Source organism: Brevibacterium metallidurans, assembly GCF_037101285.1.
GTDB classification, from domain to species: Bacteria; Actinomycetota; Actinomycetes; order Actinomycetales; family Brevibacteriaceae; genus Brevibacterium; species Brevibacterium metallidurans.
The window spans coordinates 1-55,505 of sequence record NZ_BAAAAF010000005.1; the positions used below are offsets into that span (position 1 = coordinate 1).

Consider the following 55,505-nt stretch of genomic DNA (forward strand, 5'->3'; position numbering starts at 1 on the left):
GGAGGAGTTCGGTGTGTGGCCGATGAAGGTCTCGACGATCGAACGAGGCAAATCACGCGATGATGAGTTCGCAAGCAGGTATCGCAAATTTCTCCTCAATGCCGCTTGACTGAGCATAGGAGCATCACGGCCGCGGCGGCAGCCCTTCGAGGACTCTGCCGCACGGGACGGTGGGGACACAGGCGAGCGCGTGTATCCTCAGAATCGTGGACTCCGATGACACACGCGGCCGACTCGCCCGGCGGATGTTCCCCGACGGGGAGGATCCCGACCCTCGCTTCACACTCGCCAATGAACGCACGTTTCTGTCCTGGATCCGCACGTCGCTCGCTTTCATCGGCGGCGGCATCGCCGTCGAGGCCTTCACCGGCGCGGTCTTCACTCCGGGCCTGCGGGCGACCCTGTCGATCGTGCTCATGACCATCGGGTTCGTCCTCGCCGCCGGTGCCGCGTTCCGCTGGTTCCGGATCGAATCGGCGATGCGCCGCAAGCAGTCGCTGCCGCTGCCTTTGATCATCCCCATCGTCAGCCTCGCCTCGGCGTTGGGAGCCGGTCTCCTCGTCCTCGTCTTCTCCGGAGTGCTGTGAGCACCCCGAGGCTGGCCCCGCACGAGGATCCCGGCCTCCAGCCTGAGCGCACCACCCAGTCGTGGCTGCGCACGAGCCTGACGATGACGGTCGTCAGCCTCCTCTTCATCCGCTGGATCACGCTCTTCCCCGTCCTCTCCGTCTCCGTCTTCGTCATCTGCATCGGACTCGCGGCCGTCGTCGTCGCCCTTCAGGTCCACCGCTACCGCGTCGGCTCGGGGTCGATCCGCGCCGAACGCGGTCGCCCGAGCCCGTGGCCCATCCTCGGGCTGACGACCTCTGTGTGCCTCATCGCCGTCCTCGGCATCGCCTCGGTGATCCGGCTGACGCTGAGCTGATCCGCGTTCCTCGTCGTGGGACCGCCGTTCGGTCCGCGCACCGGCGACCCTAGACTGGTGGCCATGAAGGACGCCCAGGAAGTCTCCACCGCCCCACTCGTCGCCGTCGGTCTCATCGGCGGGTACCTCACCGCTCGCGAGACCGGCATCCGCCCGCTCGGGGGCGTCGTGCTCGCCGCCGCCGGAGCCTATGCCGCACGCACCTGGTACGCCAAGCGCGGCTGGCCGACGGCGACCGCGCTCGGCTTTGCCTACCTCGGCGGGTTCGGCCTCTCGCACCCATTGGCGAAGAAGATCGGCGCGTGGCCGGCGGTCGTCACCGTCACCGCCGCTGCCGCGGGTGCCGCGTACCTCGCCGTCGACGCCCGCCGCGACGCCGACTGACCACCGCGACCGCACTCCCGCACGCGCCTGAACAGCAGTCTGCCCGCAGTTCGTCGCGCACCGTGAGCACCACAGACCGCAGGATCCCAGGAAGCGAGGACCACCGGTAGACCATGCTGGCCGTATTCGAAGGCTTCGCCGTCATCGCAGGCGTCATCCTCGTCGGGTTCCTCCTGGGACGCTCCGGGGTGCTCGGCCCGACCGGCCAGCAGGTCATCGCGAAGCTCGTCTTCTATGCGGGCACGCCGACGCTGCTCTACGTCACGGTCTCCCAGACCGACCTCGACCTCATCTTCAACTCCGCCCTGCTCGCGACCGGCGGGTCGGCCATCATCGTCGGCATCCTCCTCTTCGCCCTCACCCGCTGGATCCGGAAGCGCAGCACCGGTGAGGCGATGTTCTCGGCTTGGGCGGTCAGCTACGTCAACATCGGCAATCTCGGCATTCCGATCGCCGCCTACGTCCTCCACGACGTCGGCTACGTCGCCCCGGTTCTGCTCTTCCAGCTCATCGTCCTCGCCCCCATCGGCATGGCCGTCCTCGACGCCGCGGGCAAGAAGAAGCACGACACCCACTGGTATTCGACGATCCTCCAGGTGCTCAAGAACCCGATCCTCCTCGGTGCCGCGGCCGGGGTGGCCGCCTCGGCGACGGGATTCGAGCTTCCGCGCTTCATCTTCGAACCCATCGACATGATCGGGGCGACGGCGGTGCCTGGAGCCCTCCTCGCGTTCGGGATCTCCCTCAAGGACGGGTGGGCGCTGCCGGTGCGGGGAACCCGATCGCAGCTGAGCTACATCACCGTCGGCAAACTCGTCCTCCAGCCGGTCATCGCCTGGGCGATCGGCGGTCCGCTGCTCGGCTACACCGGCATCGACCTCTTCGCGATCGTCGTCACCTCGGCGCTGCCGACTGCGCAGAACGTCTACATCTACTCGATGCAGTACCGGCAGTCCGAGGCGCTCATGCGCGACGCCGTGTTCATCACCACCGTCCTCGCTGTACCCGCCCTCGTCATCGTCGCGGCCCTCCTCGGCTGAGCCCGCCGGTCACGCCGGCATTCACACCTGCCGGCGGCTGCCTCGGCGATCTGGGGCCACCTCGGCGATCTGCGGCTGCAGGGCGTGTCCTCCCGGGCATCGCCTGCCGGGTCACTGACAATGGGACCGTGGCTGGAGACGAGAAGAACGAGACCGAAGACCTCCTGAGCAGGCGCATGAGCTCGGGGTCCCACAGCGCTGCCGAGACACCGTCGAAGGCATCGCCCGAGGCCGCGAACGACCCGTCGACCGACACCGAGGCGTTCGATCCGATCAAGGATCCCATCCTCAAGGAGGAGCCCCGGCCCTCGACCGGGCCGGTTCGGGTGACCCCCGCGCATTCGAGCGCACCGCAGGACACCGCCCGCACCAGGGAGGTCCCGGCGAAGTCGACGGACACCTCGGCGACGACGCCACACTCCTCAGTGATGAGCGAGGCCGACTGGGCCGCGGTGACGAAGGCCGCGACCTCCCGGGACACCCACGAACCGGAGTTCCCCGAGCGCCGGAAGAACCCGCTCGACATCATCGGCACGATCTGGATCGCTCTCTCCGTGCCCTTCATGCTGCTCGCCCTGGCGGTCCGCGCGATCGCCTCGGGGATGTTCCTCAAGTTCGAGTACTTCCGTCCCGGCTTCCCGGCCGACCAGTTCGGCTTCGGTCAGGCCGACCGCGAACACTACGCGACGTACGTCATCGACTACCTGCACAACCTCGACGGGCGTCGCTACCTGGCCGATGTCATCCTGCCCAACGGCGAACCGGTGTTCATCTCCGATGAGCTCAACCACATGGCCGACGTCAAGGGACTCATCTCCCTGCTCTACCTCATCGCGATCATCGGCTTCATCGGCACCGTCCTCTTCTCGCTCTACCTCTCCCGCAAGGGAGGTCTGGGCATGCGCTTCGGGTTCCGGCTCGGGTCGATCTTCAGCATCATCGCCATGGCGGGCATCGCCGTGGTCGCACTGCTGGGATGGGACAGCTTCTTCCGCGGCTTCCACCGCATCTTCTTCGCCAACGGCACATGGGAGTTCTACGCCGACGATTCCCTCATCCGTCTCTTCCCGCCCCAGTTCTGGGTCGATGCGGGCATCGGCGCGGGTGCGATCTTCCTCCTGCTCGCGATCATCCTCTTCCTCTTCAGCTTCGCCGGCCACAAGAAGCGCAAGGCCGCACGCAAAGCGCAGCGCGAGGCGGCCGACGCGATCTGAGAGGCTGCCGCGGAACAACTGTCTCGCGGCGCATCACGGCGCTCATGCGCCCCACGGTTCCGGCCGGGTGGTCTTTCCCCTTCCACCCGGCCGCATCACATTCACCGCGGCTGACGTGTGTCGGCCCGCAATACATCCACCGCTGCCGATAGGTGCCCGCCTATCTGCACGGGGGTGGGCTCGCGAGGACGGGTTCACGGAACCTGCGGCGTTCTCGAGGCGCCCAGCACCGGTCCGCCCTTGCGAACGCACCTCCCCTTGCGCACCACTGCATCCCGGTCTACCGTGGACAGCAAGTCACCATGCCGAATTGGAGGGTCAGCGATGAGCACAGACGACGCACAGGCAGACCAAGCGACCGCTGGGGAGGAAGCCACGACGGACACAGTTTCACCCGATAAGAGTTCGAAACCGGCCGTCGCGGTCACCACCGCCCCGCACGTGAGAGTCGACCGCGGCGATCATTCCGTCGGCGGCAGCGCCTCCAGTGCCGGGACGACGGAGGAACACGAGGTCGATCCCGATCGACACGGCGCCGACGATGCCGGGCCGGTCGACGTCGACGCGGTCCTCACCGACGAGGATCCGGGCGCAGGCGATGATCCGAGCACCGAAGGCCCACCGGAGCCGCCAGCCTGAGCGAACCTCCAACCTGAGCGCGTCGCCGGGACAAGCGAACCACCAGCCAAAACGGCCCGCCGAAACCACCGGAACCGCCCGCCTAAACAGACCTCAGTCGTCGACGGCGTCGCGACCGCGGCGGACGAGGAGCGGGTCGGGGGCGTAGACGACCGAGGTGTCCTTGCCCGCATAGTCGAACTGGTTGAGGAAGTAGCGCATCGCGTTGAGCCTCGCGCGCTTCTTGTCGTTGCTCTTGATCGTGATCCACGGGGCGTGGTCGGTGTCGGTGCGTCGGAAGGTCTCCTCCTTCGCCACCGTGTAGTCGTCCCACCGCCCCAGCGATTCGAGGTCCATCGGCGAGAGCTTCCACCGCCGGACGGGGTCGATCTGGCGGATCGCGAACCGGGTGCGCTGTTCGCGCTGGGTGACGGAGAACCAGAACTTCGTCACGTGGATGTCGGAGTCGATGAGCATCTTCTCGAACACGGGTGCCTGCTCCATGAACGTCTGGTATTCGGCGTCGGTGCAGAAGCCCATGACGCGTTCGACGTTGGCCCGGTTGTACCACGAGCGGTCGAACATGACGATCTCGCCGTTCGTGGGCAGGTGAGAGATGTAGCGCTGGAAGTACCACTGCCCGGCTTCCCGGTCAGAGGGCTTGTTGAGCGCGACGACGCGGGCTGCGCGCGGATTGAGGTGCTCGGTGAAGCGCTTGATCGTCCCGCCCTTGCCGGCGGCGTCGCGGCCTTCGAAGACGATGACGTGCTTGGAGTCCGTGTCCTGGCCCCAGTACTGGAACTTCAGCAGTTCCACCTGGAGTCGGTACTTCTCGAGTTCGTACTCCTCCCGGTCCATGAGCTCCGGGTACGGGTAACCCTCCCGCCAGGTCTCGACGGCGCGCCCCATCGGGTCGATGAGCTGCGGGTCGGGGGTGTGGCTGTCGGTGACCGTGTATCCCTCGATGCGCAGCTTGTCGATGTACTCGCGCAGGTTCTCTTTCGGCAGGATGGACACGGTGTCTCCTTCGCTTCAGCGATGCCGTCGTCGGGTCCGACTGCGACATCGACTGGGTTGGTGCTGGCGCCTCGGACGGTACTGACCCGAGATGAACATCAGGTTATGCGATCGACGTCGTGTTTCGGAACCAGTCCCGCCCCGATGAGCGGGAAGACGGCGACGACGGCGAACGACAGCGGGTACCCGAGCACGGTGATGAGAGCGCCGAGGCCGGGGCCGACGAGCGCCGAGACCGCGAACTGTCCCGTGTTCTGAGCTCCCAGCGCCTTGCCCGACCAGCGGGGTCCTGCCGCCTCGGCCACCGAGGCGAAGGCGAGTCCGTTGTCGGCGACCGAGACCGTCGAGGCGAGGATGAAGACGACCGCCGCGACGATGGGCAGTGGGGTGAGGGAGACGAGGGCGACGGCGGCGGTGAGGACGCAGGCGGCGAGCGCGATGACGCGGATGAGTCCCACCCGCGTGCCTAGGGCGTCCGAGGCTCCCCCGACGACGAGGCGTCCGATCGCACCGATGAGCTGAGCGGCTGCGACGATGCCCCCGGCTGCCCCGGCGGAGATCCCCTGGGTGCTGATGAGCCAGATGAGTCCGTAGGTGGAGAACGCGAACTGCGGGACGACGAGGAGGGCGGAGACGACGTGGATCCGCCAGAGGAAGGAGTCCTCCCTGTAGGGATTGTCCGCCGAGGCGGCCCCCGCCCTCACCTGGCCCGTGACCGCGGGTCGGGCTCCCGCACTCTCCCCCGGCGCCGCACCATCGTCGATGTCGACGATGCTGGGAACCGCCTCGGCGGGAGGAGGATTGCGGATGAGGAGGAGGCAGATGAGCGTCATCGCAGCGGTGACGGCGGCGGCGAACCAGAGGTAGGCGGCGATGCCTCCGGCGGCGGCGATGGGCGGGACGGCGAGGGCGGCGACGGAGGTGCCCAGGGGTTGGGACATCTGTCGGATGCCCATCGCGAGGCCGCGGCGGTGGCGGGGGAACCAGCCCATGACGACGCGCCCGCTCGCGGAGTTCACCGACGCCGCTGCGGCTCCGGAGGCGGCGATGGCGACGATGAGCCAGACGGGCGAATCGACGACGGCCACGGCGATCGCCGAGGTCAGCGCGGTCAAACCGAGGCCGAGCGTCATCGCCAGCCGCTCCCCGTACCGGTCGGCGACCGCACCCCACGCGATGAGGGTGAGGATGAGGCCGAAGCTCGGGGCCACGGCGACCGTGCCGGCCTGGGTGAGGGAGAAGCCGAGTTCGGTGTGCAGGTACGGGATGAGGAAGGCCGGGCCGGTGATGGCGACGGTCGCAGCCATCTGCGCGAGGACTCCGACGACGAGGATCACCCAGGCCTGACGGCTGGGCGGGGTCGGAGTCATAGGCCCGACGGTAGTCCCCGATCATCATGCAGACGACGATGTCTCACTCTCCGACCCTCTCGAGGTGGGTCGCGCCTGGGAGATCCGGACCCGTCGGGACGGTAGAGTGAGTGCTGGCGACGACGCCGCTGCACCACGCGTGCGCCGCCCCCTATAGCCCAATCGGCAGAGGCAGTCGACTTAAAATCGATTCAGTCTGGGTTCGAGTCCCAGTGGGGGGACCTCCGGTTCGCCTGAGCACTCACGCTCGGGCAGGATGTCCCTATGACTCCGATGCTCCTCTCCCCCGGGAATCGACCGCAGCCCGTGTCCGGGATCGACGATCCCCTCGCCGCCGAGGCGGTCGGCCCCGCACTCATCGTCGCCGCTGATGTCGCGGCTGCACTCCCTGAGTCTCCGGACCCGACGACGCTGGGTCTCCGTCCCCTTTCCTTCCGAGAACGCGGTGGCCACTGGCAGGAGATCGGCTACGAGGCCGCCGACCACTGGCAGGCGCTCGCTCCTGCACTTCGGGCGCGTGTGCTCGCCGATCGCACGGCCGCTTTCGACGTCGAGGAGTTCAAGGCGACGACGAACGGGGCGAGCGCGTCGATGATCACGAACAATTGGATCTACTCGGGCCATCCGCGGCGCTACCGGATCGCCGGTGAGCTGCGGGACCTCGCCGAGGTGGTTGCCGCGATCAGCGCGTAGCCACCGCCTCGGCGCTGTTCCGATTGCCCTCGATCTCGGCGACATTGCGCTCCGCCCACTGCCTCAGGGCCGCAACGGGCTCGAGCAGCGACCGCCCGAGGTCGGTGAGCCGGTACTCGACGCGCGGCGGCACCTCTCCGAACGCCTCCCGGACGATGAGGCCATCGGCGGCGAGGGAACGCAGCGTCGAGGTGAGCACCTTGGGAGTGATGCCTCCGATGGCCAGGCGGATCTCGTTGAAGCGCCGCGGACCTGCGTCGAGGACCTCGATGATGAGCACCGTCCACTTGTCCCCGATCCGATCGAGGACGACGCGCGTCGGGCATTCCGGATCGTACGCGTTGCCCTCCCAGGCGATTGCCATGAGAAATCTCCATTAGTATCTTTGAGGTACGTGGTATCCGAAGTATATCGTTGAGCCATCAGATGAACCAACGAAAGGTACGGACATGAGAATCGCCCTCTTCGGAGCCTCCGGCATGGTCGGCTCCCGCATCGCCGACGAAGCCGCCGGGCGCGGACTCGAGGTCACCGCGATCACCCGCTCGGGCGCCGAGGTGCCCGGCGTCGCCCACAGCCTCACCGGCGACATGGCCGACGCCGACTTCGACGCCCGCGTCGTGGCCGAGAACGACGTCATCGTCTCCGCCACCGGCCCCAGCCGCACCGGCGGCGACCACGGCGAATGGCTCGCAGCGCTGAAGACCCTCGCCGAGGCCAGCGGCGACACCCGACTCATCGTCGTCGGCGGAGCCGGTTCCCTGTCGGTCGGTGACACCCTGCTCAAGGACACCCCCGGCTTCCCCGCCGTCTACAAGGCCGAAGCCGAGACCGGGACGCGCGCCCTCGAGCTGCTCCGCGACGGGAACTACTCGCCGTGGACGATGCTCTCCCCCGCCCCGCAGATCGCGCCCGGCACCCGCACCGGCTACTACGCCGTGGCCCTCGACTCCCCGGCCGGCGATTCGATCTCCGCCGAGGACTTCGCCATCGCCCTCGTCGACGAGATCGAGGATCCCCAGCACACCGACGCCCGCTTCACCGTCGCGAACTCCGAGGTCAACTGATCCTCGTACCGTGAGCTGCGAACCCGGCAGACCCTCAGTTGATGGCGTACCGCTTGGACGAGATCTCGAATCCGTGCTGGCCATTGGTGCACACCACGCCGCGGTCGGGATCCGTCGTGCAGCCGATGCCGCGCACCCAGAGGACCTCACCGTAGCCCAGGACTCTCGTGTCCGCACCCCATTCCCCCGAATCGGAGTACTGGGTGAACGTCGGATCCCCGTAGACCTCGAACCGCGGTGAGCCCTGCGGCTCGAGCACGATCGCGGTGGGCTGCTGCGGCTGCCCCATGTAGCGCACCGGCGGGAGGTCGTCGGGGAAGTTGAAGTTGTCGCAGCCGAGCTCGGTCTCGGTGAAGCTGCAGTGGTGCTTCCGCGACTCCGTCGTGAAGTAGATCCCCGCAGCTCCCGTCGCAGTCCCCTCGTAGTCCCACGGCAGCACGGCGTAGCCGGCGGGTACGGCAACGGAGCGCGGGCGGAGGACGAAGCGCTGTCCGCCCTTCTCGCACGAGAGCGTGATCGCGTAGTCGACGATCTCGTTGTCCATGGGGAAGACGCACGACCAGCCGTCGACCAACGTGCCGTGGCCGGACTCGTCCACGGAGTCCTCGCCGCGCCCGAATGCCGTGAGCGCGTCCCTGGCCTGCCCGCAGTCGGTCTCCTTCGACCCCTGATAGACCCTCTGGTCGGACAGCGGAGCCGGTGCCTGGCCGCAGAGTCCGACGGGCAGGGGTTCGTCGGCGACGACCGTATCATCCTCGGTGGCAGCCTCCGATGGGGTCTTTACCGCCGAGGTGGGAGTGCCCCCGGTCCCGGGCGGATTCCCTCCTGCGCCGGTACAGCCGGTGAGCACGAGCAGGGACACGAGGGCGGGAATCGCGACGATGCGGTTCATGCCCTCACCCTAGTCGCCGCTCAGACCGTTTGTGTCGGTGAGGAGATCACAGGCTCATCACGACCTGCGGTCCCGATCCCTCGCGGAACGCGACAGCGCCGGGAGTGCGAACACTCCCGGCGCTGTCGTCTCGGATCCGAGTGGATCTGTTGTCAGGCTCAGGCCTTGACGGGCTCCTTCTTCGGAACCGGCTTGGATTCAGCGGCCTCGACGAAGGACTTGCGCGGCACGTCGAGATCGACGAGCGGCGAGGTGTCCCGACCGAGGACGAAGTTGAGGATCCAGTTGCCGAAGACCTTCGCCTTGCGGTCGAGGCTCGGGATCGCGTAGCCGTGGTAGGCGCGGTGCATGAGCCATGCGAGCAGGCCGCGGGCCTCGAAGTCGCCCATCTGGGAGACGCCCTTGTAGAGGCCGAGACCGGCGACCGAACCGATGGTCTTGTGGAAGTACTGCTTGAACTCGGTCTCCCCACGCAGGGCGGCGAGCACGTTGGCCGCGAGCACCGGAGCCTGGCGCACGGCGTGCTGAGCGTTGGGCACGCAGAAGCCGCCCACGCCGCCGCCGGAGAGATCGGGCACAGCGGCGTTGTCACCGGCGCCCCAGGCACCTTCGACGACGCCGTCTTCGCCTTCGACGCGCAGGTCGGCGCGCACGGTCACGCGGCCGCGCTCGTCGATCGGCAGGTCGGAGTCGATGAGGACGGGGTTGGCCTTGACGCCGGCCGACCACACGATGGTGTCGGCGTCGAACTCCTCGCCGTTCGAGAGCTTGACGCGCTTGTCGGTGCAGTCCTGGAGGAAGGTCTCGAGGTAGACGTCGATGCCGCGCTCACGCAGGTGCTCGACGACCCAGCGGGCCTGAGCCTCGCCGACCTCGGGCATGACGCGACCGAGGGCCTCGACGAGGACGAAGCGGACGTCCGCCTCGGTGAGGGTCTCGTACTGGGCGATCGCCGAGCGGACGACGTCCTCGAGTTCGGCGAGCAGTTCGATGCCTGCGAAGCCACCGCCGACGAAGACGAAGGTGAGCGCCTTGCGACGCTCCTCGTCGTCCTCCATGAGGGCGGCGTCGGCGAGACGCGAGAGGAGGTGGTCGCGCAGGGCCACAGCCTCTTCGATCCGCTTGAGGCCGATCGCGTTCTCCTTGAGGCCGGGGATCGGCAGGGTGCGGGCGACGGAGCCGGCGGCCATGATGATGTGGTCGTAGTCGAGCTCGAAGGGTTCGTCGTTCTCGGGTTCGACGACGACGAACTTGTCGGCGTGGTTGATCGAGGTCACCGAGCCGGTGATCACCTCGGCGCCGGGCAGGTTGCGGCGCAGCGGGACGACGGCGTGACGGGGTTCGATCGAACCGGCAGCCACCTCGGGGAGGAAGGGCTGGTACGTCATGTACGGGTTGGGGTCGATCACGGTCACGGTGGCTTCACCGCGGCCGAGGTTCTTCAGCAGATTCTGGGCCGTGACGAGGCCGAGGTATCCGCCACCGACGACGAGGATTCGTGGACGCAGTTTCGAGTTTCTGATGAGAGCCATAACCCCATCCTAGGCCCTTGTGAAAACTTTCACTAATTGCCTGCGACGTCCCAGATGAGACGCGTATCACGGCCCGCGATCAGCGTCGGCGACGGAGGTGGAGAACGAGAGCGAGGACGAGGAGTCCGATGCCCACAGCGCCTCCGAGTCCGAGCAGCCAGTACCCGAGCGTCGGGGTCGACTGCGAGGCGACGACGTCCTTGGGGGCGACGGCCTTCGGACTGTCGTCCTCGGCGGGTGCGGCGGTCTCGGTCTCCGCGGGATCCGTGTCGGCGCGGCGGTGCATCTTCACCCAGCTCGAGAGCGCGTCGGCGGCGCTGGGCACGGTCTTCGGCACGTCGGCCTTCATCGCCGCCTCGGGGTCGAGGCGACCCCAGCCGACGATCGGATCGGGCTTGTCCTGGGTGCTCTGTCCCTTGTAGCCGGCCACCGGCTTCGCGGTCGACAGCAGCTTCGCGGCCACCTCGTCGGCGCTGAGGTCGGGGTTGTCGGCACGGATGAGCGCGGCGACCCCGGAGACCACGGGGGCCGCGAACGAGCAGCCCTGACCTTCGGCGTAGCCGCCGGAGTAGTACGGGATGGGGATGTCGGCGGCCGGACCCATGAGGTCGACGGCGGTGCCCGGCGCCGTCGAGGCGTCGAGGACGCGCCCGTCCTTGCCGAGTCCGCCGACGCCGATGACGCCGGGAACCGTCGACGGCGACCACGCCTGGGTCGCGCCCTGGGAGGCGTTGCCGACGCAGGCGACGACGAGGACGTCCTTCTCATACGCGTACGCGAACGCCTTGTCCCAGCTCTCGGGCCACGCGGGGTCGTCCCAGCCCAGCGACATGTTGATGACCTTGGCGCCGTTGTCCACGGACCAGCGGATCGCCTCGGCGGCCTGCTCCCGGGTCGATCCCGACTCCTTGGGCCGGTCGGGACCCAGCCACATCGACGCGGAGAGGATCTTCGCGTCGGGGGCCACGCCGACAGGGCCGGCGCCTTCGCCCTGACCGGCGATGACACCGGCGACGGCGGTGCCGTGGTGGATCGTGGTCTTCCCGCCGATAGGGGTCGTGCCGTCCTTGCCGAGGCCGCTGAAGTCCTTGGCCTTCGTCACCACGCCGTTGAGGTCCTCGTGGTTCTTGTTCACACCCGAGTCGATGACGGCGACGCTCACGCCCTTGCCGGTGGAGGTCTTCCACAGCTTGTCGATGCCGTAGTCGCCGATGAACCACTGTCCGGGTCCGGCCTTGGGAGCGGCAAGAGCAGGATGGGCGGTCCCGAAGACGAGAGCGAGCACGAGTCCGATGAGCGCGAACCTGCGCGCACCGAGGGCGACGCGGCGCGACCGTCCGGGGGCGGGACCGCTCGATCGGCCGGGGACGGCGCTCATGAGGCGAGGTCGAGGGCGATGCCGTCGAGGATGTCCGTCTCCGAGACGACGATCGTCAGGTCCGACCCGGCGGCGCGCACGGCTTCGTCGACGCGGGCGACGACACGGGCGAAGATCAGGCCGCCGGCGGCGATGACGTCGACGCGGCCGGGATGCATGTAGGGCAGCGCGGCACGGGCGGCGCGGTCCATCTGCACGAGGGCGTCGGCCTGCGCTTCGACCTCGGCGACGGTGACCTGCGCGCCGTGGATGCGCTCACGCTGGTAGCTGTCGAGTCCGAGGATGCCGGCGGTCAGTGTCGTCACGGTGCCGGCCACGCCGATGAAGGTGCGGGCGGCGGCGAGGTCGACCACCTCGGCGGCCCGGTCGAGGTGGGTGTCGATGTCGGTCACGGCCGCGCGGATCTGGTCGCCGTCGGGAACCTCGGTGTTCATGTGCCGCTCGGTCAGGCGCACGGACCCGATGTCCATGCTCACGGCGGCGTCGACCTCGCCGGTGCCGAGGACGAGTTCGGTCGATCCCCCGCCGAGGTCCATGACGAGGAACGGTCCCGTCTCGGCGCTGCGCCCGGCGGTGGCGCCGAGGAAGGACAGGTGGGCCTCCTCGTCTCCGGAGATGACGTCGGGGACGACGCCCAGGATCGCGAAGATCCCGGCGAAGAACTCATCCCGGTTCTTCACGTCCCGGCTCGCCGAGGTGGCCACGAAGCGGATCCTTTCCGGCGCGTACTCCGAGGCGATCTCCGCGTACTCCCGGGTGACGGCGAACGTGCGCTCAAGGGCTTCGGGGGCGAATTCGCCGGTCGCGTCGACGCCCTGGCCGAGGCGGACGATGCGGGTCTCGCGGCGCAGTTCGATCATCGCCCCGGTCTCGTCGACGTCGGCGACGAGCAGGCGCAGTGAGTTCGTTCCGCAGTCGAAGGCGGCTACGCGCATGGTTCCCCCTAGTCCGTCGTCTCGGCGTCGGTCGTCTGTGCGTCCGTCGTCTCTGCGTCGGTGACGGCCGGGGTCGGAACGTCGTTCATGAACGAGAGTGCGCGATCGCCGATCGGGTTGACCCCGGGCCCGGCGGCCAGGGCGTGGCCGACGAGGGCGTGCAGGCACTTCACGCGGGTGGGCATGCCGCCGGCGGAGAAGTCGGCGATCTCCTCGACCTCGGCGATGCCGGCGTCCTGGCCGATCTCGGAGCGGGTGGCGAGGTAGGCCTCGTGGGCGCGACGGTAGGCTGCGGCGAGTTCATCGTCCTCGGCGATCTCGGCGGTCCATTCGGCCATGATGCCCGAGGCTTCGAGGCGCGAGCTTTCGGCGACGAACGCCGGGTGGGTGAGGTAGAACGTCGTGGGGAACGGGGTGCCGTCCTCGAGACGAGGGGCGGTGGCGACGACGAGCGGTTCACCGGCGGTGCTGCGGGCGGCGATGCCGACGACACCGCGGGGAATGCGTCCGAGCTGCTCCTTCAGCGTTGCGAAGTCCGCCTCGGTGCACTCTGTGATCATCTGGGGGTTCCCGTCGTGTTGCTCGAATTGCCGACCTCTTCGATCGACTCCAGCAACTCAAGGTACCAGGGTTGACTGCGCTGTGGGGAGGATGTGTCCGAATCGTCATCGTCACTTGTCTGCTGATTGGTGACGATGACGGCGTTCTTGCCCTTCTCGACGTAGTACTGCTCTTCCCGGGCCTTGCGGGCGATCTGGGTGGGGTCCTTGAGGTCCTTGTTCTTCTGTCGCAGCGCTTCGACCTCGGAGCGGGTGGAGTCGATCTCGTTGTTCAGCGCCGCGATCTGCTGGGCCTGCTTGAGGGCGGAGTTGATCGAGGGCAGGAACGTGACGAGGACGATGGCGAGCACGGCGAGGAACACCCCGGCCTGCCACGACATGCGGCGCCCGCGCGCGTCCGGCTGTGCGGGCACCTCGACGACCGGCTTGGGGCGTCGCCGAGGGGTGGCTTTGCCAGGGGCCGTCTTGGGGGCAGTTCTTCTCGGTTTGCTCGGAACCATGACTCTTCCTTGTGCGACCGGGGATTGGGAAGGCAGTCGCAGTACTCCAAGTCTGCCGTGTCGATCACCGGTCGCCGAGGATTTCGCCGCCGTGGCGTGTTCGCGTGGCGCACCGAACAGTCGCGTCCAAATCACACCCGCACCTGCACCCACCTCCCTCAGCTCCACACACCACCGCCCACTCCTCTCACCACCTCGCACCGCACACACCACCTTGCGCCGCACGCACCACCTTGCGCCGCACACACCACCTTCCGCTCCGCACGCACCACCTCGAGCTCGACGTCCTACATGTCTACGGGTAGGAAATCGAGCCAAGCCTGACGACAGCCCGCGCGGGACCCGACGCTTCCCCACGCACGCCTCGGCGAACCCGATGCCACCGTTCCGTCCACAGCTGCCCACAATACGTCCACAGAGTTATCCACAGATCGTGAATCTCTTATTGCGTTTACAACACGTTTGATGCAGTTTGTATCTATGTGCAGAATTTTGACAACACAAGAGCTCAATCGACTCGGGTTCAATCATGAAGACATCCGCTTCGCCCGAAAGTGCTGCCTGCTGCGTCTCTCGCGAGGCGTGTACGTCGCCAAACACGTGTGCGCAGTGGAGACGCATCGGCCGCTGTGGGCAGGCATCGAAGACAGCACGTTCGAGGCCTACCCCGAGTACGGAGACATGCGCGATGAGGTGACGAAGCTCGATGCGGCAGTGATGGCCAGATGCGAACAGCAGTTCCAACGCCGACAGTCGCGCTCAGGAGTCGGCACCGAACCATCGGACGGCGAGACCGCGAGCTCATCGTCGGGCACCGAGGTGATCTCCCACATCTCGGCGGCCCTCATCCACGGTCTGCCGCTTGCCTCCCCGGTCACCCACCAGGTCGAGGTGGTGCGTCCCGGCATCAACCGACGCTTCGCGAACCTCCATGTGCGCGGCACGCCGATTCCCAAACATCATCAGGGCACGATCCGGGGGATGCGCGTGACCACTCTGGAACGCACACTCGTCGATGTCGCTCGGGCCTACAGCCTGGAAATCTCGGTGGCGATGATCGACGATGCGCTCCACCGCCGCCTGACGACCCCGGAGAAGATCCTCACGGTCCTCGGGCAGACGGTGGAGAAGCGCAACACGAAGAAGGTCCGCCGCGCCCTCGAACTCGCCGACGGCAGGCGCGAATCCCCTGCCGAGTCGATCGCCGCCGTCCGCTTCTACGAGCACGGAATCCACGGCATGTCCCCGCAGGTGAGCTTCGTGATCGACGAAGCAGGTACGCAGATCCGAGTCGACTTCTGTCACAGGCAAGCCCGGCTCATCGTCGAAATCGACGGTCTCGGAAAGCTCTACCTCGGTTCAGGCGTGCCGCGAGAAGAGCTGAAGAGGGAACGACGCCGTGAGCAATGGCTGCGCGACCGAGGCTGGCAGGTCATTCGCATCAGTTGGAAGGAGCTCTTCTCCGAGGCGAAGTTCGAGGAGATCAAGCTCGCGATCATGCGCTCGGAAACCGCAGCGGCCACCTCGGCGAGGTGAGCTTCGCTCAGGGATGGCGGCAGGCCCGCAATGAGGAGCCGTGGCCGCTCAAGCTCTCCGCTGCCGTCATGTGGAGCGCGATGAACCACCCGTGGACGGGTAGGACGTCGAGCTGAAGCGTCGGTGTGCGAAGCGGAGGGTAGGACGTCGAGGGGAATGTAGGACGTCGGGTGGAACATAGGACTAGCCGCGTAACCTGAGTGAATCGCCGAGGCGGGGGTGGGCGACCGAAATCACTCACCCCCGCCTCGGCGAGGTCATGCTCCCTGGTCGGGGCGCTCAGGCCTCGAAGCGCGGGAAGGCGCGCTTGCCGGCGTACCGGGCCGCGTCGCCGAGCTGTTCTTCGATGCGCAGGAGCTGGTTGTACTTCGCGACGCGCTCGGAGCGGGCCGGGGCGCCGGCCTTGATCTGTCCGGCGTTGGTGGCCACCGCGAGGTCGGCGATCGTCGTGTCCTCGGTCTCGCCGGAGCGGTGCGAGATCATCGTCGTGTACCCGTTGGTCTGGGCCAGGGCCACGGCGTCGAGGGTCTCGGTGAGGGTGCCGATCTGGTTGACCTTCACCAGCAGCGAGTTCGCAGTGTCGTTGTCGATGCCGCGCTCGAGGCGCTCGGGGTTGGTCACGAAGAGGTCATCGCCGACGAGCTGGACCTTCGAACCGATCGCCGCGGTGAGCTTCGCCCAGCCCTCCCAGTCGTTCTCGTCGAGGGGATCCTCGATCGAGACGAGCGGGTACTTGCCGAGCAGCTCCTCGTAGTAGGCGGCCATGTCCTCAGCCGACTTCTTCTCCCCTTCGAACTCGTACGCGCCGTCCTTGAAGAACTCGGAGGAGGCGACGTCGAGGGCGAGCGCGATGTCGCGACCGGGACGGTGTCCGGCGATCTCGATGGCTTCGAGGATGAGGTCGAGGGCCGCGGCGTTCGACTCGAGGTTGGGCGCGAAGCCGCCCTCATCGCCGAGACCGGTGGACAGGCCGCGCTCCTTGAGCACGCCCTTGAGCGCGTGGTAGACCTCGACCGACCACTGCAGGGCCTCGTGGAAGCTCGCCGCACCGATCGGGGCGATCATGAACTCCTGGATGTCGACGTTCGAGTCGGCATGCGATCCGCCGTTGAGGATGTTCATCATCGGCACGGGCATGACGTGGGCGTTCGGTCCGCCGAGGTAGCGGTAGAGGGGAAGGTCGGCCGAGACCGCTGCCGCACGGGCCACTGCCAGGGACGTGCCGAGCATCGCGTTCGCGCCGAGGCGGGACTTGTTCTCGGTCCCGTCGAGTTCGATCAGGGCCTGGTCGACGAGGCGCTGGTCGTCGCTCTCGAGTCCGACGATGGCGTCGTTGATCTCGTCGATGACGGCGTCGACGGCGTTCGTCACACCCTTGCCGAGGTAGCGTTCCGGGTCCCCGTCGCGCAGTTCGACGGCTTCGAACTCACCGGTGGAGGCACCGGAGGGCACTCCGGCGCGACCGACGGATTCGTCGGCCAAGAGCACTTCCACCTCGACGGTGGGGTTTCCCCGGGAATCCAGGATTTCGCGGGCGTTTGCGGCAACGATCTCAGCCACTGATTACTCCTTAGCAGTCGGTTTCACATGGGGAACATGTGCCTGCGCCTCAGCTTAGTGCACAACGGGGTTCCGCCCAGCCCTCACGCGGCCCGGTCGTCGCCTGCCACGAGCAGGTTCGACCGCAGTCGGGCCGGGGTCGCCGGATCCATTCCGTGCTCGAGCAGGTACTTCTCCACCGCGTCGTCACCGTAGGTCCGGGTGAGCGAATCGAGGATGCCCGCCAGCAGCTCCCGGGGTGCCGCCGTCGCCGTCTCGACGAGGTTCCCGGAGATCCCCGCATCGGAGTAGTTGCGCAGGATCGATTCGAGGAACGCCCCGCCGAGGTGGTCCTCGGTGACCGTGTAGTCGTCGAGGACGTCCTCCCGGTCCACGCCGAGGAGGTCGAGGACGAACGCCGCGACGAGACCGGTGCGGTCCTTGCCGGCCGAGCAGTGGAAGACGATGCCTGACTCGCACCTGTTGGCGATCGTGTCGACGGCCAGGGCCAGCCGGGGCCCGAAGTGGTCGATGAGGTAGTCGTAGATGCGCCGCAGCGACCGGTCGGTGAGGTCGAGTCCCGTCGTCTCCGCGAGCTCCCGCATCTCCTCCGGCGTGGGCGGTGCGGCCGGGAAGAACCGGTCCTCGAAGATCGGGAGTTCGATGTAGTCGACGTCGAGTCCGTCGATCGCATCGGGGCGTTTGGACCTCTCGCCGATGTCGCGCAGGTCGAGCACGGTGGTGATCCCCAGCCGGGTGAGCTCCTCCCGCGAACGGTCGGTGAGCTGGGCGAGGCCGTCGGCCCGGAACACCCGGCCCTTGGCGACCGAGGCCTGCCCGACGGGCGCCCCGCCGAGGTCGCGGAAGTTGAAGGTCCCCTCGATGTCGATCCTGTCCAAGCTCACTGTGCCTCTTCTCCGTCTGTCTCGCTGCGGTGTCCGACGTGGTCGGTTCGGTGTCCGCCTGCGTCGCGTTCTTCGTCCTTGATCCGACGGTACTCGGCTTCGACGTCCTCGAGCGAGGCCATCGGACCGTTCCGGCCCAAGCCGTCGAAGGCGAAGGGGTGCCGGCGCACGAGTTTGGCCTCCAGGCCTGCGATGACGGCGCCGAGGCTGTGCCCGTAGTCCTCTCCCCCGCTCTCGTCGAGCAGCGCCGAATGGAACAGCACCTGGTAGAGGACATCGCCGAGCTCATCGATGACGGCCTCTCGGTGCTCGGGCGTCGGCTGTGCCTGGAAGTCGGTGAGCGCGTCGACGAGCTCCTCGGTCTCCTCCCGCACGTACTTCACGAGACTGCTGTGGTCCTGCTCCGACGACCACGGGCAGCGGGTGCGGAGCACGGCCATGGCCTCGACGATGCCGTCGACACTCACCGAACTCCCGTCGCCACCGGCTCGCACGGCACTCACCGAACCCTCCGCACTCTCAGAACCTTCCGCGCCTCTCATCGCCGGCACCTCACACCCCAGCGTCGACGACCTCGGATTCGACCACCTCGGCGGGGATGGCCGGGACGATCGCGTCGAGGAACTGGTGGGCCCAGCGGAGGATGTCGGAATCGGTCATCTCCTTGGCCCCGAACCCGTCCCCGTCCATCGGCTTGGGCACGAGCACCGACCGGATCGCGGGCTTGAGCAGCGTCTTCGGGTAGAGCCGCTTGAGGCGCACGACCTGCGAGTCCTCGAGTTCGACGGGCCCGAAGCGCACGAAGTTGCCTTGGACGACGATGTCGCTGACGCCCGAGGCGCGGGCCCGGATGCGCAGGCGCGCGACGTCGGCGAGGACTCCGACAGCTTCCGGGTAGGGCCCGTAGCGGTCGACGAGTTCGTCGAGGACCTCCTGGAGTTCGTCCTCGTTCGCCGCTGCCGCGAGCTTCCGGTAGGCCTCGAGCCGCAGCCGCTCGTGGTCGACGTACTCGGCGGGCAGGTGGGCGTCGACGGGCAGCTCGATGCGCATCTCCGCCTCCGGTTCGGTGTCCTCCCCGCGGAAGTTCGCGACAGCCTCCCCGACGAGGCGGACGTAGAGGTCGAAGCCGACCCCTTCGATGTGGCCCGACTGCTGACCGCCGAGCAGGTTGCCGGCGCCGCGGATCTCGAGGTCCTTCATCGCCACCTGCATGCCGGCGCCGAGCTCGGTGTGCGCGGCCAGGGTGGTCAGCCGGTCGTGGGCGGTCTCGGTGAGCTGGGTGTCGGGCGGGTAGAGGAAGTACGCGTAGGCGCGTTCGCGGCCGCGGCCCACGCGGCCGCGCAGCTGGTGGAGCTGGGAGAGCCCGTAGCGGTCGGCGTGGTCGATGATAAGCGTGTTCGCATTGGCGATGTCGATGCCGGTCTCGACGATCGTCGTGCACACGAGCACGTCGTACTTCTTCTCCCAGAAGTCGACGATGACCTGTTCGAGCCGGTGCTCGTTCATCTTGCCGTGGGCGATCGCGATGCGCGCCTCGGGGACGAGCTCGGCCAGGTGCGCGGCGACGGCCTCGATGTCGCGGACCCGGTTGTGGATGTAAAAGACCTGCCCTTCGCGCATGAGTTCGCGGCGGATCGCGGCCTTGACCTGCTGGTCCTCGTACTTCCCGACGTAGGTGAGCACCGGGTGGCGCTCTTCGGGCGGGGTCGCCAGCGTCGACATCTCCCGGATCCCGGTCACCGCCATTTCAAGGGTGCGCGGGATCGGGGTCGCCGACATCGCGAGGACGTCGACGTTCGTGCGCATCGCCTTGAGCGTCTCCTTGTGCTCGACGCCGAAGCGCTGCTCCTCGTCGATGATGACCAGTCCGAGGTTCTTGAACCGGACCTCGCCGCTGAGGAGTCGGTGGGTGCCGATGACGAGGTCGAGCTTGCCCTCGGCGAGGTCGGCCACGACCTTCTCCGACTCGTGCTTCGTCTGGAAGCGGGAGAGCGCGCCGACGGTGACGGGGAATCCCGCATAGCGTTCGGCGAAGGTCTCGAAGTGCTGCTGGACGAGCAGGGTCGTGGGGACGAGCACAGCGACCTGCTTGCCGTCCTGGATCGCCTTGAAGGCCGCGCGGACCGCGATCTCCGTCTTCCCGTAGCCGACGTCGCCGCAGATGAGGCGGTCCATCGGCACGGACTTCTCCATGTCGGCCTTGACCTCGTCGATCGTCGTGAGCTGATCGGTGGTCTCGACGTAGTGGAAGGCGTCCTCGAGTTCGCGCTGCCACGGGGTGTCGGGACCGTAGGCGTGGCCGACGGTGGCCTGCCGGGCGGAGTAGAGGCGGATGAGCTCCCCGGCGATCTCCTTGACCGCCTTGCGGGCCTTCGCCTTCGTCGACTGCCAGTCGGCGCCGCCCATCTTGTTCAGGCTCGGGTTCTCCCCGCCGACGTAGCGGCTGACCTGGTCGAGGGCGTCGCTGGGGACGTAGAGGCGGTCACCGGGCTGCCCGCGCTTGGCCGGGGCGTATTCGATGATGAGGTATTCGCGGGTGTGCTTGGCTTTACCCTTGCCGGTGGTGCGCTGCGTCATCTCGACGAACCGGCCCACCCCGTGCTGCTCGTGGACGACGAGGTCCCCGGGGGCGAGGTTGAGCGGATCGACCTGGTTGCGTTTGCGCCGCGTCGGCAGTCGGCGCATGTCCCTCGTCGAGGTGGCCGCCGCCCGACCGAGCACGTCCGCCTCGGTGAGCACGGCCAACCTGAGGTCGTCGAAGACGAACCCGCCGAACGGCGCCGCCGTCGTCACCGTCACGAGCGCTTCGGGCACATCGGTGGGGTTCTCGACGAAGCTCGCGGGCACACCGGCCTCGGAGAACACCTCGACCATGCGCTTACCAGGACCCTGCCCTTCGGTGAGGACGAGGATCCGCCACTGGTCGTGGACGAGTCCCCTGACATCGGCGAGGATCGCCTCGACATCGCCGGCGTAGCCCTTCGGCGGCCTGGCGGGCACGGAGAAGAGGTTGGCACCGGGCGCGGCGAGCTCGGCATCGGCGGCGAAACCGCCGATCTCCCACCACGCGAGCCCGATGAGCCCTGCGCCCTCCCGCATCTCGTCAAGGGTGCGGAACGTCGCAGCCGAGAGGTCGATCGGGGTCTCACCGCCGCCGGCGGCCCCCGACCATGCGGCCTGGAGGAATTCGTTCGTCGTCGTCACGAGGTCGACGGCGCGGGCCTCGACGCGTTCGGGTTCGGTGATGATGATCTTCGTGCCCTGCGGCAGCAGGGCGATGAGCGGTTCCATGCCGTCGGCGAGGACCGCGGTGAGGGACTCCATGCCCTCGACGGCGATGCCTGCCGCGATCTTCTCGAGCATGTCCGAGGCCGAGGGCAGCGAGGCCGAGAGCTCGTCCGCCCGCGCGCGCACGGAGTCGGTGAGGAGGAGTTCGCGCACCGGCGGGGCGGAGAGGACGAGCGGTGCGGCGTCGGGTTCGGCAGGGATCGACCGCTGGTCGGCCACCGCGAATTCGCGGATCTCATCGACCTCGTCGCCGAAGAACTCGATGCGCAGGGGATGGTCGGCCGTGGGCGGGAAGACGTCGACGATGCCGCCGCGCACGGCGAACTCGCCGCGGCGGGAGACCATGTCGACCCGAGTGTAGGCGAGCTCGGTGAGACGGGCGGCGGTCGCTTCGATCTCGACCTCGTCGCCGACGGCCACCTCGATCGGGGGGATCTCGCCGAGGCCCTTGGCCAGGGGCTGGAGGAACGCGCGGACGGGCGCGATGACGAAGGTGAGCTCGCTGCCGGGCTTCGGGTGGGCGAGCCGGCGGAGGATCTCGAGGCGCTGCCCGACTGTGTCCGAGCGGGGTGAGAGCTTCTCGTGCGGCAGCGTCTCCCAGCTGGGGAAGACCGCGAGCGACTCCGCGGGCACCCAGTCGGCGAGCGAGCGTGCGAGGTCCTCGGCCTCCCGGGTCGTGGCGGTGACGATGAGCTGGGGCGAGACGGGACCGCCCTTGGAGACGGAGCCGTCGGCGGATACAGGGCCGCCGGTGGAGACGGTGCGCCGCAGGATCGACGGCCACAGTCCCCTGATCGCGTCGATGGTCCCGCCCGTCGTCGTCGGGTCCCGGAAGGCCTCGACGAGTTCGGTGACGGTGGGATTCTGCAATGTGAGATCGAGTCCGTTGAGCACCTGGCAATTCTAGTCCACGGCACTGACGCGAGCCTGAGGCCCACGGCGTGACGCTGACCTGCGGCGAAGCCCGCCACCGGCATCGCACACCGCACACACCCGGCCCCGGAGCCGCCTCTGCGCTCCCTCACGAAACGGTCACGACGCCGCGTCTCTGGGCTTTCTCCAAAGTTCGTGGCCGATAATCGGAGCATGAGCTCGAAGAACTCCCCCCGCTTCACCGCCGAGGAATCCCGCGTCCTCTTCGGCACCCCATCCCCCACATCCACCTCCGCCCAGACAGGCACTCCCACGAGTATGCGCGAGCGCATGCGCACGGCCCTCGGCCAGGGCGGCGGGCTCTCCCGCTTCGCCCCGGTCTTCATCCTGCTCGCGATCATGTGGATCATCGAGATCGTCGATGCGATCGTCCCCGCCGACCTCGACCTGCTCGGCCTCCAGTCCTGGAACCCGCTCTCCCTCTACGGGATCGTCACCTCCCCGCTGCTCCACGCCGGCTTCGGCCACCTCCTGGCCAACACCTTCCCGTTCCTCATCCTCGGCCTCTTCATCGCCGCCGAGGGCGCCCGCCGGTTCTGGCTGGTCACCGGGATCGTCGCGCTCGTCGCGGGCCTCGGGGCCTGGCTGACGACGATGCCCGGCCACTACATCGTCGGCGCGTCGGGCATCGTGTTCGGCTACTTCGGCTACCTCGCCGTGCGCACATGGTTCACCGAAGATGTCGTGCGCAAGATCATCTACTTCGCGATCGGCCTCTTCGTCTTCGTCACCTACGGTGCCTCCCTCGTCTTCGGCATGTTCCCCCAGGCCAACGGGGTGTCCTGGCAGGGTCACCTCTTCGGCTTCATCGGCGGCGTCCTCGCGGCGTGGCTCATCCACCGCAGGCGCGGCTCACGGGCCCGCGTCGAGAGCTGATCGCGACGTCAGCTGCGGGCGTGGAACTTCGCCTGCACGGGCTCGAGGCCCTCGACGATGCACATCTCGACGGCGTCGGCGGCGTCTGAGACGAGGATCGGCAGGGTCTCCCGCTCCGCCTTCGCGAACGGGCTGAGCACGAAGTCCGCGGTGTCCTGGCGACCGGCCGGACGTCCGACCCCCACCCGGATGCGCACGTAGTCCTTCGTCCCCAGCGCCGAGGTGGTCGACCGCAGGCCGTTGTGCCCGCCTTCTCCCCCGCCGACCTTCGCCTTGATCGTGTCGAAGGGGATGTCGACGTCGTCGTGGACGGTGATGATGCGGTCGGGGCCGATGCCGTAGAAGTCGGCGACCTGCTTGAGCGGCCCTCCCGTCTCGTTCATGTACCCCGTCGAGGTGGCGAGCACGACCCGGGGCCCGGGCAGTCCCGGAACTGCTCCGTGCGGCAGACGCCCGGTTGCGACGTTCGCGCGCAGCTTCGACCGCGAGAGGGTGATGCCCATCCGTGAGGCGAGTTCGGCGACGACCATCTGTCCGATGTTGTGCCGGGTCGACTCGTACTTCGGTCCCGGATTGCCGAGTCCGAACACCAACCACGCCTCGCTGCTCATCGCCGCCCTCTCATCTCTCGTCCCCCGCTTGCTGCGGGCTCGGTTCCCCAGGATAGACAGATCGGCGGGCCGCCATGCTGGCGGCCCGCCGATCGGGTCATTCGAACCTCGACTCAGTCGGGGATCGATGCGCTCTCACGCTGGACTGAGGTCACTCCTCGTCGGAGCCCTCGGACTCGGCCTCGTCGGCTGCGCCCTCTTCGGTGGTCTCTTCCTCAGCGGTCTCGTCGGCATCGGACTCGGTGTCCATCTCGACCTCTTCGGAGATGTTGACGACGAGCAGCTCGGGGTCGGCGACGAGCTCGACGCCGGCGGGCAGCTCGACCTGTCCGGCGAGGATGTGCTCACCGGCAGGGCGGCCTTCGACGGTGACCTCGAAGCCCTCGGGCAGCTTGGTCGCGTCGGCGAGGACCGAGAGGGTCGACTCGACCTGCGAGACCATGGTGCCGGGGGCGGCGTCGCCGACGACGTGGACGGGGACGTCGACCTCGATCTTCTCGCCGCGCTTGACGATGATGAGGTCGAGGTGCTCGATCTCACGGCGCACGGGCTCGATCTGGACGTCGCGGGCGATCGCGAGGATGTTCTTCGAGCCGTCGGTGCTCTCGATCTCGAGCAGCGCGTTGGCGTGCTTGAGGGCCATCATCGTGGCGTGTCCCTCGAGCGAGATGTGGACGGGGTCTCCGCCGTGACCGTAGACGACGGCGGGGACGCGACCGGCGCGGCGGATGCGGCGGGCAGCGCCCTTGCCGAATTCGTCGCGGGGTTCTGCGATGAGCTTGAAGTCAGCCATGTTTCTCTCCTTCGTGGTGAATGTCTGCACCACGGCGAAACAGTCTGAGACATCACCGGGTGCGCGTGGGCGCACCTCAGTGGGTCAGGACCGCGTCGATCACGGAGACTCGCGTCTCCCTCGCCGAGGCAACCCGACTATTCTACGGCACCGTCCTCGACCGGTCCAAGTCGTGCGGTCACCGCCTCGGCGCAAGCCTGGATGCCCTCCTCGGTGAGCAGGATGTCGTAGTGGTTCGTGCCGAGGACCTCGACGGTGTCCATCTCGGGCCACCGCCTGCGGTAGTCGGCGACGAGCTCCGGCGGATAGAGGCCGGGTTCGGCGGCGAGGAGGTCGCGTTCGGCGAAGAGGAAGGCGACGTCGGCCTGCCGTTCGGCATCGCCCATGACCGCCTCGAGTGCGGCCGGGTAGGCGGTGCCGGAGTACATGTCCGCGGAGTCCTCCTGCATCGCAGCCACCGAGGTGGACGGCTGGAAGCTGTCGTCGTCCTTCGCGGCGAGGTCGTAGACGAAGCTCTCGGTGGCGACCGTGTCGAGGCCGTCGGCGAAGGCCGGGTGGGCGGCGAAGAAGGCGAGGTACTCCTCGACGGTCGCGAAGCTCATCGACAGCCGTTCGGCGGCGGGACCGAGCACTGCGGCGATGAGATCGTCGGTGTCGAGCGCGGCGTTGAGGTCCTCGTCCGCGGTCCCCGGCACGGCCAGGGGCAGGCCCCCGTCGATGAGGACGGGTCCGCGGAAGCGCACGGTCGCCTCGGTGTCGGAGTCGACGTCCGCGGCCCCGATCGCGGCGGGCAGACCGGCCAGGGTCATGGCGACGAAACCGCCCATCGAATGCCCGGCGAGGGTGACGACGCCCCAATCCGAGAACGTCTCGATGGCCCTGAGCACATCCTCGGCGTGCGCGACCATTCCGTAGGGTCCGGGCAGCAGCCGGGAGTCCGCGCGCCCGCGCAGGTCGGGTCCGATGATGCGCACGCCCGGCAGCAGCGGAACGAGGCCTGCGAAGAAGAGATGGTTCGAGGTGATGCCGTGGATGACGCATACGGTGGGCACGGGGCCGGGTTCGGCCGAGACCGGCTCCCACACTCCGACGGAGAGCTGACCTCCGGCGACGTCCACCCGGTAGCGGTTGTAATCGTGCGTCGACATCGTCGCAGTCCCTTCGCTCGGCCGTGGCTCTGACGCCGCTTCCGGCGCTGCCTCCAGTGTAGAGCGAACCCCCGCCCGAAGGCGGGGGTTCGTCGGGCCGGAGCTGCTCCGGCAGGCGGGATGCGGTCGCGGCTCAGACCTCGAAGAGGCTGGTGACCGATCCGTCTTCGAAGACCTCGTGGACGGCGCGGGCGATGAGCGGGGCGATCGAGAGCACCGTGAGCTTGTCGAAGATCTTGTCCTCGGTCAGCGGCAGGGTGTTGGTGACGATGACCTCTTCGGCCACGGAGTTCGACAGGCGCTCGACGGCGGGACCGGAGAACACAGCGTGGGTGGAGACGACGATGACGCTCTTCGCCCCGGCGGCCATGCACGCATCGGCGGCCTGGACGATCGTGCCGCCGGTGTCGATCATGTCGTCGACGAGCACGCAGGTGCGGCCCTCGACCTCGCCGACGACGCGGTTGGCCTTCGTCTCGTTCGGTCGGGTGATGTCGCGGGTCTTGTGGATGAACGCCAGCGGCACTCCGCCGAGCGCGTTCGACCAGTTCTCGGCGACCTTGATGCGTCCGGCGTCGGGTGAGACGACGGCGAGGTCGCCCGGGTAGTTGTCCTTGACGTAGCCGGCGAGGATCGGCATCGCGATGAGGTGGTCGACGGGTCCGTCGAAGTACCCCTGGATCTGCGCGGTGTGGAGGTCGACGGTGATGATGCGGTCGGCCCCGGCGGTCTTGTAGAGGTCGGCGACGAGGCGGGCGGAGATGGGCTCACGGCCGCGGTGCTTCTTGTCCTGACGGGCGTAGGGGAAGAAAGGAGCGATGACGGTGATCCGCTTCGCCGAGGCCCGCTTGAGGGCGTCGACCATGATCAGCTGCTCCATGAGCCATTCGTTGATGGGCGCGCTGTGGGACTGGAGGACGAAGACGTCGCAGCCGCGCACCGACTCGGAGAACCGGACGTAGATCTCGCCGTTGGCGAAGTTGTAGATGTCGGTGGGCAGGAGCTCCGTGCCCAGATTCTCCGCCACCTGCTCAGCGAGTTCGGGATTGGCCCGTCCGCTGACCAGGACGAGCTTCTTGTCGCCCGCCGTCGTTATCTCGTTCACTGATCCGTCTTCCCCTCGGATGCGGCCTCGGCGGCCTGCGCTGCAGGCGTGCCGGGGCGGTTGGCTTCGACCCAGCCCTCCAGGTTGCGCTGCGGTGCCACGGTGATGGCGAGCGCTCCTGCAGGGACATCCTTGCGCACCACGGTCCCGGCGCCCGAGTAGGCGCCGTCGCCCACCGTGACGGGGGCGACGTACATGTTGTCCGAGCCCATCCGCGCGTGCTTGCCGATCGTGGTGCGGTGCTTGGCGACACCATCGTAGTTGACGAACACCGAGGCGGCGCCGATGTTCGTGCCCTCCCCGATCTCCGCATCGCCGACGTAGGACAGATGCGGCACTTTCGCGCCGGCGCCGATGTCGGAGTTCTTCGTCTCGACGAACGTGCCGATCTTGCCTGCGGCCCCGAGCTTCGTGCCCGGGCGCAGGTAGGCGAAGGGCCCCACCGAGGCGTCGGGGCCGATGATCGCGAGCTCCGAGTGGGTGCGCACGACCTGGGCGCCGGCACCGACCTCGGTGTCCTTGAGCGTCGAATCGGGTCCGACGACGGCACGGTCGCCGATGTCGGTGGCCCCGAGCAGCTGCACACCGGGCAGGAGGGTGACGTCGGCGCCGAGAGAGACGTCGACGTCGATCCACGTCGTGTCCGGGTCGATGATCGTCACCCCCGCGCGCATCCACTTCTCGCACGTGCGGCGGTTGAGCTCCTTGCCCAGCTGGGCGAGCTGCACGCGGTCGTTGGCGCCCTCGACCTGCCAGAGGTCGTCGGTCGCGGTCGCGGCCACCGGCAGGCCCGCATCGTGGGAGACGCCGACGACGTCGGTGAGGTACTTCTCCCCCTGGGCGTTGTCCGTGGTCAGGGCCGCAAGCCCGGTGCGCAAGGCGGTCGCGTCGAAGGCGTAGATGCCGGAGTTGATCTCGTGGATGGCCGCTTCGGCCTCGGTGGCGTCCTTCTGCTCGACGATGCGCAGGAGGTTGCCCGCCCCGTCGCGGACGATGCGTCCGTACCCGGTGGGATCGTCCACCTCGGCGGAGAGCACGGTCACGGCGTTGCCCTCGCCCTCATGGACCTCGACGAGGCCGTTGATCGTCTCCGTCGTCAGCAGCGGGACGTCGCCGTAGGTGACGACGACGGTGCCGGCGAGCTCGGCGGGCAGCTGGGTGAGCGCGCATTCGGTGGCGCGCCCGGTGCCCGGGACCTCGTCCTGGTCGGCGACGAGGACGGTGCGGGTGGAGGTGATGGAGAGGTCGTCGAGGTGGGCGACGAGCTGGTCGCGCTCATGGCGGACGACGACGACGAGGTGATCGGGTGCGGTGCCCTCAGCCGCGGCGATCGCGTGGTGGAGGAGGGAGCGTCCGCCGATGGGGTGCATCACCTTCGGCAGTGCCGACTTCATGCGAGTGCCCTGGCCGGCGGCCAGGACGATGACGGCAGTGGGACGGATCTGCGGCATAGAGGGAATCCTTCGCAAGTCGGATGGGGCCAGCTCCGCCCATAGGATTCGAACCTATACTGCACGGCTCCAAAGGCCGGCGTGCTGCCATTACACCAGGGCGGAACAGCGTGCGCCAGTCATAGGGCCCGCGCTCACGAACACCCATCATGCCATTACGATGAACGGTATGGAAATTCTGCGCGAGGTTCTCCTCACCCTTCATCTTATCGGCATGGCGATCATCGTGGGAGGCTATTTCACGGTCATCCGCTCCCCTCGCGTGCTGCCGGGAATGCTCCACGCATCGTACCTCCAGCTCGTCACCGGTCTCCTCCTCGTCGGCCTCGCCGAGATGGGCGACGGCCAGGTCAACCACATGAAGATCGGCATCAAGCTGATCGTCGCGATCCTCGTCACGGTCTTCGCCTTCATCGGCAACCGGCAGCAGAAGCGGTTCACGGCCGAACTCGAGGCTGGGAGCGCCTCGGCGGGATCCGGAGGGGCCGGAATCGTCACGGCGACGAAGAACCCCTCGGCGACGATGGCGCACCTCACCTTCGCCTTCGCGATCCTCAACGTCCTCGTCGCGGTCTTCGTCCGCTGACCCTGCCCCTCTCGGCAACCCTCCGGGCGCTGAGCAACCCTGCGCAAGGTTGCCGAGCGCCCGGAAGGTTGCTCGGATCAGTACATGACGGTGGCGAAGGTTCCGACCTGGTCGAAGCCGACCCGTCGGTACATCCGCAGGGCCGCCTCGTTGTAGTCGTTGGCGTAGAGGCTCACTGTCGGGTGCCCGGCCGCTCGGGTCTGGGCGACGACGGCGGCCATGCCAGCGGCGCCGAGACCCTGGTTGCGCACCTCGGGGTGGACCCACACGCCCTGGACCTGGACGATCCGGGGTGAGCGGATGCCGATGTCGGCCTTGAACAGGACCTGCTCGGCACGGTCGGTGGCCGGCCACCTCGGCGCTGGACCGCCCTGCGGGAGTCTCGTGTCGACGCGGACGAAGCAGTTTCCGCCGCGGATGATGCCGCGGACCCGGGCGAGGTAGCTCGACTCCCCGCCTTCGACGGGTGAGAACCCGACCTCTTTGGTGAACATGTCGACGCTGGCGGGGAAGACGGTCGGCAGCTGATCGACGGTCGCGAGGCTGACATCGGGGTCGGGGTCGACGAGCGGGTCGGAGCTGATCGCCAAAAGCGGCTGCCGGTCCCGGACCCCACGGGGTCGACCCCAGTTGAGCCGACTGTCGAGGTCCATGATGACTTCGCGCCGGCCGATGAGGGAGCACGAGGAGCGGCCGTCGGCGTTGAGTTTGCGCGCGAGCACCTCGTTCGTCGCCGGGGTCGCCGAGACGGGGATGATGTTCCCGCCCACCCAGTACGCGGCGACCGGGCGGTCACCGTCGAAGATGCCGTAGAGCGTCCCCCCGGGTGAGCCGGTCTGCGCGGTGCCGGTGACGTTGAGGAGGGCGAGTAGGTAGACGTTCTCGCACGGATTGAGGGTCAGCTGGCTCTTGAGCCACGCCGTGTGCCGATGCCCGAGTGGAGCGATTCTCAACACATCCGGATCTCTCAGCCGACGACGACTTCCGGCGGACCGGAGGGAACGTCGGAGTCCTCGGCGATGCGCATGGCCTCTTCGATGAGGGTCTCGACGATGAGCGATTCGGGCACGGTCTTGATGACCTCGCCCTTGACGAAGATCTGGCCCTTGCCGTTGCCGCTGGCCACCCCGAGGTCGGCTTCGCGGGCTTCGCCGGGTCCGTTGACGACGCAGCCCATGACGGCCACGCGCAGCGGCACCTCCATGCCCTCGAGTCCGGCAGTGACCTTCTCGGCGAGCGTGTAGACGTCGACCTGGGCGCGACCGCAGGACGGGCACGAGACGATCTCGAGTTTGCGCGGCTTGAGGTTGAGGCTCTCGAGGATCTGGTTGCCGACCTTGACCTCTTCGACTGGGGGCGCGGACAGCGAGACGCGGATCGTGTCGCCGATGCCGCGGGAGAGCAGGGCCCCGAATGCCGTGGCGGACTTGATCGTGCCCTGGAAGGCCGGTCCCGCCTCGGTGACGCCGAGGTGGAGGGGCCAGTCGCCGCGTTCGGCGAGCATCTCGTATGCCCGGACCATGATGACGGGGTCGTGGTGCTTGACGGAGATCTTGAAGTCGTGGAAGTCGTGCTCTTCGAACAGCGAGGCCTCCCAGACGGCGGATTCGACGAGGGCCTCAGGCGTGGCCTTGCCGAACTTCTCCATGATCCGCTTGTCGAGGGATCCGGCGTTGACGCCGATGCGGATCGAGGTGCCGGCGGCCTTGGCCGCGGCGGCGATCTCCTTGACCTGGTCGTCGAACTTGCGGATGTTGCCGGGGTTGACGCGGACGGCTGCGCAGCCGGCGTCGATCGCGGCGTAGACGTACTTCGGTTGGAAGTGGATGTCGGCGATGACGGGGATCTGCGATTTCTGCGCGATGGCCGGCAGGGCGGCGGCGTCGTCGGCCGAGGGGCAGGCGACGCGGACGATGTCGCAGCCGGAGGCGGTGAGCTCGGCGATCTGCTGGAGGGTGGCGTTGATGTCCGTCGTCGGCGTCGTCGTCATCGACTGCACGCTGATCGGATAGTCGGATCCGACTCCGACCTTCCCGACGTGGATCTGCCGGGTCTTCCGCCGAGGTGCGAGGACGGGAGGCGGAGGCGCGGGCATTCCGAGGTTGACCGATGTCACGAAGACGATCCCTTCATTTCGGCTGTCAGCGGCTGGATCGCAGTCGGCGCAGCCGGGTAAGTACGAGTCAGTCTCATTGTAGGACGACAACGGCGTCTGCAACCGGTCGGTCCCGGTGGGATCCCTCACGACCTGGGCGTTGCCTGTCAGTGTCAGGGGCGGGTGCGACACTGATCACATGAACCACCGGCCCCGCCCAGAGAGCTCCGTGACCGACCTGGTGCGCCCTGACCTCGACGTCGTCACCGCGCGTCTGCGTCGTGCCGCCGACGAACTGGCGGCGATCGGCGGCGAGCTGTCCTACGGGGTGCTCCACCGGCGCGGGCCGGGCGATGCGCAGGCAGTGTCGCCAAGCCCTCATCGGCCCTACCGGATCGCGTCGATGACGAAGTCGTTCACGGCAGCGATCATGGGTTCGCTCGAGAACAGCGGACTCAACTACGACTACCCCATGTACTTCATGGTCCCCGACCTCAAAGGCACCGCCGTCGGCGAACTCACCGCCCGCGAATGCCTGACCATGGGCACGGGGTTCGCCAAGGACGATCCGTGGGCGGACCGGATGGAGTCGATGAGCACGTTCGACTTCCTCACCTTCCTCCAGCGCCCGCTCAACCCCATCGCCGAACCGGGCACCGGCTTCGAGTACTGCAACCTCGGCTATGCCCTGCTCGGTCTGGCCGCCGAATCCGTGACCGGACGAACGTTCCCGGAGATGGTGACCACCGAGGTGACCGCTCCCCTGCAGATGACCCGCACCGGTTTCGACGTCGCCGACTTCCCCGACCTCGTCCCTGGGCTGCGCATCGACCGGCACGGTCGGGCTCACCCCCTCGAACCCACTCGGCCCGGTGCGTTCTCCCCGATCGGCGGCATGGTCTCCACGGTCGCCGACATCTGCAACTGGATGAACGTCCACATGGACTCCCTCGACTCCGAGGCGAGCACGGCCCCAGGAGCGTGGTCGCATGTCCTCGCCGACAACCAGCAGCCGCGGCGCCCTGTCGCCGTCGAGACCAGCCGCCACCACACCGAGGAGGTCCACTACGGCTACGGGCTCATGCACCGGGCCGACTCCCGCTTCGGGAAGGTGCTCTGCCATTCGGGCGGCTACCCCGGCTACGGCTCGCACATGCGGTGGTTCCCCGAGCTCGATTTCGGCATCGTCGTGCTCGGCAACACGACGTACTACCCGGCCGAGCGCATCGTCCGCGACGCCGTCGACGCCGGCTGGCTGACAGCGACCGGACGGGCCGAGGAGATCCCTGACCTCAGGCCCGATGAGGCGCTGGTCAGTGCGACACCCGTCCTCGCGCGCGAGTCCATGCCCGCAGCAACTCACCCGCTGCCGTCGGGTCCGCGGACGGGCAGAACCGTGCTCGGCGCCGTCGCTGCGACCCTGAACTGGGACGACGCGTTCGCCGATGCGCACTTCGCGGTGAACATGGACCTCGACGAACCGCGAGCGGAGAGGAGGGAACGCACCGCGGAATGGATGAGAGAGAACGGCATCGACGCGACCCGGCCGGTCACGGTCGACGACCTGACGATGGAGCACCGTCTGCTCGGGTCGGTGGCGATCGCGGAAGGAGTGACGATCACGGTCCGGCTCGACCACCTCGGCGACGTCCAGGCGATCACCCTGAGCGACTGAGTCCGAGGCGCCGACTGCGACCGTCGCGTGGCCGACGGCGACCACCGCGCAGACGGCGACCACCGCGCCGACTGCGACCGTCGCGTGGACGGCGGCGAAACGACGCCCGTCAGCGGCGGGGCGCGATCACTCCCGTGGGGTCATCCGTCATGTCGTCGGCGACCCGGGTTCACCGGTCAGCGCGATGACGTCGGCCCACGACCAGCGCACGTCGATGTTGCCCGCCGAATCGGGCCCCCGATTCCGGGTCACCCAGCTGACATCGGAGACCCAGTCGGCGGGGACGATGTGCAGTGCGAGCGAGGCGTCGCCGCGATCGACGTCACCGGCCCACACGAGGACAGCACCGAGCGTCGGACTGAGGACCCAGCGTTCGGCTCGGGTGCCACCCGCGTTGCGAAGCGCTGTCGCGTACTCTCCGATGCGGTCGACGGGCTGCGCTTCGAGGTCGATCATGTGCCAGTACCCTGCCCACTGCATGCCGTCCGCTTCGATCGCGAAGCGGTAGGCCTCGACCTCTTCGGCGCTCACCCCGGTTCCGCCTCCGCGGGAGACGTCTCCGCGCCACGCCAGGGGCACGATCCTTGCGGCACCGCGGACGAGGACCGGCACGCTGGGACCTGCCCACCCATCTGCGGTCGCCGCGCACACCGTCGGCGGCGGACCGTCGGGACGCCTGAGGAACTCCCGCCCCGCATGGGGCAGCAGTGCGCCGTCGACGAGGGAGCCGTGCCCGAACGACTCCGCTGCCCCGCGATGGACGTCGAGGTCGAGGTCGATGCGCCGGCGCGTCACCGTCTTACCCGGCCGAACGGAAGATCGCGTCGAGCGTGATCGGTTTGACGAGGTCGACGTAGACGAGGAGTGCGGTCATGGCGAGCATGAGGCTGATGACGACATACGTGAGCGGCAGCAGCTTCGCGGTGTCGAACGGTCCGATCTTCCCCCGGCCCCGCCAGCGGTTGATCCGCCGCCTGGCCCCCTCATAGAGGGCGACGGCGATGTGTCCGCCGTCGAGCGGCAGCAGCGGGATCATGTTGAACGCGAAGAGGAAGATGTTGAGGGAACCGAGCACGCCGAGGCCGAGCTGCGCCTTCTCGACGACCTGCAGCTCATCGGTCGAGACGATCTCTCCGGCGACCCGGCCGACGCCGACCATGCCGACGAGTCCTTCCGCGTCGCGTTCCTTCGCGCCGGTCGCGACCTGGGTGATGTCGACGAGCTTGACGGGCAGGGTGATGATGGCCTTGAACACTCCGGTGACCTGATCCCATACCGCACCGGGGAACTCGTTCAGCGGCAGCGGCTGCCGCTCCTGGACGGGTCCGATGCCGAGGAATCCCTGCGTCACGGTCTGCGGGGTGCCGTCGGGGTTCGTCATCGGCCGTCCGCGATCGTCGACGCGGGGGCGCTCGTGGGCGATGATCGGCACGGTCACCGTCTGCGGCTGCCCGTCGCGAACATAGTCGATCTCGACCCGCTCACCGGCGTGGTCCTTGATGACGGAGGAGAGTTCGTCCCAGTTGCCGGTCCTCACCCCGGCGACCGAGGTGATCTCATCGCCGGGCTTGAACCCGGCCTCCCACGCGGGGGTGAGCTGATCGCCGGGCTGGCACGTGTTCTGCTGCGCGGCCGGTCGCTGCGCCGCCTCCGAGGCGGGCACGGCGCATTCGACGACGGTGGCGACCGTCGTCGTCGGCGTCATCACGCCGATCCCCATGAGCGAGATCGCCATGATGATGATCCCGAGGACGAGGTTGACGAACGGTCCCGCGAACATGACGACGAGCCGCTTGGGCACGCTGAGCGCGTAGAACGTCCGATGCTCCTCCCCCGGCGCGATCTCGTCGTTCGACATCTCCCGGGCATCGGCCATCGTGTTCTCGAACAGCCGCCCCTTCCGCTTCCGCGGCCGCTTGCCGTCCGCATCCGCGCCGAGCACGTCCTCATCGCTCGACCCGGCCGACTGAGTCGCGGGGTCATGCGTCGTCGGTGCTGCCGTCGTCGCTGTCGCCTCGCCGAGGCGGTCGGTCGTGGCCTCGTCATCGACCGGGGCGGTGAGGGCGGGCTCCCCCATGCGCTTCTTCGTCGCCTCGAGCGGCGGGTACATGCCCGGCATCGCGATGAAGCCGCCCAGCGGCAGCGCCTTGATCCCGTACTCGGTCTCACCGCGCTTGAACGAGAAGAGGGTCGGACCGAAACCGACCATGTAATGGGTGACCTTGACCCCGAACTTCTTCGCCGGGGTGAGATGGCCGAGTTCGTGGAGGGCGATCGAGATCGAGATCCCCAGCAGGAAGAGGAGGATCCCGATGATGAAGAGGACCGCAGTCATCGCACGCCCTCACCCGTAGCACCGGCGGCAACGGCAGTGCGGGACCCGGGCTGGCCGGGGCCGGCCTGACCGGCGACATGCTCCAGGGCGAAGTCCCTGGCCCAGGCATCGGCGGCGAGCACGGTCTCGACCGTGTGCTCGGGTGCCGGCTCGTGCGCGGCCAGTGCCTTCTCCAGCCCCGAGTCGATTCCCGTGAACGGGATGTCGCCGGCGATGAACGCCTCGACGAGGACCTCGTTGGCGGCGTTGAAGACCGCCGGGTAGCTGCGCGCCTTCTTCCCAGCCTCGATGGCGAGACCGAGCGCGGGGAACGCGACATGGTTGACCGGTTCGAACGACCAGTGCATGGGCTGACCCCAGTTGTTCGGCACGGCCCCCGAGGCGATCCGCCTCGTGCTGCCGTCGTCCTGGGTGCCCAGGGCGTACGCGATGGGCAGTCGCATATCGGGTGGGGAGATCTGGGCGATCGTCGAGGCATCGGCGAACTCGACCATCGAATGGATCTGGCTCTGCGGGTGGACGACGACCTCGATGCGGTCGAAGTCGATGCCGAAGAGCAGATGGGCCTCGATGACCTCGAGCCCCTTGTTGACGAGGGTGGCCGAGTTGATCGTGATCATCGACCCCATCGACCACGTCGGATGCTTGAGCGCCTGGGCGGGGGTGACCCGGCTCAGCGCTTCCCGGGTCATGCCGCGGAACGGCCCGCCCGAGGCGGTGATGACGAGCTTGGCGACCTCACCGTGGGTGCCTGAGCGCAGGGCCTGCGCGATCGCCGAATGCTCGCTGTCGACAGGGATGAGCCTGGCCCCCGAGGCTGCGGCGGCATCGAGGACGAGGGAGCCGCCGATGATGAGGGACTCCTTGTTCGCCAGCGCCACATCGGTGCCGGCCGCAAGGGCCGCGAGGGTCGCACCGAGCCCGGCGGCACCGGTCACCGCGTTGAGGACGATGTCGGCGGAATGGGCGGCGACCGCCTCGGCGGCGGTGTCCCCCAGATGAATCTCACGAACGGGAACATCGATTCCGCGGCCTGCGGCGAGTTCGGACAACCGTTTCCGCACTCCTGCTTCGCCGCCGGCAGGGGGCGAGGTCAGCCCGATGACGGGGACGGAGAAGTCGAGCGCCTGCCCCAGCAGAAGGTCGATCTGGGACCCTGCGGCGAGGCCGACGACTGCGAAATCCGTTGCGTTCTCGGCCAGGACGTCGAGGGCCTGAGTGCCGACCGACCCGGTCGACCCGACTACAATGACATTACGTTCGTTCACGCCTACCGATGATGCCAAAGTTCTCTGGGAAATGACTCGACACAGGAGTTCTCGGCGTGGGCGGAGCAAGTTCAATGGCGAGAGAGGTATAGATGAGTGCAACGATGAGCCCCGATGAGATTCTGGGATTGGATTCGGTCTTCGACGCCGACGACCTCGAATTCGCGCACGTCGTCCGCAAATGGCTCGACGAGAACGTCCGCGAGAAGATCGGCGACTACTTCCTCGATGCCACGATTCCCGCCCGTGAGCTCGCAGAGGGTCTCGGTGAGCTCGGCGTCCTCGGGATGCACCTCGAGGGCTACGGCTGCGGCGGTTCGACGGCCACCCAGTACGGCCTCGCCTGCCGTGAGCTCGAAGCCATCGACTCGGGACTGCGCTCGCTCGTCTCCGTGCAGGGATCGCTCGCGATGTTCGCCATCCACCACTACGGTTCGGAGGCGCAGAAGGAGGAGTGGCTGCCGAAGATGGCCGCCGGCAAGGCGCTCGGCTGCTTCGGCCTGACCGAACCCGACGTCGGCTCCGACCCGTCGGGGATGAAGACCACCGCCCGCCGCGACGGCTCCGACTGGATCCTCAACGGCGCGAAGATGTGGATCACCAACTCCCCGGTCTCCGATGTCATGGTCGTGTGGGCGAAGACCGAGGAGACCGACGACAAGGGCCGTCCGGTCATCCGCGGCTTCGTCGTCCCCTCGGACACCGAGGGCGTCCAGACCCCGGAGATCCACCGCAAGATCTCGCTGCGCGCCTCGATCACCGGTGAGATCGTCCTCGACAACGTCCGCCTCCCCGAGGATGCGATGCTGCCGAAGGCGAAGGGACTCAAGGCCCCGCTGAGCTGCCTCTCCGAGGCCCGCTTCGGCATCGTCTTCGGTGTCACGGGTGCCGCCCGCGACGCCCTGCTCTCGGCCATCGAGTACACGGGGACCCGGATCCAGTTCGACCGTCCGATCTCCTCGTTCCAGATCTCCCAGCAGAAGCTCGCGAAGGCCTTCGGCCAGTATTCGCAGATCACGCTGCTCGCCGCTCACCTCGGCCGGCTCAAGGACTCCGAGAAGGGTGTGCGCCCCGAGCAGATCAGCCTGGGCAAGATGGTCAACGTCGACACGGCGATGAACGTCTGCCGGGACCTGCGTGCGCTCTTCGGCGGTTCGGGCATCACGAGCGAGTACCCGCCGCTGCGTCACGCCGTCAACCTCGAGACCGTGCTCACCTACGAAGGCACCCACGAGGTCCACCAGCTCACGCTGGGCAGGGCTCTCACCGGGATCAACGCCTTCGCGAACTGAGGCTGCGCGTCGGTCGGGGAATCCGACCGGCACAGTCGTCCCCGCCCCGTTCCTCCGTGCCGTCACCGGCGCCGAGGTGCGGGGCGGTTCGCGTATCAGGCCTCCGTGCCCAGCGTCTCCCGCAGCCAGGGCAGGCTCTCGGCGGCGGTGAGCGGACCGTCGTCGGTGAGGACGAGCAGTCGGTTCGGATCGAGGGCGACGACCTCGGCGGATTCGACGCGGGAATCGCGCATCGCCTGGTCGAGGTTCGCCGTCTGCCCGACGATGCTCACGCCCACGCCCTCGAAGCGGGAGCGGACGACCTTGACCGAGGCGCGGCCCGGTTCGATCGGGTCGGCGTCGATGGTCTCGACGTCGACGAGAACGGGAGAGGCATCGTCGTCACCGGCGGTACCGTCACCGCCGGCACCGCCACCAGCGACCTCACCGGTGCGCGCGTCGACGACGACGCCGAGGCGCATGGCCGCCAGGATGCTCAGAGCACGGGAGACGGCAGGCACGTCGGGGGCGATGCGCAGACGGGTGGACCCGTTGTCGACACCCATCGCCCGGAGGATGCCGGCGAGCTTCGCAGACCGGTCGAGCGCCTCGGCGCGGTCGAGTTCGACCGGCACGGACAGCGCCTTGATGAGGCGGGGGTCGGTGACCTCGCGGCCGTCGACGAGCGGGGTCTCCGGGACGTCTCCGGTGACCACGGTGTCGTCGGCGCGCCCCATGACGATCGGGTAGTCGAGGACCTCGTAGACCGGGTTGAGGGTGCCGGGGTTCGACACGTCGGGCTTGGTGAAGTAGTGGAAGTCAGTCAACGGAGGCCATCACCTCGACGACACGGTCGATGAACGCGTCGACCTGGTCCTCGTCGTAGGCCTTGTTGCCCTTCGCGGTCTTGAACAGGACGCGGCGGACCTGGTCGACGCTCATCGCGACACCCTGGGTGAAGTAGGAGTTGACCTTCTCGCACATGTCGTCGACCTGGGCGATGTCGTAGCCGATGACGCCGGCCGGCGGGTTGTCGAACCGCTCCCCCGACTCGCGGACGAGGCGTCCCCGCAGGGACGCGGCGACACGGGTGAGCTCCTGCACCCACGCGTCCTGACCGGACTGGGCGATGAGCCGGTCGCGGGCCTGCTTGGCGAAGGCGTCCTCGAGACGGTCGAGGGCGGCGTCGACGACGGCGACGTGGTAGCCCTTCCGGACGAGGTCGAAGCCGACGGTGCGCACGGCCCGGGAGTCGAGGTCGCCGGGCTGCGGGGTGGGCCGTTCGAAGGACTCCCTGGCCCTCTTGAAGAAGCTGTCGACCTGCTTCGGGTCGTAGCCGTTCTTCCAACCGGACATGCGGGGGAACGTCGTGTCCGCCATGATTCCTCCGTTTAGCGTGTGTCGTTTCCACCATGATAGATGGAAGCGTCGGTCATGTGCCGCGGCAGGCGGCACGCAGGTCGCGATCGGCGAGCCGACTCGATCAGATCGGTGCGACCGGACCGGCCGGCCGGGCCGGTCCGCAGCCGGGCCGGTCCGCAGCCGTGCCGGTCCGCAGCCGGGTCGGTTCGCGGCCGGGTCAGTCCGCGGCGGCGAGCTGACCGCAGGCCCCGTCGATGTCGGAGCCGCGGGTGTCGCGGATCGTCGTCGGCACCCCGGCGTCGACGAGGCGGCTGACGAATTCGTCGGCCACAGCCGGGTCCGAGGCGGTCCACACCGAGCCCGGGGTCGGGTTGAGCGGGATCGGGTTGACGTGCACCCAGCCGCGCCCGCGCGCGTTGAGCTTCTTCGCAAGCAGGTCCGCGCGCCACGCGTGGTCATTCATGTCCTTGATGAGCGCGTATTCGATGCTCACGCGTCGGCCGGTGACCTTGTAGTAGTTGTATGCGGCGTCGATGGCCTCGTCGGCCTTCCACCGCGTGTTCACCGGGATCATCTCATCGCGGAGTTCGTCGTCGGGGGCGTGGAGGCTGAGCGCGAAGGTCACGGGGATGTCCTCGGCGGCGAGCTTGTTGATGCCGGGCACGAGCCCGACCGTCGACACCGTGATCCGGCGCGCCGACATGCCGAGCCCCTCGGGGGCCGGGGCGACGAAGCGGCGCACCGCGTTCATCACGCGCTTGTAATTGGCCAGGGGTTCGCCCATGCCCATGAAGACGATGTTCGTCACCCTCTCAGGTCCTCCCGCCGAGGCGGCCGTGCCCGCACCCGACACCGCGGAGTCGGTCTCGCCCGGAGTCTCCCCCTGCTCCTCATCTGCTTCGGCGCCGAGGGCGACCTCGTCGTCGGCATCGGCGTTCGCCTTCGCGGGGGCGAGCTCACCGGCGGCGATGGCCTGGTTGGCGCGGATGACCTGTTCGACGATCTCAGCCGTCGACATGTTCCGGGTCAGACCCTGCTGACCGGTGGCGCAGAACGGGCAGTTCATGCCGCACCCGCACTGGCTCGAGACGCACAGCGTGATGCGGTTGCGGTAGCGCATGAGCACGGACTCGACGAGCGCGCCGTCGAAGAGACGCCAGAGGAACTTGATCGTGTCCCCATTGGTCGTCGTCAGGCGGCGCACCTCGGTGAGCAGCGGCGGGAAGAAGCGCTCCTGCAGGGGTGCGCGCAGGTCCTTGGGCAGGTCGGTCATCGACTCGACGTCCGTGTGGTACCGCGTGAAGTAGTGCGTGGAGAGCTGCTTGGCGCGGAACGCGGGCAGACCCATCTCGGTGACGGCCGCGACGCGTTCCTCCATCGTCATGTCCGCCAGATGCTGCTGCGGCTGGGTCACACGGGGGGATTTGAAGTTCAGCAGCGGGCGACCGTCGCGCATCGGCGTCGTCGACGTGGTTCCGTCGGCGTGCTCGACGACGGGCCTGACCTGTCTGCTTCCGGCTGGTGAATTCACGTCCCCATTGTCTCATGGCCGCCCGGACTCCACTCCGTTCCGGGACCACAGTGTGAGGCGAACCTCGGCGGACCGCCTCGGCGAGGGAGAGCCGGGACCACTCAGAGGTAGCCGGGAAGGAAGGAGAACATGACCAGCGCGACGGGCGCTGTCGGAAGGATCGAGTCGAGGCGGTCCATGACGCCGCCGTGGCCGGGCAGCAGGGTGCCCATGTCCTTGAGGTGGAGGTCGCGTTTGATCATCGATTCGCTGAAGTCGCCGAGGGTGGCGAAGGCGGGGATGACGACACCGATGACGAGCCCGGTCCAAAACGGGGCGTCGAAGAGGGTGACAGCCAGCGTCGTGGCGACGGCTGCGGTGAAGACGACCGAACCGAGGTAGCCCTCCCAGGACTTCTTCGGCGAGATGCGCGGGGCGATGGGGTGCTTGCCCCAGAGGACGCCGAAGACGTAGCCGCCGGTGTCGGAGGCGACGACGCTGGCGAGGAAGAGGATGACGTAGAGGTTGCCGTCGGGCTGGGTGAGCAGGTAGACGACGAAGCAGGCCATCAGGCCGACGTAGGTGAGCGCGAAAAGCGAGAGGGAGACGTCCTTGACGGCGTTCTTGCGGCGTTCGACCATCGTGAAGAGCATGACGGCGCCGGCGCTCGCGGCGAAGGTCACCCACAGTGCCTCGCGGCCGCCGAAGTAGGTGGCGACGACCATGCAGGCTGCGGAGATCATCGTCGGAATGCGCGAGACGAGGGAGCCCGAGCGCGAGAGCGCGTTGGCCAGCTCCCACATCGCGGCGACGATCGCGACGAGGATGATGAAGAGGAAGGAGACGGGGAAGAAGATCAGGGAGACGAGGACGACTCCGCCGATGAGCAGCCCGATGCCGATCGCCGCGGGCAGGTTGCGCCCGGCCCGGCCGTAGTCCTTGGGTTCGGGGACGACCTCGACCTCGACCTCGGCGGCAAGCGTCTCCTGGGTGTAGACCGTGTCGGTGCCGCGCAGGTCACGCCGCTTCGGGAACGGCTTCTGCGCGGGGGCCTCCGCGGTAGGCGAAGGAGCCTCCGCGGTCGGGGCAGGGGTCACAGGGGTCGGCGCAGGAGCCTCGGCGGTCCACGCCGGCACCATCGGGGGTGTCGCCGGCGGGGGCGGGATGGGCGCGGGGGAAGCCTGCTCGGCCGATGCAGGGGTACCCCGATCCGACCCCTTCTCGGGGGTCGGATCGGAGGTGGGACTGTTCGGCCCGGTCAACGCGATCATCAGACCTCGAGCAGCTCGGCTTCCTTCTGGGCGAGCAGTTTGTCGATGGCGTCGACCTTCTTCTTCGTGATGTCGTCGAGTTCGGAGATCGACCGGGTGACCTCGTCCTCGCCGGCTTCGCCGTCCTTCTTGATCCGCTCGAGGGTCTCCTTCGCGTGGCGGCGGATGTTGCGGATCGAGACCTTGCCGTCTTCGGCCTTGCCCTTGACGATCTTCACGTACTCCTTGCGGCGCTCCTCAGTGAGGTCGGGCAGGACGACGCGGATGACGTTGCCGTCGTTGGCCGGGTTGGCGCCGATGTCGGAGTTGCGCAGTGCGGTCTCGATGTCGCCGAGGGTGCCCCGGTCGTAGGGGGTGACGAGGATCGTGCGGGCTTCCGGCGTCTGGAACGACGCGAGCTGCTGGAGCGGCGTCGGAGCGCCGTAGTAGTCGATCTCGATGTTCGCGAAGAGGGCGGGATTCGCGCGGCCGGTGCGGATCGACGCAAAGTCCTCTTGCGTGAATTCCACGGCCTTGTCCATCTTCTCCCTGGCCTCTGCCAGTGTTTCTTCAATCACGAGACACTCTTTTCAGTCGATTGGAGCTGTGTGAACATTCTATGGGTCCGACGTCACGTTTTGCTGACACGGACCGTTGCGGTTTGGGCTACTTGACCAGGGTGCCGATCTTCTCCCCGGCGATGGCCTTGCGCAGGTTGCCCTCGCCTTCCATGCCGAAGACGTGCATGGGCAGCTTGTTGTCCATGCAGAGGGAGAACGCGGTGGCGTCGACGACCTTGAGGCCCTTCTGCAACGCCTCCTGGTAGGTGATCTCGTCGATCTTGACCGCGTTGGGGTCGATCTTCGGGTCGGCGGTGTAGACGCCGTCGACGCCGTTCTTGGCGATGAGCACCTCGTCGGCGTGGATCTCGAGGGCGCGCTGGGCGGCGACGGTGTCGGTGGAGAAGTAGGGCAGGCCGGCGCCGGCGCCGAAGATGACGACGCGGTTCTTCTCCATGTGCCGCATCGCGCGGCGGGGAATGTAGGACTCGGCGACCTGCGACATGGGGATCGCGGTCTGGACGCGGGTGTCGACGCCGAGCTGTTCGAGGAAGTCCTGGAGGGCGAGGCAGTTCATCACGGTGCCGAGCATGCCCATGTAGTCGGCGCGGGTGCGGTCCATGCCGCGCTGGGAGAGTTCGGCACCGCGGAAGAAGTTGCCGCCGCCGACGACGATGCTCACTTCCACCTCGTCGACGGTGGGGGCGACTTCCCGGGCGACGGCAGCGACGACATCGGGGTCGACGCCGATGCTGCCACCGCCGAAGACCTCGCCGGAGAGCTTGAGGAGCACGCGACGGCGGTGGGTGCGCACCGCGCGGCTGGCGTGACTCGATTCGTGTACCGGGGTGGATGTCATTGAGGTCCTTCTTCCATGCGTTCGGCGCCGCCGCAGGCAGCGCCGATCCGGGTGGTTCGTCTGGGTCAGTCTAGCGAAAACGGGGCCGGACCAATCGGTCCGACCCCGTCATCGGATCTCACGGGAGGCTCAGTCGGCTCCCGCAATGATCAAGCGGCGGTTCAGGCTCCCACGCGGTAGCGGAGGAAGCCGGTCGCCTTGAGGCCTGCGGCCTCGAGGACCTTGCCCACGGTCTGCTTGGGATCCTTGGCGAATCCCTGGTCGAGCAGGCAGTTCTCCTTGAAGAAGCCGTTGACGCGGCCTTCGATGATCTTCGGCAGAGCCTGTTCGGGCTTGCCTTCGTTCTTCGCGGTGTCCTCGGCGATGCGGCGCTCGTTCTCGACGAGCTCGGCGGGGACGTCTTCACGGGAGAAGTACTTCGGAGCCAGGGCGGCGATGTGCACAGCGACATCGTGGGCCACGGTCTGGTCGTCGCCTTCGTAGCCGAAGAGAACGCCGACCTGCGGGGGCAGGTCCTTGTTCGTGCGGTGGAGGTAGGACTCCACCTTCTGGCTCTCGAGGCGGCCGACGCGACGCAGGTCGACCTTCTCGCCCAGGGCGGCACCGGACTCGGTGATGAACTGGGCGACGGTCTTGCCGTCGGCCTCGACCGAGAGCAGCGCTTCGGCCGACTCGGACTTGTTCGACACGGCGAGTGCGAGGACTTCGTCGGCGAGGTCGATGAAGCGCTGCGACTTCGCGACGAAGTCGGTCTCCGAGTCGAGCTCGATCATGGTGCCGACGCCGCCGTCGACGAAGGTCGCGACGAGTCCGTCGGAGGTGGCACGGCCTTCGCGCTTGGTGGCGCCCTTGAGGCCCTTCACGCGGAGGAGTTCGATGGCCTTCGCCTGGTCGCCGTCAGCCTCGTCGAGGGCCTTCTTGACGTCCATCATTCCGGCGCCGGTCTTCTCGCGCAGTTCCTTGATGTCAGCGGCAGTGTAGTTTGCCATTCTTTCTCCTATTGGTGGTGGAGGTGAGTGAGATCAGGACTCGGTGGTCTCAGCGGCGGCCTCGGCGGCTTCGGCGTTGGCCTCAGCGGTCTCGGCGTTCGCTTCGGCAGCCTCGGCGGCGCCTTCTGCTGCGGCATCCGTGGCGGGCGTCGCGGTGGTCTCCTCGGCCTGGGCCTCGGCTGCGGTGGCAGCGGCGGCGGCTTCGGTCGAAGCGTCGTCGGCGTCGGTCTTCGCCTCGGCGGCGTTGCCTTCGAGGAGCTCGCGCTCCCACTCGGGCATCGGCTCGACGGCGGAGACGTTCTTCTCACCGGACTCGTCGTCACCGGCGTGGCGGGCGATGAGGCCCTCGGCCACGGCGTCGGCGATCACGCGGGTGAGCAGCGAGACCGAGCGGATGGCGTCGTCGTTGCCCGGGATCGGGTAGGTGACGTCGTCGGGGTCGCAGTTGGTGTCGAGGATGGCGATGACCGGGATGCCCAGCTTCTTCGCCTCGTCGACGGCCAGGTGCTCCTTCTTCGTGTCGACGATCCACACAGCGGACGGGGTGCGCTGCATGTCGCGGATGCCGCCGAGGGTCTTCTCGAGCTTGTCCTTCTCGCGACGGAGGATGAGGAGTTCCTTCTTCGTGTGCGAGGAGCCGGCAACGTCGTCGAAGTCGATCTCTTCGAGTTCCTTGAGGCGGCGCAGACGCAGGGAGATGGTCTGGAAGTTGGTGAGCATGCCGCCGAGCCAACGCTGGTTGACGAAGGGCTGGCCGACGCGCTTGGCCTGCTCGGCGATGGACTCCTGGGCCTGCTTCTTCGTGCCGACGAAGAGGATGGAACCGCCGTGCGAGACGGTCTCCTTGACGAACTCGAACGCGGTGTCGATGAAGCCCAGCGACTTCTGCAGGTCGATGATGTAGATGCCGTTGCGCTCGGTGAAGATGAAGCGCTTCATCTTCGGGTTCCAACGACGGGTCTGGTGTCCGAAGTGAACGCCGCTGTCGAGCAGCTGGCGGATGGTGACGACGGCCATGCCGACGCCCTCCTTTCCTGTGCACCCGCATCGGGTGCGTTGTGCCACGGCCGTCCGACAGCAGAATGCTGGCGGCGACGATGACTGTTTCGGTTGATTCCTGGCATCCGGTTCACCCGCCCCACACGCGCGGACGCATGCACCTTGGGGTGGAGAAGAGATCGGATACGCGTAGTCAGAAGACACGCTTCTGCTGAGGCCAGTCTATCCCGGCAGGCCAAGCCTTCGCCAATCGGGGGTGGAGGCTCAGTCTCCTCGCCGAGGTGGTGGTTGCGATGGGCGCTGAGCCATCGTCTCGGAGATCCGACTTGTGCTCGCCGAGGTGTGGACGGTTTCGCGTCTGCCCGGGCTCGTTGCTCGCGTCTCCCGTCATCCTCGACGTCCAACCGTGCGGCGACCGAACTGGTGCGCAGTCCCGGGGGCCGCCGTTCGGTGACAATCAGCCCAGGTGGGCAGGTCCGTATCCCCGGCCGAGCGCGGGCGCTGGTCATGTCGTGTGCACAGACTCACTCGACCACTCGTGTACTGCCGGCTGTGGACGGACCGCCGACTCGTGTGCGCTGGACCTGTGGACGCTCAGGTGCCGTCCACAGGTGGATTCTCGGGTGCTGACACCGGATGCCCGATCGTCTTCCATGGTCGCTATGGCCCTCTCCTCGTCGACCCCGTTGCCGCACCGTACTAGGGCGGCGGCACTGTGCTCCACTGTCGCACTCCTTGCTCTCCTCGCCGCGCTCCTCCCTGTTCTGCCCCTCCCCGGTCTCGCCGTCACCGCAGCCGCGGCACCCTCTGCCACCTCGGCGACCTGGGTGACACCGGTGCCGGCCATGGAGATCGTCACAGCCTTCGACCCGCCGAAGGAGACCTGGCTGGCCGGGCACCGGGGCATCGACGTCCGTGCGGTGCCGGACGAACCGATGCGCGCACCCACGGCAGGGACGGTGAGGTTCCGCGGGTCGGTGGCAGGGACCGACACGGTGAGCATCACCACCGATACCGGACACATCGTCTCCTTCCAGCCCGCTCGCTCGGACGCTGCTGTGGGTGATCGCTTCGCCGCAGGTGAGGCGATCGGCACGGTGTCGACGGGAGCACACTGTCAGGAGTCGTGTCTCCACGTCGGCGTCTGGCCCAAGGACAGTGACCGGGCGTACATCGACCCGGCACCGTTCTTCGGCCAGGACGCGTCCGTGCTCCTTCCGCTCTCCCGCAAACCTGCCGAGGAGCCCAAGGGCACCGACGACACGTCGTCGGGGGCCGGGGCGTGGGGCGGGCACAAGAACGGTCGCATTCCCGCCTCGGCGCTGTGTCCGCTCAAGACCGCGCCCGGGCACATGCTCAGATGCGATGCGCAGGCGGCGTTCGACCGGCTCTCCTACGCCTATTCGGCGCGGTTCGGTCGCCCGATCTCGATCACCGATTCGTACCGTGACTACGACACCCAGGTCATCCTCAAGCGACGCAAGGGTCGGCTCGCGGCCACACCGGGGACGTCCAATCACGGGTGGGCGCTGGCGACGGACCTCGGCGGGGGCATCAATTCCTTCGGCAGCGCCGAGCATCAGTGGATGCGGGCGAATGCACCGAAGTTCGGGTGGGTGCATCCGTCCTGGGCGAGGCAGGGAGGCTCTCTGCCCGAGGCGTGGCACTGGGAGTTCAGGAAGTGAGGGCTCGGGGTGTGAGGGCCCAGAGTGTGAGCCCTCAGGATGTGGGCGCTCAGGGTGTGGGCGCTCAGGGTGTGGGCGCTCAGGGTGTGGGCGCTCAGGGTGTGGGCGCTCAGGGTGTGGGCGCTCAGGGTGTGAGCCCTCAGGCGCGGGGGTGCGCCTGCCGGTAGGTCTCCTGGAGGCGCTGCATCGACACGTGGGTGTAGATCTGGGTGCTGCTCAGCGTCGAGTGACCGAGGAGTTCCTGGATCTGCCGCAGGTCGGCGCCGTTGTCGAGCATGTGGGTCGCTGCCGAATGCCGCAGCCCGTGCGGGCCGATGTCGGGGGCGTCCGGGTTGAGGGCACCGTAGCGGTGGACGAGCTCACGGACCTGACGGGCCCCGATCCGTCCTCCGCGCACCCCGAGGAACAGCGCATCCCCGCTCCTGGCGGTCGCGAAGCGCTCGCGCAGCCTCAGCCATCGCTCGAGAGCGTCTCGGGCGGGTCCGCCGAAGGGCACCCGGCGTTCCTTGTCGCCTTTGCCGAGCACGGTGATCATCGACCGCTGATGGTCGATGTCGCTGCGGTCGAGTCCGCAGAGTTCGGACACGCGCACGGCAGTCGCATAGAGCATCTCGAGGACGGCGGAGTCGCGTGCGTGCAGTGCCTCGGACGTGCCGTCGTCAGCCGAAGCGGGATCGTCGCCCGTCCTCGTCGGCTCAAGACTGGCGTGTTCCGCATTGCGCTGGTGTGAACCTGGCTCGTCTCCGACGCGCCCTCCGCTGCTGCCGGCAGACCCGGGCACGTCGACAACCGGCTTCTTGGTCATCCGCGACTCCGCGGTCGAGCCCGTTGCGTCACGTAACCCCGCAGAGACGAGGTTCGCCGCCTGCTGCGGTTTGAGCACGGTCGGCAGGCGCGAGTCCTTCTTCGGGGTGCGCAGGCGAGCAGCCGGGTTCGCGGGCAGGCCACGGGCGCTCACGCAGTAGCCGAAGAACGATTTGATCGCCGCGATCTTGCGGGCCACCGTCGACTTCGCAGCTCCTGCGTCGTCGAGGGCGATGAGCCAGGAGCGCAGATCGTCGAGGCTGATGTCGGCGACGGCGATCCTCGCCTGAGAACCACCCGTGTCCGCAGCACCGCCATTGCTGGACTCCCACGAGGGCACCCGTCCCGGCAGATGCGCGGCGTGGGCGAAGAAGTCGCGGACGTCGCCGACGTAGGCGCGGCGCGTGTGTGCGGAGACATCGCGCGCACGCAGGTGGTCAGCGTAGTCGTCGACCACCTCGGGGAAGCGAGGCGTAGTGGTCACGGTTCCAGAGTACGCGGTCAGCGCCTCAGCTTCCTCCATCCGGCCCCGTCGCGTTCGCTCAGTCCCTCGATCTCGAGGAGGGCGAGCGCGGAGAGCGCATCGCCCACGGTCAGCCCGGCTCGCGAGGCGATGGTGCCGACGTCGAGAGCTTTCGTCACCGACAGCGAGTTGAGGCAGATCTTCTCCCTCTCCCCGAGGTCGTCGACCCGATCGTCGCCGCGATCATTCCCACGCCCGGTCTCCGTAACCCGGTCGCCCGCTTCGGGGTGGTGCGCTCCGACCGAACCGCCGTCGTCTCCGGCGATTCGCCCAGCGTCCCGTACTCCCCCGGTGCCGAGATCTCCGAGAGGCAGCTCATCGTCTCGGATGAGGTCGAGGACCTCCCCTGCACCGGTGACGAGTTCGGCCTCGTGGAGGCGGATGAGCCGGTTGGTGCCCGCCGAGGAGGCCGAGTACACCGACCCGGGAAAGGCCGCGACCGCGCGGGAGAGTTCGAGCGCGTGCCGGGCCGTGTTCAGTGCCCCGCTGCGCCACCCGGCCTCGACGACGACCGTGACGAGCGCCGAGGCGGCGATGAGCCGATTGCGCAGCAGGAACCGGTGACGCATGGGTGTCATCCCGGGGGCCGTCTCGGATACGAGCGCACCGTGCTCGAGCACGTGGGCGAAGAGGTCGGAGTTCGCGGCCGGATAGAACCGGTCGACTCCCCCGGCCATGAACGCCAGCGTCGTCCCCTCCCGCGCCAGCGCCGCCCGGTGCGCTGCCGCGTCGATCCCGAACGCACCGCCCGAGACGATCGCGCAGCCTTCTGCGGCGAGATCCCAGGCAAGGTCGGAGGCGCACTTCGTCCCGTAGCCGCTCGCGGCACGGGCACCGACGATCGCGACTGCCCTGCGCAGAGACGGGCCGAGGCCAGCCGTGCCGCGCACCCACAGACCCAGGGGCGCCGCCGGTCCGAGGTCGTTGAGCCCGGATGGCCACTCATCGTCGGCGGGGATGACGAGTCTCCCGCCGAGGCGGACCATTCCCTCGAGATCGTGTTCTCCGTCCGCATCGGCGGCGCGCACCGCCCAGCGGGCCAGCGCCTCGGCGAGCCGTCCCTGACCGGCGAGGTCGCCGATCTCAACGGCGAGCCGGTGTGCGGCTTCCGCCGCAGCGGCCTCACCCCGAGCCACGGCTCGGATGAGTTCGAGGGAGGCGATGGGTCCCACGGCATCGACGAGGCTTTTGAGCAGGCCGTCGCCCGGTTCGCCGATGCGCAGCAGAGCCGCGATCGCGATCCGCTGAGCGGTGGCGGTCGACGCTGCGCCGCGACCCTCGCCGATGCTCTCTGCCGTCTCCATCACGCCTCCTGAGTGCGCAGGGCCAGTGCCGTGGCGATCCGCTCGGCGTCGGGGGCAGCGGCTCCGGCGAGGTCGGCCAGGGTCGTCGCGACCCGCAGCACCCGGTCGTAGCCGCGCATCGTGATCCGGCCGGTCTCGAGTGCCCGGTCGAGACTGCGCAGCGCCTCCGGTCGCATCCCGAAGTGCTCCCGCAGCCACGGCCCCGGGGCGCCGGCGTTGAGCGACCACGGACTCTCCGCGTACCGCTGACTCTGCGCCTGTCTGGCGGCGAGCACTCGAGCAGCGACCTCCGCACTGGGCTCCTGGTCACCGCCGAGGCGAAGATCGGCCGGAGTGATCGGGTAGAGCTCGAGCTGCAGGTCGACTCGGTCGAGCAGCGGTCCTGAAAGACGATTGCGGTACCGCCGTTTGTCCATCGGCGTGCAATGGCAGTCCGAGTTCGCCGCGGACTGCATGCCCGCCCCGCACGGGCACGGGTTGGCGGCCATGACGAGCTGGAACGACGCGGGCAGCACCATCGACCCCCACGCGCGGTGGATGTGGACCTGCCGGGACTCCAGAGGCTGGCGCAGAGCTTCGAGGACGTCCCGGGAGAACTCGGGTGCTTCGTCCATGAAGAGCACACCGTGGTGGGCACGGCTGAGGATGCCGACGGTTCCCGGCTTCCGCCCGCCCACGAGCGCCGAGGCGGTGCTCCGGTGATGCGGTGCCTCGAACGGGGGCCGGTGGTCGAGTTCCTCACCGGCGACGAGTTCCCCGCGCAGCGAGCGCACCGCGGCGACCTCGAGTGCTTGGGCATCGGTGAGTGTGGGAAGGATGCCCGGCAGGCACTGCGCGAGGAGGGTCTTCCCTGCCCCAGGTGTCCCGCGCATGAGGAGGTTGTGACCGCCGGCGGCTGCGACCTCGATCCCGAAGCGTGCTTCCTCCTGGCCCTGCACCTCGGCGAGGTCGTGGAGTTCAGGCCCAGGCGTGGCAGGTCCCGCCGGTTCGATGACGGGCGGGAGCTGGGGAACGGTGAGGGTTCCGCCGTAGACGTTGACGAGTTCGGCCAGCGACGACACCGCCTTCACCTCGGCTGTTCCCAGCAGTGCCGCCTCGGCGCTGTTGCCGGCGGGGACGACGAACCGGTCGAAGCCGGCGAGCAGTCCGGCGTGGAGGACCGGCAGCACCCCGCTGACGGGTCGGATCCGGCCGTCGAGGCCGAGTTCCCCGCAGTGGACGACGGCCTCCGTGTCCGCCGGCGGGATGATTCCGCGTGCTCTGAGCACGGCCACGGCGATGCCGAGGTCGAATCCGGTGCCGATCTTCGGCACGCTGCCCGGGGTGAGGTTGATCGTCAGGTGCTGAGTGGCCACGGGGAGGCCGAGGAATGAAAGTGCCGCGCGCAGCCGCTTGCGCGATTCGCTCACCGAGGCGTCGGGCAGCCCGACGATGTCGATGCCCGGCAGGCCGGAGCTGATGACCGCTTCGATGGAGACGATCCTCCCGGCCAGACCCCAGAGAGCCACGGCCGCAGCCCGGCCGACGACGGTGGACTCCGGTTCGACGATCGTCCCGACCTGGACCGGCTCCCCGGTTTCGACCGGCTCCACGACCGGCTCGCCGTCCTCGACGACCCGCAGATGATCGCTCATGAGTCGACCTGCACATTCCTCACATGGGTGACCAACGGGCGCGGTGACATGACGATGCCGATCGCGTCGATGCGGGTGGCCTGGAAGTACTCGGCCTGAGCGCGCAGCCACAGACCGGAGAGCATGCGGATCTTCCGCAGTTTGGCCGGGGTGATCGCCTCGAGCGGCGAGCCCTGACGCATCGTGCGCCGGGTCTTGACCTCTACGAAGACGACGGTCGAACCGTCGCGGGCGATGATGTCGATCTCACCGTGTCGGCACCGAACGTTCCGTGCGAGGACGACCATGCCCTCGGCTTCGATCCGGGCGACGGCCAGGTCTTCGCCGGCCCGCCCCAAGGCGATCTGCCGCTCACCGCGCGTCAGTGCCCTCTCACCGCGGGTCGACGCCCGCGGCGCCTCCTCCTGGTCCACCTCCGCTTCGGCGGCTGGTGCCTTCGCTGTCCGTGCCATGTGCCCAGGGCATCACGGCCGGAGAGACGAAGGGAAGAGTCGGAAAACGGCCTGTGGAAACCGCGTGGGCGTCCACAGGCCGTGAGCACACGAGTGCGCAGCTATTCACACCCGGCGTACGCACAAGTCAAGCTCACGCGCGTGTCGAATCCAGATGCGGCCGACCTCTCACCGCCCGATCGACGTGGGCGGTTCGAGATCGGACTTCGCGATCTCCTCGATGTTGACGTCCTTGAAGGTGAGCACATGCACCGTCTTGATGAACCGGGCCGACCGGTAGCTGTCCCACACCCAGGCGTCGCGCAGGGTGAGTTCGAAGTAGACGTCGCCGGCGTCGTTGTGGGCCTTGAGGTCGACGTGGTTGGCAAGATAGAACCGGCGTTCGGTCTCGACGACGTAGGCGAAGAGGCCGACGACGTCGCGGTACTCCTTGTAGAGCTGGAGTTCGAGCTGGGCCTCGTAGTCATCGAGATCATCAGTGCTCACGGCGTACCTCTCTTCGCGTCCGGTTCGGTGTGCAGGCGGAAGCTCCGCCGATGGTGGACGCTCGGTCCGTGCTCAGCGATCGCCTGCCGGTGGTGAACGGTTCCGTATCCGACATTCGACTCCCAACCATACTGCGGGTGCACCTCGGCGAGGTCGATCATCCTCTCATCACGGTCCACTTTCGCCACGATACTCGCCGCCGCGATGACCGGAACGCTGCCGTCGCCCTTGATGACGGTGCGCACGGGCGGGAGGTCGAGGTCGGCTGCGGGACCAAATATCCCCAGGCAATCGAGCGTGAGTGGAGCCGAGAGCCAGTCGTGCTTGCCGTCGAGGAGGACCATCGTCCGGCCGGCGGATCCGATCGAGTCGACCACCTCGGTGAGGGCACGGCGAGCGGCGAGGCTGAGGGCCAGCGTCATCCCGAGGGCGTCGATCTCGGCCGGGCTCGTCGACCCCACCGCCGAGGCGTGCGCCCATGATCGGACACGCGCAGTCGCAGCCGTCCGGGAGGCGGCATCGAGCTGCTTCGAGTCATGGATGCCCGCGGGCACCTCGGCTGTGCAGACGACCGCGAGGTCGAAGACGGCGACCCCGACGCTCACAGGTCCGGCCAGGGCACCCCGGCCCACCTCGTCGATGCCGATGACGGTCTCGAAGCCCTCGGCGGCCAGGGCACGTTCGACGCCGAGGTCGTGCAGTCCACGTCCGGCCATCAGCTGACGGTGATTCCCTGCGGTGCGGGCACGTTCGCGAAGACGTCCTTCGGATTGCCCATCCAGCGGATGTGATTGAGGGGCCAGTTGACGAAGAAGACGGTGCCGACGACGTTCTCGGCCGGGACGAACGGCTGGCCATCCTGGTGGTAGCGGGAGTCGGCGGAGTTGCCGCGGTTGTCGCCCATCACCCAGTACTGGCCTTCGGGGACGGTGACGGAGAACTCCATCTCCGAGGGGGCTGTGTCCGGCGGCAAGTATGTTTCGTCGATCGGGGTGCCGTTGACGAGGATCCTGCCCTTGGCATCACAGCATTCGACGGTGTCGCCGCCGACGCCGATGACGCGTTTGACCAGCTGGTTGCCCGCGTCGGAGGGGGCGAGGCCGATGAATTCGAGGACCGGGTTGGGCGTGTAGTTCGAGACCTCGGACCCGGCGAGCCAGTCGTCGGGATCGTCGAAGACGATGATGTCGCCGCGGTTGGCCGGGCCGAACTTCGGGGCGAGCTGGTTGACGAGCACCCGGTCGTCGATCTGCAGGGTGTCCATCATCGACCCCGACGGGATGTAGAACGAACGGACCACCCAGGTCTTCAGCGCGGTGGAGATGAGGAGTGCGATGACGATGATCACCACCGTCTCGGCGAGGCCGCGGAGGATCTTCTTCGAGCGCGGTGGAGCTTGGGGTTCGGGGGTCATTCGTTCGCTTTCGCATCGGACCGCGCCCGGCGCGGGGTGGCTGGAACGAGCGTATCAGTCGAGGCTGGAGCCCTGCCCGATGACCGGGCCGATGACACGGTCGACGGGGATGAAGCCGCCGCCGGGACGCCCGAGCAACGCGCGGGAATCGGTCGAATCGTTCCGATTGTCGCCCATCACCCACATGGTTCCCTCAGGGACTTCGATGGAGAACGCCACCGAGGAGGCAGGCAGCGGCGCGTAGTCCTCGGTCAGCGGCTTGCCGTTGAGCAGCAGCCGGCCCTGTGCGTCACAGCATTCGAGGGTGTCCCCGCCGAGGGCGATGACGCGTTTGACGAAGTAGACGTCGCGGGGACCCACACCGACCCACGAGCCGATCTTCTGCAGCGGGGTGGGCAGGGGGTCGTCGACGAAGGAGCCGCGACCGTCGAAGACGACGACGTCGCCGCGCTGGATGTCTCCGGTCAGCGCATCGGGGCGCCACACGGAGATCGTCTCGCCGACGGTGAGCGTCGGCTGCATCGACTCACTGGGAATCGTGAAGCGCTGGATGACGAAACCGCGCACCGAAGCCCCGAGGATGACGATGACGACGGCGATGATGACGAGAGCTTTCCACCACCTCGGCGAGATGCGGCGCGACGACGGGGAACGGCGGGCCGACGCATCGCCGTCCGCCGGCGAGCCACCCGCCCCCGGAACACGAAAACGCGACCCGGAGGTCGCGTTTTCGTCATGCTGCGGCATGAGGTGTCCGTGCGGCGCTGGGCCGGACGGTCATCAGGCCTTTTCGCGGATGCGAGCGGCCTTGCCGCGGAGGTTGCGCAGGTAGTAGAGCTTCGCGCGGCGGACGTCGCCGCGGGACAGCACCTCGATCTGCTCGACGATCGGCGAGTGCACCGGGAGGGTGCGCTCGACGCCGACGCCGAAGCTGATCTTGCGAACCGTGAACGTCTCACGGATGCCGTCGCCCTGACGGCGGATGACGACACCCTTGAAGACCTGGATGCGCGAACGGCTGCCCTCGACCACGCGGACGTGGACGTTGAGGGTGTCACCGGGGCGGAAATCGGGAACGTCGGACTTCAGCGAGGCTGCGTCGACAACATCGAGCTTCTGCATTGTGCTTCTCCTGTGGCCTCTGCTTCAGGTCGAGGACACGCATATCGGACCGGCGATGCCGGTGGTCGGATTCGTCTGCCGGGATCCCTCCCCTGCTCCACCGGGCTGTGGCCGGCGGCTGAAACGGGCACCCATCCCCCTGAAGCAGGTGGATGCCAACAAACGCGGATCTATTCTGTCACGGGTGCGTCCCCGGACTCAAACCGGTCGAGGACGGCGCGGTCGGCCGCGTCGAGGTCGGAGAGCTCGGCGAGCAGGTCCGGCCTGACCTCGGCGGTGCGTTCGAGACGTCGGTCACGTCGCCAGCGGGCGATCGCGGCGTGGTTGCCGCTGAGCAGGATCTCCGGGACCTCATGCCCGCGCCAGGTCGCCGGCTTCGTGAAGATCGGGTATTCGAGGAGGCCGTCCTCGTGGCTCTCCTCGGTGAGGGATTCGGGGTTGCCGATGACACCGGGGATGAGCCGGCTGACGGCCTCGATCATCACCATCGACGCGACTTCGCCCCCGTTGAGGACGTAGTCGCCGATGCTCATGGGGCGCACATCGAAGGACTCCCCCGCCCAGTCGAGGACCCGCTGATCGATGCCCTCGTACCGCCCGCACGCAAAGACGAGATGTTGGGCGTGCGCAAGATCCTCCGCGATCCGCTGATCGAAGACCTCCCCTGCCGGGCTCGGCACGATGAGGATCGGTCGGGGTGCCTCGCCCGTCCCCTCGCCGAGGCGGTCCTGCGAATCCGCGGCACTGTCCGCCTCCGCCGGTGCCGGACCCCGGCCGAGGACGTGCTCGAGGGCGAGCGCCCAGGGTTCGGCCTTCATCACCATGCCGGCCCCGCCCCCGTACGGGGAGTCGTCGACGGTGCGGTGACGGTCGAAGGCGAAGTCCCGCAGGTCGTGGACGCCGAGGTCGAGCAGCCCCTGGTCGATGGCCTTGCCGATGAGGGAGAGCGTGAGCCCTTCGAGGTAGTCGGGGAAGATCGAGACGACGTCGATGCGCATGGTCGGGCTCACTC

At 68.1% G+C, this 55,505-nt stretch carries 56 protein-coding genes and 2 tRNA genes (1 of these 58 running past the window's edge); 15 read left to right on the forward strand and 43 right to left on the reverse strand.

Annotated features, from left to right (window positions below):
- Nucleotides 1-206: 206 nt before the first annotated feature.
- From AACX88_RS07930 to AACX88_RS07955, 6 genes are all read left to right on the forward strand, one after another.
- Nucleotides 207-587 carry a YidH family protein gene (locus AACX88_RS07930; RefSeq protein ID WP_339392500.1) on the forward strand — a complete coding sequence of 127 codons (381 nt, stop codon included), beginning with the start codon at nt 207-209 and terminating at the stop codon, nt 585-587.
- Nucleotides 584-925 (forward strand): DUF202 domain-containing protein, encoded by a 342-nt coding sequence (locus AACX88_RS07935; protein WP_339392501.1) that lies wholly within the window; start codon nt 584-586, stop codon nt 923-925. The genes AACX88_RS07930 and AACX88_RS07935 overlap by 4 nt, the downstream gene beginning before the upstream one ends.
- A gap of 63 nt (nt 926-988) precedes the next feature.
- The gene (locus tag AACX88_RS07940) at nt 989-1,309 is read left to right on the forward strand and encodes a hypothetical protein (protein WP_339392502.1); all 321 of its coding nucleotides are present in this window, start codon (nt 989-991) and stop codon (nt 1,307-1,309) included.
- A gap of 113 nt (nt 1,310-1,422) precedes the next feature.
- Nucleotides 1,423-2,349 (forward strand): AEC family transporter, encoded by a 927-nt coding sequence (locus AACX88_RS07945; RefSeq protein ID WP_339392503.1) that lies wholly within the window; start codon nt 1,423-1,425, stop codon nt 2,347-2,349.
- A 128-nt stretch (nt 2,350-2,477) separates the two neighbouring features.
- Entirely contained in the window at nt 2,478-3,563 is a 1,086-nt protein-coding gene (locus AACX88_RS07950; RefSeq protein ID WP_339392504.1) for a TIGR01906 family membrane protein, read from the forward strand.
- 324 nt (nt 3,564-3,887) lie between these two features.
- The gene (locus AACX88_RS07955) at nt 3,888-4,202 is read left to right on the forward strand and encodes a hypothetical protein (protein WP_339392505.1); all 315 of its coding nucleotides are present in this window, start codon (nt 3,888-3,890) and stop codon (nt 4,200-4,202) included.
- A 93-nt stretch (nt 4,203-4,295) separates the two neighbouring features.
- Here the strand turns inward: AACX88_RS07955 and ppk2 are convergent, their stop codons facing one another.
- Both ppk2 and AACX88_RS07965 read right to left on the reverse strand, forming a co-directional pair.
- A complete protein-coding gene (gene ppk2, locus AACX88_RS07960; RefSeq protein ID WP_339392506.1) occupies nt 4,296-5,198 on the reverse strand; it encodes a polyphosphate kinase 2 in 903 nt (300 codons plus the stop codon).
- 98 nt (nt 5,199-5,296) lie between these two features.
- Nucleotides 5,297-6,568 (reverse strand): MFS transporter, encoded by a 1,272-nt coding sequence (locus AACX88_RS07965; RefSeq protein ID WP_339392507.1) that lies wholly within the window; start codon nt 6,566-6,568, stop codon nt 5,297-5,299.
- A gap of 147 nt (nt 6,569-6,715) precedes the next feature.
- On the opposite strand from AACX88_RS07965, the gene AACX88_RS07970 reads away from it, so the two are divergent.
- A tRNA-Leu gene (locus AACX88_RS07970) sits at nt 6,716-6,789 on the forward strand.
- 43 nt (nt 6,790-6,832) lie between these two features.
- Nucleotides 6,833-7,261, forward strand: a complete 429-nt coding sequence (locus AACX88_RS07975) for a hypothetical protein (RefSeq protein ID WP_339392508.1) — start codon at nt 6,833-6,835, stop codon at nt 7,259-7,261.
- Here the strand turns inward: AACX88_RS07975 and AACX88_RS07980 are convergent.
- Entirely contained in the window at nt 7,251-7,625 is a 375-nt protein-coding gene (locus AACX88_RS07980; RefSeq protein ID WP_339392509.1) for a winged helix-turn-helix transcriptional regulator, read from the reverse strand. The two genes, AACX88_RS07975 and AACX88_RS07980, sit on opposite strands and share 11 nt — an antisense overlap.
- 85 nt (nt 7,626-7,710) lie before the next feature.
- Between AACX88_RS07980 and AACX88_RS07985 the strand changes: the two genes are divergently transcribed.
- The gene (locus AACX88_RS07985; RefSeq protein WP_339392510.1) at nt 7,711-8,328 is read left to right on the forward strand and encodes an NAD(P)-dependent oxidoreductase; all 618 of its coding nucleotides are present in this window, start codon (nt 7,711-7,713) and stop codon (nt 8,326-8,328) included.
- A gap of 34 nt (nt 8,329-8,362) precedes the next feature.
- On the opposite strand, the gene AACX88_RS07990 is transcribed toward AACX88_RS07985, so the two are convergent.
- The 6 genes from AACX88_RS07990 to AACX88_RS08015 all read right to left on the reverse strand — a co-directional run bounded on the left by AACX88_RS07990 (nt 8,363) and on the right by AACX88_RS08015 (nt 14,125).
- Nucleotides 8,363-9,220: a hypothetical protein gene (locus tag AACX88_RS07990; protein WP_339392511.1), complete on the reverse strand. Its 858-nt coding sequence runs from the start codon at nt 9,218-9,220 to the stop codon at nt 8,363-8,365.
- Between the two features lie 158 nt (nt 9,221-9,378).
- Nucleotides 9,379-10,752: an NAD(P)/FAD-dependent oxidoreductase gene (locus AACX88_RS07995; RefSeq protein WP_339392512.1), complete on the reverse strand. Its 1,374-nt coding sequence runs from the start codon at nt 10,750-10,752 to the stop codon at nt 9,379-9,381.
- Nucleotides 10,753-10,831: 79 nt separating this feature from the next.
- Nucleotides 10,832-12,130 carry a S8 family peptidase gene (locus AACX88_RS08000; RefSeq protein ID WP_339392513.1) on the reverse strand — a complete coding sequence of 433 codons (1,299 nt, stop codon included), beginning with the start codon at nt 12,128-12,130 and terminating at the stop codon, nt 10,832-10,834.
- On the reverse strand, nt 12,127-13,065 hold the full coding sequence (locus tag AACX88_RS08005) for a Ppx/GppA phosphatase family protein (RefSeq protein ID WP_339392514.1): 939 nt from the start codon (nt 13,063-13,065) through the stop codon (nt 12,127-12,129). Before AACX88_RS08005 ends, AACX88_RS08000 begins: the two co-directional genes overlap by 4 nt.
- A gap of 8 nt (nt 13,066-13,073) precedes the next feature.
- Complete coding sequence (locus AACX88_RS08010; protein ID WP_339392515.1) at nt 13,074-13,625, reverse strand: DUF501 domain-containing protein; 552 nt, start codon at nt 13,623-13,625, stop codon at nt 13,074-13,076.
- The gene (locus tag AACX88_RS08015) at nt 13,622-14,125 is read right to left on the reverse strand and encodes an FtsB family cell division protein (RefSeq protein ID WP_339392516.1); all 504 of its coding nucleotides are present in this window, start codon (nt 14,123-14,125) and stop codon (nt 13,622-13,624) included. The genes AACX88_RS08010 and AACX88_RS08015 overlap by 4 nt, the downstream gene beginning before the upstream one ends.
- 609 nt (nt 14,126-14,734) lie before the next feature.
- On the opposite strand from AACX88_RS08015, the gene AACX88_RS08020 reads away from it, so the two are divergent.
- Complete coding sequence (locus tag AACX88_RS08020; protein ID WP_339392517.1) at nt 14,735-15,661, forward strand: DUF559 domain-containing protein; 927 nt, start codon at nt 14,735-14,737, stop codon at nt 15,659-15,661.
- Between the two features lie 279 nt (nt 15,662-15,940).
- Here AACX88_RS08020 and eno read toward each other — a convergent pair whose 3' ends face one another.
- From eno to mfd, 4 genes are all read right to left on the reverse strand, one after another.
- Entirely contained in the window at nt 15,941-17,221 is a 1,281-nt protein-coding gene (gene eno / locus AACX88_RS08025) for a phosphopyruvate hydratase (RefSeq protein ID WP_339392518.1), read from the reverse strand.
- Nucleotides 17,222-17,304: 83 nt separating this feature from the next.
- Nucleotides 17,305-18,105, reverse strand: a complete 801-nt coding sequence (locus tag AACX88_RS08030; RefSeq protein ID WP_339392519.1) for a tyrosine-protein phosphatase — start codon at nt 18,103-18,105, stop codon at nt 17,305-17,307.
- Nucleotides 18,102-18,608, reverse strand: coding sequence for a MazG nucleotide pyrophosphohydrolase domain-containing protein (locus AACX88_RS08035; protein ID WP_339392520.1), 507 nt, complete (start codon nt 18,606-18,608; stop codon nt 18,102-18,104). The genes AACX88_RS08030 and AACX88_RS08035 overlap by 4 nt, the downstream gene beginning before the upstream one ends.
- A 49-nt stretch (nt 18,609-18,657) precedes the next feature.
- Nucleotides 18,658-22,287: a transcription-repair coupling factor gene (mfd, locus tag AACX88_RS08040; protein ID WP_339392521.1), complete on the reverse strand. Its 3,630-nt coding sequence runs from the start codon at nt 22,285-22,287 to the stop codon at nt 18,658-18,660.
- Nucleotides 22,288-22,479: 192 nt separating this feature from the next.
- Between mfd and AACX88_RS08045 the strand changes: the two genes are divergently transcribed.
- Entirely contained in the window at nt 22,480-23,202 is a 723-nt protein-coding gene (locus AACX88_RS08045; RefSeq protein ID WP_339392522.1) for a rhomboid family intramembrane serine protease, read from the forward strand.
- 8 nt (nt 23,203-23,210) lie between these two features.
- On the opposite strand, the gene pth is transcribed toward AACX88_RS08045, so the two are convergent.
- From pth to AACX88_RS08075, 6 genes are all read right to left on the reverse strand, one after another.
- Nucleotides 23,211-23,813 (reverse strand): aminoacyl-tRNA hydrolase, encoded by a 603-nt coding sequence (gene pth, locus AACX88_RS08050; protein ID WP_339392523.1) that lies wholly within the window; start codon nt 23,811-23,813, stop codon nt 23,211-23,213.
- Between the two features lie 151 nt (nt 23,814-23,964).
- The gene (locus AACX88_RS08055; protein WP_339392524.1) at nt 23,965-24,606 is read right to left on the reverse strand and encodes a 50S ribosomal protein L25/general stress protein Ctc; all 642 of its coding nucleotides are present in this window, start codon (nt 24,604-24,606) and stop codon (nt 23,965-23,967) included.
- A gap of 137 nt (nt 24,607-24,743) precedes the next feature.
- Nucleotides 24,744-25,754 carry an alpha/beta fold hydrolase gene (locus AACX88_RS08060; RefSeq protein WP_339392525.1) on the reverse strand — a complete coding sequence of 337 codons (1,011 nt, stop codon included), beginning with the start codon at nt 25,752-25,754 and terminating at the stop codon, nt 24,744-24,746.
- 133 nt (nt 25,755-25,887) lie between these two features.
- The gene (locus tag AACX88_RS08065) at nt 25,888-26,859 is read right to left on the reverse strand and encodes a ribose-phosphate diphosphokinase (RefSeq protein WP_339392526.1); all 972 of its coding nucleotides are present in this window, start codon (nt 26,857-26,859) and stop codon (nt 25,888-25,890) included.
- Entirely contained in the window at nt 26,856-28,310 is a 1,455-nt protein-coding gene (gene glmU, locus AACX88_RS08070; RefSeq protein WP_339392527.1) for a bifunctional UDP-N-acetylglucosamine diphosphorylase/glucosamine-1-phosphate N-acetyltransferase GlmU, read from the reverse strand. Before glmU ends, AACX88_RS08065 begins: the two co-directional genes overlap by 4 nt.
- Before the next feature lie 33 nt (nt 28,311-28,343).
- A tRNA-Gln gene (locus tag AACX88_RS08075) sits at nt 28,344-28,415 on the reverse strand.
- Nucleotides 28,416-28,479: 64 nt separating this feature from the next.
- On the opposite strand from AACX88_RS08075, the gene AACX88_RS08080 reads away from it, so the two are divergent.
- On the forward strand, nt 28,480-28,896 hold the full coding sequence (locus AACX88_RS08080; RefSeq protein WP_339392528.1) for a hypothetical protein: 417 nt from the start codon (nt 28,480-28,482) through the stop codon (nt 28,894-28,896).
- A gap of 77 nt (nt 28,897-28,973) precedes the next feature.
- On the opposite strand, the gene AACX88_RS08085 is transcribed toward AACX88_RS08080, so the two are convergent.
- Together AACX88_RS08085 and ispG are read right to left on the reverse strand one after the other, a co-directional pair.
- Nucleotides 28,974-29,852 carry a GNAT family N-acetyltransferase gene (locus AACX88_RS08085; protein WP_339392529.1) on the reverse strand — a complete coding sequence of 293 codons (879 nt, stop codon included), beginning with the start codon at nt 29,850-29,852 and terminating at the stop codon, nt 28,974-28,976.
- Between the two features lie 11 nt (nt 29,853-29,863).
- Nucleotides 29,864-31,012 carry a flavodoxin-dependent (E)-4-hydroxy-3-methylbut-2-enyl-diphosphate synthase gene (gene ispG, locus AACX88_RS08090; protein ID WP_339392530.1) on the reverse strand — a complete coding sequence of 383 codons (1,149 nt, stop codon included), beginning with the start codon at nt 31,010-31,012 and terminating at the stop codon, nt 29,864-29,866.
- Nucleotides 31,013-31,190: 178 nt separating this feature from the next.
- Between ispG and AACX88_RS08095 the strand changes: the two genes are divergently transcribed.
- Complete coding sequence (locus AACX88_RS08095; RefSeq protein WP_339392531.1) at nt 31,191-32,666, forward strand: serine hydrolase domain-containing protein; 1,476 nt, start codon at nt 31,191-31,193, stop codon at nt 32,664-32,666.
- A 147-nt stretch (nt 32,667-32,813) separates the two neighbouring features.
- Here the strand turns inward: AACX88_RS08095 and AACX88_RS08100 are convergent, their stop codons facing one another.
- Genes AACX88_RS08100 through dxr form a run of 3 tightly spaced genes read right to left on the reverse strand, consistent with a single transcriptional unit; the run spans nt 32,814 to nt 36,269 of the window.
- Complete coding sequence (locus tag AACX88_RS08100) at nt 32,814-33,461, reverse strand: hypothetical protein (RefSeq protein ID WP_339392532.1); 648 nt, start codon at nt 33,459-33,461, stop codon at nt 32,814-32,816.
- A 4-nt stretch (nt 33,462-33,465) separates the two neighbouring features.
- On the reverse strand, nt 33,466-35,001 hold the full coding sequence (locus AACX88_RS08105) for a M50 family metallopeptidase (protein WP_339392533.1): 1,536 nt from the start codon (nt 34,999-35,001) through the stop codon (nt 33,466-33,468).
- Entirely contained in the window at nt 34,998-36,269 is a 1,272-nt protein-coding gene (gene dxr / locus AACX88_RS08110) for a 1-deoxy-D-xylulose-5-phosphate reductoisomerase (RefSeq protein ID WP_339392534.1), read from the reverse strand. The genes AACX88_RS08105 and dxr overlap by 4 nt, the downstream gene beginning before the upstream one ends.
- A 92-nt stretch (nt 36,270-36,361) precedes the next feature.
- Between dxr and AACX88_RS08115 the strand changes: the two genes are divergently transcribed.
- Nucleotides 36,362-37,561 (forward strand): acyl-CoA dehydrogenase family protein, encoded by a 1,200-nt coding sequence (locus AACX88_RS08115; protein WP_339392535.1) that lies wholly within the window; start codon nt 36,362-36,364, stop codon nt 37,559-37,561.
- A gap of 95 nt (nt 37,562-37,656) precedes the next feature.
- On the opposite strand, the gene AACX88_RS08120 is transcribed toward AACX88_RS08115, so the two are convergent.
- The 8 genes from AACX88_RS08120 to rpsB all read right to left on the reverse strand — a co-directional run bounded on the left by AACX88_RS08120 (nt 37,657) and on the right by rpsB (nt 45,087).
- On the reverse strand, nt 37,657-38,367 hold the full coding sequence (locus tag AACX88_RS08120) for a hypothetical protein (RefSeq protein ID WP_339392536.1): 711 nt from the start codon (nt 38,365-38,367) through the stop codon (nt 37,657-37,659).
- A complete protein-coding gene (locus tag AACX88_RS08125) occupies nt 38,360-38,920 on the reverse strand; it encodes a DivIVA domain-containing protein (RefSeq protein WP_339392537.1) in 561 nt (186 codons plus the stop codon). Before AACX88_RS08125 ends, AACX88_RS08120 begins: the two co-directional genes overlap by 8 nt.
- Before the next feature lie 199 nt (nt 38,921-39,119).
- Nucleotides 39,120-40,358: a 23S rRNA (adenine(2503)-C(2))-methyltransferase RlmN gene (gene rlmN, locus AACX88_RS08130; protein WP_459891904.1), complete on the reverse strand. Its 1,239-nt coding sequence runs from the start codon at nt 40,356-40,358 to the stop codon at nt 39,120-39,122.
- Nucleotides 40,359-40,534: 176 nt separating this feature from the next.
- Nucleotides 40,535-41,683 (reverse strand): phosphatidate cytidylyltransferase, encoded by a 1,149-nt coding sequence (locus AACX88_RS08135; protein ID WP_339392539.1) that lies wholly within the window; start codon nt 41,681-41,683, stop codon nt 40,535-40,537.
- The gene (gene frr / locus AACX88_RS08140; protein ID WP_339392540.1) at nt 41,683-42,240 is read right to left on the reverse strand and encodes a ribosome recycling factor; all 558 of its coding nucleotides are present in this window, start codon (nt 42,238-42,240) and stop codon (nt 41,683-41,685) included. Before frr ends, AACX88_RS08135 begins: the two co-directional genes overlap by 1 nt.
- Nucleotides 42,241-42,328: 88 nt before the next feature.
- A complete protein-coding gene (gene pyrH / locus AACX88_RS08145) occupies nt 42,329-43,081 on the reverse strand; it encodes a UMP kinase (RefSeq protein ID WP_339392541.1) in 753 nt (250 codons plus the stop codon).
- A 161-nt stretch (nt 43,082-43,242) separates the two neighbouring features.
- Complete coding sequence (gene tsf / locus AACX88_RS08150; protein ID WP_339392542.1) at nt 43,243-44,070, reverse strand: translation elongation factor Ts; 828 nt, start codon at nt 44,068-44,070, stop codon at nt 43,243-43,245.
- Nucleotides 44,071-44,103: 33 nt separating this feature from the next.
- Nucleotides 44,104-45,087 (reverse strand): 30S ribosomal protein S2, encoded by a 984-nt coding sequence (gene rpsB, locus AACX88_RS08155; protein ID WP_339392543.1) that lies wholly within the window; start codon nt 45,085-45,087, stop codon nt 44,104-44,106.
- 644 nt (nt 45,088-45,731) lie between these two features.
- On the opposite strand from rpsB, the gene AACX88_RS08160 reads away from it, so the two are divergent.
- Complete coding sequence (locus AACX88_RS08160; protein ID WP_339392544.1) at nt 45,732-46,754, forward strand: peptidoglycan DD-metalloendopeptidase family protein; 1,023 nt, start codon at nt 45,732-45,734, stop codon at nt 46,752-46,754.
- A 139-nt stretch (nt 46,755-46,893) separates the two neighbouring features.
- Here the strand turns inward: AACX88_RS08160 and AACX88_RS08165 are convergent, their stop codons facing one another.
- The 11 genes from AACX88_RS08165 to rimM all read right to left on the reverse strand — a co-directional run.
- Entirely contained in the window at nt 46,894-48,042 is a 1,149-nt protein-coding gene (locus tag AACX88_RS08165) for a tyrosine recombinase XerC (RefSeq protein ID WP_339392545.1), read from the reverse strand.
- Between the two features lie 17 nt (nt 48,043-48,059).
- The gene (dprA, locus tag AACX88_RS08170; protein ID WP_339392546.1) at nt 48,060-49,385 is read right to left on the reverse strand and encodes a DNA-processing protein DprA; all 1,326 of its coding nucleotides are present in this window, start codon (nt 49,383-49,385) and stop codon (nt 48,060-48,062) included.
- A complete protein-coding gene (locus AACX88_RS08175) occupies nt 49,385-51,019 on the reverse strand; it encodes a YifB family Mg chelatase-like AAA ATPase (RefSeq protein ID WP_339392547.1) in 1,635 nt (544 codons plus the stop codon). Before AACX88_RS08175 ends, dprA begins: the two co-directional genes overlap by 1 nt.
- The gene (locus AACX88_RS08180; RefSeq protein WP_339392548.1) at nt 51,016-51,471 is read right to left on the reverse strand and encodes a YraN family protein; all 456 of its coding nucleotides are present in this window, start codon (nt 51,469-51,471) and stop codon (nt 51,016-51,018) included. The genes AACX88_RS08175 and AACX88_RS08180 overlap by 4 nt, the downstream gene beginning before the upstream one ends.
- A gap of 168 nt (nt 51,472-51,639) precedes the next feature.
- Nucleotides 51,640-51,957, reverse strand: coding sequence for a DUF2469 domain-containing protein (locus AACX88_RS08185; protein ID WP_339392549.1), 318 nt, complete (start codon nt 51,955-51,957; stop codon nt 51,640-51,642).
- Nucleotides 51,954-52,673: a ribonuclease HII gene (locus tag AACX88_RS08190; RefSeq protein ID WP_339392550.1), complete on the reverse strand. Its 720-nt coding sequence runs from the start codon at nt 52,671-52,673 to the stop codon at nt 51,954-51,956. The genes AACX88_RS08185 and AACX88_RS08190 overlap by 4 nt, the downstream gene beginning before the upstream one ends.
- The gene (lepB, locus tag AACX88_RS08195; protein ID WP_339392551.1) at nt 52,673-53,371 is read right to left on the reverse strand and encodes a signal peptidase I; all 699 of its coding nucleotides are present in this window, start codon (nt 53,369-53,371) and stop codon (nt 52,673-52,675) included. Before lepB (AACX88_RS08195) ends, AACX88_RS08190 begins: the two co-directional genes overlap by 1 nt.
- Nucleotides 53,372-53,425: 54 nt before the next feature.
- Nucleotides 53,426-54,118, reverse strand: a complete 693-nt coding sequence (gene lepB / locus AACX88_RS08200; RefSeq protein ID WP_339392552.1) for a signal peptidase I — start codon at nt 54,116-54,118, stop codon at nt 53,426-53,428.
- A gap of 33 nt (nt 54,119-54,151) precedes the next feature.
- A complete protein-coding gene (gene rplS, locus AACX88_RS08205) occupies nt 54,152-54,493 on the reverse strand; it encodes a 50S ribosomal protein L19 (protein ID WP_339392553.1) in 342 nt (113 codons plus the stop codon).
- A 170-nt stretch (nt 54,494-54,663) separates the two neighbouring features.
- Nucleotides 54,664-55,491 carry a tRNA (guanosine(37)-N1)-methyltransferase TrmD gene (trmD, locus tag AACX88_RS08210; RefSeq protein ID WP_339392554.1) on the reverse strand — a complete coding sequence of 276 codons (828 nt, stop codon included), beginning with the start codon at nt 55,489-55,491 and terminating at the stop codon, nt 54,664-54,666.
- Between the two features lie 8 nt (nt 55,492-55,499).
- Nucleotides 55,500-55,505: the end of a ribosome maturation factor RimM gene (gene rimM / locus AACX88_RS08215; protein ID WP_339392555.1), read on the reverse strand. It continues 495 nt past the right edge of the window; the window shows 6 of its 501 coding nt (coding positions 496-501); its start codon lies beyond the right edge, outside the window — the gene reads right to left on this strand; the stop codon is at nt 55,500-55,502.

Excerpts from the sequence above, each read along its gene's own strand:
- AACX88_RS07940 (WP_339392502.1), top strand. The coding sequence starts at position 989 with ATGAAGGACGCCCAGGAAGTCTCCACCGCCCCACTCGTCGCCGTCGGT.
- AACX88_RS07945 (WP_339392503.1), top strand. The coding sequence starts at position 1,423 with ATGCTGGCCGTATTCGAAGGCTTCGCCGTCATCGCAGGCGTCATCCTC.
- AACX88_RS07955 (WP_339392505.1), top strand. The coding sequence starts at position 3,888 with ATGAGCACAGACGACGCACAGGCAGACCAAGCGACCGCTGGGGAGGAA.
- AACX88_RS07965 (WP_339392507.1), bottom strand. The coding sequence starts at position 6,568 with ATGACTCCGACCCCGCCCAGCCGTCAGGCCTGGGTGATCCTCGTCGTC.
- AACX88_RS07975 (WP_339392508.1), top strand. The coding sequence starts at position 6,833 with ATGACTCCGATGCTCCTCTCCCCCGGGAATCGACCGCAGCCCGTGTCC.
- AACX88_RS07980 (WP_339392509.1), bottom strand. The coding sequence starts at position 7,625 with ATGGCAATCGCCTGGGAGGGCAACGCGTACGATCCGGAATGCCCGACG.
- AACX88_RS07985 (WP_339392510.1), top strand. The coding sequence starts at position 7,711 with ATGAGAATCGCCCTCTTCGGAGCCTCCGGCATGGTCGGCTCCCGCATC.
- AACX88_RS07990 (WP_339392511.1), bottom strand. The coding sequence starts at position 9,220 with ATGAACCGCATCGTCGCGATTCCCGCCCTCGTGTCCCTGCTCGTGCTC.
- AACX88_RS07995 (WP_339392512.1), bottom strand. The coding sequence starts at position 10,752 with ATGGCTCTCATCAGAAACTCGAAACTGCGTCCACGAATCCTCGTCGTC.
- AACX88_RS08000 (WP_339392513.1), bottom strand. The coding sequence starts at position 12,130 with ATGAGCGCCGTCCCCGGCCGATCGAGCGGTCCCGCCCCCGGACGGTCG.
- AACX88_RS08005 (WP_339392514.1), bottom strand. The coding sequence starts at position 13,065 with ATGCGCGTAGCCGCCTTCGACTGCGGAACGAACTCACTGCGCCTGCTC.
- AACX88_RS08010 (WP_339392515.1), bottom strand. The coding sequence starts at position 13,625 with ATGATCACAGAGTGCACCGAGGCGGACTTCGCAACGCTGAAGGAGCAG.
- AACX88_RS08015 (WP_339392516.1), bottom strand. The coding sequence starts at position 14,125 with ATGGTTCCGAGCAAACCGAGAAGAACTGCCCCCAAGACGGCCCCTGGC.
- AACX88_RS08045 (WP_339392522.1), top strand. The coding sequence starts at position 22,480 with ATGAGCTCGAAGAACTCCCCCCGCTTCACCGCCGAGGAATCCCGCGTC.
- pth (WP_339392523.1), bottom strand. The coding sequence starts at position 23,813 with ATGAGCAGCGAGGCGTGGTTGGTGTTCGGACTCGGCAATCCGGGACCG.
- AACX88_RS08055 (WP_339392524.1), bottom strand. The coding sequence starts at position 24,606 with ATGGCTGACTTCAAGCTCATCGCAGAACCCCGCGACGAATTCGGCAAG.
- AACX88_RS08060 (WP_339392525.1), bottom strand. The coding sequence starts at position 25,754 with ATGTCGACGCACGATTACAACCGCTACCGGGTGGACGTCGCCGGAGGT.
- glmU (WP_339392527.1), bottom strand. The coding sequence starts at position 28,310 with ATGCCGCAGATCCGTCCCACTGCCGTCATCGTCCTGGCCGCCGGCCAG.
- AACX88_RS08080 (WP_339392528.1), top strand. The coding sequence starts at position 28,480 with ATGGAAATTCTGCGCGAGGTTCTCCTCACCCTTCATCTTATCGGCATG.
- AACX88_RS08095 (WP_339392531.1), top strand. The coding sequence starts at position 31,191 with ATGAACCACCGGCCCCGCCCAGAGAGCTCCGTGACCGACCTGGTGCGC.
- AACX88_RS08105 (WP_339392533.1), bottom strand. The coding sequence starts at position 35,001 with ATGACTGCGGTCCTCTTCATCATCGGGATCCTCCTCTTCCTGCTGGGG.
- AACX88_RS08115 (WP_339392535.1), top strand. The coding sequence starts at position 36,362 with ATGAGTGCAACGATGAGCCCCGATGAGATTCTGGGATTGGATTCGGTC.
- AACX88_RS08125 (WP_339392537.1), bottom strand. The coding sequence starts at position 38,920 with ATGGCGGACACGACGTTCCCCCGCATGTCCGGTTGGAAGAACGGCTAC.
- rlmN (WP_459891904.1), bottom strand. The coding sequence starts at position 40,358 with ATGCGCGACGGTCGCCCGCTGCTGAACTTCAAATCCCCCCGTGTGACC.
- AACX88_RS08135 (WP_339392539.1), bottom strand. The coding sequence starts at position 41,683 with ATGATCGCGTTGACCGGGCCGAACAGTCCCACCTCCGATCCGACCCCC.
- pyrH (WP_339392541.1), bottom strand. The coding sequence starts at position 43,081 with ATGACATCCACCCCGGTACACGAATCGAGTCACGCCAGCCGCGCGGTG.
- tsf (WP_339392542.1), bottom strand. The coding sequence starts at position 44,070 with ATGGCAAACTACACTGCCGCTGACATCAAGGAACTGCGCGAGAAGACC.
- rpsB (WP_339392543.1), bottom strand. The coding sequence starts at position 45,087 with ATGGCCGTCGTCACCATCCGCCAGCTGCTCGACAGCGGCGTTCACTTC.
- AACX88_RS08160 (WP_339392544.1), top strand. The coding sequence starts at position 45,732 with ATGGCCCTCTCCTCGTCGACCCCGTTGCCGCACCGTACTAGGGCGGCG.
- dprA (WP_339392546.1), bottom strand. The coding sequence starts at position 49,385 with ATGGAGACGGCAGAGAGCATCGGCGAGGGTCGCGGCGCAGCGTCGACC.
- AACX88_RS08175 (WP_339392547.1), bottom strand. The coding sequence starts at position 51,019 with ATGAGCGATCATCTGCGGGTCGTCGAGGACGGCGAGCCGGTCGTGGAG.
- AACX88_RS08180 (WP_339392548.1), bottom strand. The coding sequence starts at position 51,471 with ATGGCACGGACAGCGAAGGCACCAGCCGCCGAAGCGGAGGTGGACCAG.
- AACX88_RS08190 (WP_339392550.1), bottom strand. The coding sequence starts at position 52,673 with ATGGCCGGACGTGGACTGCACGACCTCGGCGTCGAACGTGCCCTGGCC.
- lepB (WP_339392551.1), bottom strand. The coding sequence starts at position 53,371 with ATGACCCCCGAACCCCAAGCTCCACCGCGCTCGAAGAAGATCCTCCGC.
- lepB (WP_339392552.1), bottom strand. The coding sequence starts at position 54,118 with ATGCCGCAGCATGACGAAAACGCGACCTCCGGGTCGCGTTTTCGTGTT.
- rplS (WP_339392553.1), bottom strand. The coding sequence starts at position 54,493 with ATGCAGAAGCTCGATGTTGTCGACGCAGCCTCGCTGAAGTCCGACGTT.
- trmD (WP_339392554.1), bottom strand. The coding sequence starts at position 55,491 with ATGCGCATCGACGTCGTCTCGATCTTCCCCGACTACCTCGAAGGGCTC.